The organism is Pseudarthrobacter quantipunctorum (assembly GCF_045291495.1).
Lineage (GTDB): Bacteria > Actinomycetota > Actinomycetes > Actinomycetales > Micrococcaceae > Arthrobacter > Arthrobacter quantipunctorum.
In genome coordinates this window covers 341453-399123 of the sequence record NZ_CP148033.1, presented here as the reverse complement: position 1 = coordinate 399123, position 57671 = coordinate 341453, and the positions used below count along the sequence as shown (strand labels likewise).

Genomic DNA, 57671 nt, shown 5'->3' with positions numbered 1-57671 from the left:
GCCCGGGCTGGCTGCGGACCAGGTCCTGGAGCGGGTCAAGGTAGAGGCTTTCGAGCGTGACGCCGGGCTGGACGTCCTCCCGGTCGTGCGCCACGAGCAGTTCGCCGTCCACCAGCCACACGTCGGCTTCGACGCTGGTGAAGCCGTGCTCCAGGGCATCGAACAGGGGGCGGCCATGTTCGTAGTCATTGTGGGCATGTGCCTGGGCCAGCGGTTGGCCGACGACGACGGGAGCCGGCTTGGTTGCTTCGGCTTGGGCGGGTGCAGCTGCTGCGGTTCCTGCCAGGGAGGCGAGGACAGCGACGGCGGCGAGGGTGCTTTTCACGAACACGGAGTACTCCTACGTACTGCTGGGATGTCCGCCCGGCTCTCTGGCGTGCCGGGCGAAAGGGGGCGTGAAAAGACTGCTGGTTGCGGGAGAACGCTTCGGGGCCGGCGGGTTGCTGGCAAGTGAACTGCGAGGGACATGGCAGGGCTCCCGGGTTTTGCCCGGTGGCACATCCGCACCTTGTTACTGCCGGGTCAGCTCCACGCTGAGGATGCGGTCGTCGTCGGGGCCGGGCGTTCCCCGGCCGTCGGTGTTGTTGGTGACTAACCAGAGCCTGCCGTCCGGAGCCTCCATGACGTCACGGATGCGGCCGAATTCGCCGTCGTAGTAGGTGCTCGACGTGGAGGGGTCGGCAACAGGCACGGCCCGGAGGACCTGTCCGCGCAGGTTGGCAATGAACAGCGTCCCGTCAATGTGCACCATGCCGCTGGGGCTGGCCTCGGTGGGCTCCCACTGCTGCACCGGGTCCGTGAAGTCCCCCGTCGTGGCTATTCCTTCAACCGTTGGCCAGCCGTAGTTGGCGCCCGCGGTGATGATGTTCAGCTCGTCCCAGGTGTTCTGCCCGAACTCGGTGGCGAACATGGTGCCGTCCTCCGCCCATGCCAGGCCCTGGGGGTTGCGGTGCCCGTAACTGTAGACGAGCGAATCCGGGAAGGGATTGTCGGCGGGGACGCCGCCGTCGGGGGTCATCCTCAGGATCTTCCCGTTCAGGGAATCGAGGTCCTGGGAGCTGTCGCGCCGGCCCGCATCGCCAATCGCGACGAAGAGCATGCCATCGGGCCCAAAGGCGATCCGGCCGCCGTCGTGATAGCTCGCGGAGCCAATCCCGTCGAGGATCGTTTCGGCCTGTCCCAGCGCCAGCGCCCCTGGTTCTCCGGTGACGTCGAAGCGCTGGAGCCTGTTTCCGTCCGTCCCGGTGGAGTAAACGTACAGGCGGCCCTGGCTGTCCACGGCCAGGCCCAGCAGGCCGCCCTCCCCCACAGCCGCCACACCGGGAATGTCGCCAATAGTGCGCGCGGAGCCGTCAGGGCTGAGCTCAAGGATCCGGCCGCTGTCCCGCTCGCTGACCAGCGGGGTGCCGTTGCGGAACACCACGGACCAGGGAGCTTCCAGCCCTGTGGCCACGGCCTGGGGTGTGCCCGCCGGAATGGCGTTCCCCGGTGTCGCCGACGCCGACGCCTCGGCTGACGAGGAGGACGGGGACGGGGACGTAACCGGCGTTGGTGTTGCTGCAGGCGTGGTGGTGCAGGACGAAAGCAGCAGGCCCGCTCCGAGGGTGACTGCCAAGAGGGCTGGCGTGCGGGTGGCTTTCATGGCTTTCTCCTGATGCGTTTGAGGATGTTTGTTGGCAGTGCTGCTGCGGCGGGCGCCGCTTTGATGGTTAGGTGGGGAATGCTGTGCGGCGTCCGGCAACAGCGATAACAAGCGCGACGGCGGCAAGGCCCACCAGGGCGGCCGGCAGGACCATCCCGTCGAAGCTGCTGATCACCACCGCACCCGCCACCCCAGCGGCGAAGATCGCCAGGTTGAAGGCGACGCCGAGCATTGAGTTGGCAACGTCGGCGTTTTCACCGCTGGCAGCGCTAATGGCCGTTTGCAGTTGTGCTGCCGCGCCGCCGAAGGCGATGCCCCACAGGACGATCGCGGCGAGGACAGCCAGTAGTGACGCGTGGCCAACGATGAAGATCGCACCGGCCACCATGAAACTCCCCAGGCTGAGCAGGACCAGGCGTCGGAGGCCCTTGTCGATCACGGCGCCGGTGATGGCGATCCCCGCAATGGCGGCCGCGCCGAACGTTATGAGCGCGATGTCCACCGGGAGGTCAAGACTTGCCCCGCGGAGGTAGGAGCCGATGTAGGTGTACATGATGTTGTGGCCAAGCATCCAGCTGACGATGACGCCGAGGACAACCGCCACGCCCGGGATGGCGAGGACACGTGCGAGGGGTACCCGCGTCCCGGCCCGTTGGCCGGGCGCGTCCGGGACCAGGAAGACCGCCAGCAACAAGGTGACCGCCGTGAGGATTGCGAGGACGCCGAAGGACCAGCGCCAGTCGAACGTCGTTCCCAGCCAGGAGCCGAAGGGCGTCCCCACTGCCAGGCCCACCGGGGTTCCAACGGACGCAACGGACAAGGCGCGGCCGGCCTGGCGCGGAGCAGTGATGCGCCGGGCATAGCCGGCAGTCATGCCCCAGAGCAGGCCGGAGAATGCACCGGCCAGGAGCCGTGCTCCCAGGGAAAGGGCGATGTCCGTGGAGAACGCCGTGATGAGGTTGGCGGCCAGGAAGCCGAGGATCCCGACGACGAAAACGGGCTTCCGGCGCACGCCCCGGGTCAGGGCAATGGCTGGCATCGCCGCAATGATTGTTCCCAGGGCGTAGGCACTGACGAACTGCCCCGCGGTCCCCTCGGTGACGGCGAGTCCTGACGCGATCTGCGGCAACAGGCCGGCGGGCATGGTCTCGGTGGCAATCAGGAGGAACCCCATCAGGGCCATGACCAGCAGGGCGGCCCAGGGAAAACGCCCCGCCGGGACGGAAAGACCGCCTGCCGGGGCGGAATCCTTTGGTTCTTCAGTGATGCTGGTGTTTCCGGAGGGCAGGGCGTCGATGGATGCCTCGCGGGCCCCGTCCTCAAGAATTGCTCGGGTCAAAACGGTTCCGTTCTTTTGTGGAGAAATTTCGGAGCAGCCGTGTCATCCCGCTCAGTTAGCGGGAGCCAGCCTGGCGGTAAAACCGCTTGTCCGGTCCCGGATCGCCTCGAGGTCATCGAAGGATCCGATCCGCACAATTCCGCGGGAATAACCCACATGCTCGTAGTAGAGCACAAGGGCCTGGTCGGGGGCGTAGTAGCCGATGGTCAGTGGTTCTGCGCTGTCACCGGCGGGAACGCCGTCGAGCGAAAGCGCCTCCGGCAGCTCAGCGATCTTTTCCTGGCCGCCGTAGTCCCTGAAGGAGAGCGTCAAGGGCAGCTGGGCGATCAGGGAGCGTGAAGTTGCGTTGCCGGAAAGGGTACCTGTGACCGTCTCGCCATCGATGTCGATGGTGACCGGAGTGTTGTCTGCAGCGCCCTCGGATGATGGGACCGGTGATGGCTGGGACGCCCCGCCGGCCGCCGTCGATGTTTCCAGCGGGGAGGATGGCGGCTCAGTGGTGGAGGCCGGGCCGTTCGAAGGGGTGCTGCACCCGGCCAGGGGCAACGCCAGCACGAAAATCGCAGCCAGGGCCAATGTCTTCAGGTGCATGGGAGCTGATCCGTTCCAGTCAGGAAAGTTCGGTCCATTCCAGCAAAGCAGTTGGAGAAGAAGTGTAGGAGCCCCTGTTGTGAGGGGTACTGGCAGGGACCCCTCGGTGCCCCCGGCGGTGATGCCCGGCGTCGGCCGTTCTTTCGTAGCTGGTGGCCGGCGTCCTCAGCCGTCCGTGCGGGTCTTTACGGATGGAGCCTGGACGGAATTTCCGTACTCGCTGGCCGCCCATGAGGCAAGCAGCTGCATGCGCTCAGCCGACGGCGACCCGGGCTCCGCAGTGTAGATCGTGAGAGTCAGCCCGGGCTCGGCGGCCATCTCCAGCCCCTCGAAAGCGAGAGTCATTTCGCCCACGACGGGGTGGTTGAACGTCTTGAAACCAGTGCCGTGGTGGCGGACGTTGTGCGCACCCCAGCGCCGGCGGAACTCCTCGCTGCGGGTCCCCAGCTCACCGATGAGGTCGTGGAGTTCCTTGTTATGGGGGTCCCGGCCAGCCTCCGTCCGCAGGATGGAAACGGTCACCTCCGCGAAGGCGTCCCAGTCCGGGTAGAACTGGTGGGCACGTTCGTCCAGGAACGTGAACCGGGCGATGTTCGGTGGCTGGCCGGGCATGTCGTAGCAGTCCTTGTAGAACGCGCGGGCCAAGGGATTGACAGCCAGCAGGTCCATCCGGCCGTTGCGAACGAACGCTGGGCCGGCCGTGATCGCATCGAGTACCCATTGCAGGCTCTGGTGCGGAACGTAGGACTTTGAGGTCCGCCGCCTCGGCGGCCGCGCAACCGGGCTGGCCGCCTGGGCGAGGTTGAACAGGTGCGCCCGCTCGGCGTCGTCCAGGCGCAAGGCCCTGGCGATGCTCTCCAGCACCTGGCCGGAGGCACCGCTGATCGCGCCGCGCTCCAGGCGTGTGTAATACTCCACGCTCAGACCGGCCAGGGTGGCCACTTCACTCCGGCGCAAACCCTTGACGCGCCTGTTGGTCCCGGCGGGCAACCCAACCTGCTCCGGGGCCACCTGGCCGCGCCGCGAGACAAGGAATTCGCGTACTTCAGCTCGGTTGTCCATGTGCTTCACGCTAGGGCAAGTCTTGCGGGGGAGGGAGTCCCTTCCAGTACCCCTCCCCCGCAGCCCCCTTCCTAGAGCTGTGTACGGAAGAAGTCCGTGAGCTTGTCGAAGGGGATGAGGCCGGTGCGGTCGTAGAGGTCCACGTGGCCGGCACCGGGAACCCAGAAGAGTTCCTTGGGTCCGGTGGCGAGCCGGTAGGCCTCCTCGCTGAACTCCCTCGAGTGTGCCTGGTCACCGGCGATGAACAGCAGCGGCCGCGGGGCGATCAGGTCCAGGTCGTTGAACGGGTGGAAGTTCATGAACTTGGTGTTGGTGGCCAAAGCTGGGTGCGTGGTGGTGTTGGGGTGGTAGCCGCGGGCGGTCCGGTAGAAGTCGTAGAACTCCCTGTCCACCGCAGTGGAGTCTGCCGTGAGTTCATCCGGTGTGCCGCCGGTGTACTGGATCGCGCCGCCGGCGAACTCGACGTCGCGCTGGGCGGCTGACGTGGCGATGAAGGCCTTGCGCTGTTCCAGCGTCACGGACTTGTTGAGCCCGTCGCGGTTGGCGGCGCCCATGTCGTACATGCTCACCGTGGCGATCGCCTTGATCCGCGGATCGATCTTTGCCGCGCTGATCACGAAGCTGCCGCTCCCGCAGATCCCGATGGCCCCCACGCGTTCCTTGGCAACGAACGCCTGCGCCCGCAGGTAGTCGACGGCGGCGCTGAAGTCCTCGGCGTAGATGTCCGGTGAAACGGAGTTGCCGGGCTTGCCGGCACTCTCGCCCCAGAAGGAGAGGTCGAAGGAAAGCGTGACGTAACCCTGCTCCGCCATCTTGGTGGCGTAGAGGTTGGCGCTCTGTTCCTTCACGGCGCCCATGGGGTGGCCTACAACCAGCGCCGGGTGGGTGGTCCCCCGGTCCAGGTTGTTGGGGACGAAGAGGTTGCCCACAACCTTCATCTCGTACTTGTTCTTGAACGAGATCTTCTTCACCGTGACCTGGTCGCTGGTGTAGAAGTTGTCTGCACCGTAGGAGGTGTCGCCCGGCTCGAGGTCCTTGCGGGAGGTGGGAGCGGCGAAAGCCGGCCCGGCTCCTGCCAGCCCAGCGGCGCTGGAGAGCCCGATGGCCGCCGCGCCTGCCCCTGTCAGCTTGATGATGTTGCGGCGCGACACGCCAGCCTGGATTCCCTGGGATGTGGTGTTATTTGCGTTGCAGTCCGTGCTCATCGTTTTATCCTCGTGATTCGTCGGTTACGTATGTGGTCGGACTTCGTCGTCCTTTCGAGCACACCACAGCCGAAACGGCCAGCGGGAGTCCCTGCTGAGGCTGGTTTTGCCAGAGCCCCCATGCAGTACTCATGAACTGGTCACTCAACGAGAGGGGCCCTGCAGCCAACCGGACTCGGTTGGTGCCGTCACGGGGCACGCCGCGGCAGCCGGTAGATTTGGGCTGATGATTTCCATTGACCGGGACGACCCCGCACGCGGCGACGTCCACCTGCTCCTCAGCGAACACCTGGCGGACATGTACGCCACCTCGCCGGCCGAAAGCGTCCATGCCCTGGACCACTCCGCGCTTTCCTCGCCGGCAATTACGTTCTGGACCGCCCGTGAGGACGGCAACTTGATGGGGTGCGGCGCGCTCAAGATCCTGGATTCCCCTTCCGGCCCGCCGGTGCATGGCGAGATCAAGTCCATGCGCACCACGGCAAGCGCACGGGGACGGGGCGTAGCCACCCTGATGCTCCGCCATATCGTCGACGACGCCCGCGCCCGGAACCTTCAGCGCCTCTACCTTGAGACCGGCACCGAGGACTACTTCGCTCCCGCGCGCCGCCTCTACGCCCGGAACGGCTTCACCGAGTGCCCGCCGTTTGCCAGCTACACCCTTGATCCCAACAGCGTTTTCATGGAGCTCCGCCTCTAAAGGGAGGGCACGGCCCACGAAGGGCGTGGCCCAAGAAGGGCACGGCGGGTTCCCGCGCCATGCGTTCCGCGGATCCACCCGAAAACTTCGAACTTCCCTCCGCCCGCGCCAACGTCCCCACCCAAGGGCTGATGACAATGCCCAACACAGTCGTAGGCTACTAACTAAGGAGGCCGGACGATGAGGGCGGCCCCCGGCCCGGAGGGAACGACGAGTGGACAACAGTGCCGGTTACTGGTTCTTAAGTGGTGCTGAGCGGGAACATGCAGCCACCAACGTGCACGCGGAAGGGGCCGGGTCGCCGGCCTGGTCTGAGGGCAACCTTGTGCGGCCGCTGATTCATGGGGCGGCCTACTTCGCCCGGCTGCATGAGGAACTGTCGGCGCTTGTTGCGGGAGACCGCGTCTGGTTTACGGACTGGCGTGGTGATGGCGACGAGCGGCTTACGCCGGACGGACCGGCGATCGGCGAGTTGCTCGCGCGGCTGGCCCGGGCTGGAGTGGAAGTGCGCGGCCTGATCTGGAGGTCCCACGGCGAGCGCCTGTCTGCCCCCATGAGCAACCGGTCCAATGAGCTCCTCAGCCGCCAGATCAATGACGCCGGCGGCGAGGTGCTGCTGGACCAGCGCGTGCGCCTCTTCGGCTGCCACCATCAAAAATTGTTCGTCATCCGCAACCGTAAAGACCCCTCGCGGGACGTCGCGTTCGTTGGCGGGATCGACCTTTCGCACAGCCGCCGCGACGACGCCGAGCACATGGGAGATCCTCAGGCAGTGGACATGGACCCCCGGTACGGGAAGCAACCGCCGTGGCACGATGCCGCCGTCGAACTTCGCGGCCCGGTGGTGGCAGATGTGCTGGAGCTGTTCGCGGAAAGGTGGAACGATCCCCATCCCCTGGACCGGCGCACGCCGTACCGGATGCTGCTGCAACGGCTGGCCGATATGCCGCGGCACCCCAAGCCCCTGCCGGAGACTGCGCCGCCACCGCCGCCGGCCGGCCCCCACGCCGTGCAGCTGCTGCGAACCTACGGCGTGAAGCATCCGCCGTTCCCGTTCGCCCCCGGCGGTGAGCGGAGCGTTGCCCAGGCCTACACCAAGGCCTTCTCCCTGGCCCGTTCGCTGATCTACATCGAGGACCAGTACCTGTGGTCGGCAGAGGTAGCCGCCGGAATAGCGGCGGCCCTCGAAAAGAACCCTAGGTTGAACGTGATCGCGGTGGTGCCACGGTATCCGGACTCCGACGGTCCGCTCGGAGGGCCACCCAAGCGGCTGGGGCAACTGCGTGCCATCGAAACAATAAGCCGTGTTGCCCCGGACAGATTCGGCGTGTTCAACCTGGAGAACAAAACCGGGACGCCGATCTATGTCCATGCCAAGATCTGCATCATCGACGACATCTGGTTCACGTGCGGCTCGGACAACTTCAACCGACGATCGTGGACCACGGACAGCGAGCTGACCTGCGCGGTCATCGACACCACTACCGGCGAGCAGGAAGCGGCCGGCACAGACACTGGCCCAGGCTCTTCCCGTCCGTTGGCCCACGAGGTCCGGCTCCAGCTCTGGGCCGAGCACCTGGGCCTGGACCAGAGTGACCCCCGGCTCCAGGCTCCGGCCGACGGCCTTGGCCTTTGGAATGCCTCCGCCGATGCCCTGGACGATTGGCACAAAACCGGCGGCCGCCAGCCCCGGCCCAAGGGACACGTGCGGCACCACACCACAGAACCGGTGTCGGCCCTTCAGCGTCTCTGGGCGGCTCCAGCAAACCGCTTCTTTGTGGACCCGGACGGCCGGCCCCGCACATCGCGCGGCACCACACGGTTCTAGGCCGCGGCACCGGGATTCGACGCCAGGATTCAGGCAAGGACAAGCTGCCGCGGGCGTCAGGCGGCTGCATGGCGACGGGACAAAAATGCCTTCCTGCCTTCGTGCCTTCCCCAAGAAAATGAGAGAACGACGACGGACCTGGGGACTGTTTCGCCCCTTTGCGCGAGCTTCTACAACCAGAGCCTTGAGCGGCACCGCCCAAACCCGTCCAGGCATACTTTGGACTCATCCTGCAGCGGATCAGCATCGGCGTCGGGAGCACCCGAAGGCCCATCCAGGGCGGCAGGCCGGCCCGCAACAACACCCGCAAGCTCGTCAACCAGCCCGGCCACGGACGCCAAGGCAGCGGCAACACCGGCGCTGACTCCCGCATCCAAAACCACACCGGCTTCCATAACCAAAGCCCGCAGGAGGGTCTGACATTTTCGGAGGTGCTCGTCCACCGCGGTCATCCTAAGCCCCTGCCAAGATCATCCGCCATGACCTCTGTAGGCCCCCAATGGATCGACGCCTGCCCTATCAGTCGCAGGGGCCTTGGAGCGCCGGTTCAGCGCGGCGGCAAGAAGTGGGTTCAACCCACCCGAAGAGGGTTTGGGCGTTAGTTGTCATCATCCGGTCAAGAAGCTCCTCACCCGCCAGCGTCCGGCCCCATTCAAGAATGCTGGCGTAGGTCTGGTCTTCGTGTCGCGTAAAGGGCCAGTCACTGCCGAACACCAGCCGGTCCGTTGAGCCTGCCTTCACCAGCCTGGCGAACATGTCAGCAGCATCCTGCGGTGAGGACCGGTAGGGCCCTGACACCTTGACCCACACGTGGGCCTGGCCGAAGAGCTGCAGTACAGAGTGGATAGCCCCGGGATTCTGGGCATGAGGCAGACCGAGATGGTCGATGACGATCTTCGAGGGCCAGTTACTGAGCGCTGCCGCCAGGGCGGACCATTGCGTCCCCGACGCCTGAACTTCCAAATGCCAGCCATGCCTGGCCATTGATTGGCCCGCGGCTTTCCACTCAGGGAGAAAGAGGTCCGGCAAGGGCTGACCGATGAGATTCAGGCGGACTCCCCGGACCCCGGCAGCGTCCAAGTCACGCACTCGGTCGGGGGAAAGATCGGCATCAACCCGGTCCGGCGAAACTACAACGACTCCCCGGAGTTCAGCCGGGGCTGAGGCCAGAGCTGCCAGGAGGTAGCTGTTGTCGGAACCGAGGAAGCTGGGTTGAACCAGAACGCCTCGAGCCACGCCGTTCGCGGCCAGAACGTCCAGGTACCGGTTCAAGGGAGCGGCATATTTCGGCACGTAGCGCGCACCTGCAACAGTAGGCAATCCGGGCTCAAAAATGTGGGCGTGGGTGTCGATCCACGGCGCGGGCAGCTCATTCATGCATCTACCCTACCGGAAACCATTAAACCTTTATAGGACTAGACCTATATATGAATTTGTTCTACGCTGTGAGGCATGACACAAGCTTCCAGCTCCCCGGCACTGGCCCAGTCCGACCAGCGGCTTCCCCTACACGTGCGGGTCAAAGACGACCTGATCCGTAGGGTCCGCGCCAATGAATGGGGAAGCACCACACCCCTGCCACCTGAGTCCGCGCTGGCGGAGGCCTACGGCATCTCCGTAGGCACCCTGCGCCGAGTCCTGGCGGAGCTTTCAGCCGAAGGCCTGCTGGAACGCCATCAGGGCCGCGGCACGTACGTGCGCCGCGCCACCTTCCAGCACTCACTCTTCCGTTTCTTCCGGATGCACGGAGGAACAAGCCAGACACCAGAAAGCCGGATCCTTGAAAGGAACGTGCGGGACGCGCCGCTGGAAGTGGCCGAAGCCCTGAAGATCCAGGCCGGGTCCCCCACCGTTCACCTCTACCGGTTGCGTCTTTGGCAGGACACTCCCTTCCTGGTCGAAGACATCTGGCTCCCCTTGCCGCAGTTCCAGCCGTTCGCCGACACCGACATCAAGGACCTCGGCAGCCTGCTGTACCCGGAGTATGAAACCCGGGTTGGAATCGTCATCGGCTCAGCCACCGAGGAACTCTCGGTTACCCAGGCAACCCGGGAGCAGTCAGCACTTCTGGACTGCCAAAACGGGGACCCCCTCGTCAAAATCAACCGCATCGCGCGCACCCACACCGGCGACGTCGCCGAGTACCGCGAGTCCTATGGGCTGGCATCATCATTCCGATACCAAGTGGAGATCAACTAAGCCATGCAAGAACTCGTGGCCGTATCCGGCCTTGTCCTCATCTTCGGCCTCTCAATGTGGCGAAAGATCAACATGGGCGCCGTCGCCCTCGTTGTCGCCTTCCTGCTGGGCGTACTGTACTTCGGCCAGACAGCATCCGGAATAGCCTCCGGCTTCCCAGGCAGCCTCCTCATCACACTCTTGGGCGTGACCTACCTCTTCGGTATGGCCCGGGCCAACGGCACCATCGACCAAATCGTCGGAGGCGCGGTTGGTGCCGTGCGGGGACGGGTTGCCCTGGTCCCATGGGTATTCTTCATCCTCGCCGCCATCATCACCGGCTCCGGAGCACTCTCCGCAGCCACCAACGCCATCCTCATTCCCGTGGGCCTTGCCTTCGCCCAGCGCTACAGGATCAACCCGCTGCTGGTAGGCCTGTGCATCATCAACGGCACCAACGCCGGCGGATTCTCCCCCATCGCCGTCTACTACAACATCGTCGACGGCGTCCTGGACAAAGTCGGCATCTCAGTCGACGCCGGCCAGCTCTTCCTCTGGACCTTCATCGCCAACGTAGTCATCAACGCCGTCGCGTTCATCCTCCTCGGCGGACCCGAGCTCATGAGACGCGGACGCGAAGAAGATACAGCTGACTCCACCACCTCCTACCTCGGCGGCGGCACCGCAACCATCACAAAAACCGCTACCTGGACCGGCCAAAAAATAGTCACCGTAGTGCTCATGGCCAGCATCCTTGTCGGCGCCCTGGGCTTCAAGCTCGACGTCGGATTCCTCGCCCTCGCCGCCGCAGTGACCCTGTCGGCCCTCTACCCGCAGCACTCCAAGGAAGCCCTCGGGCACATCGGCTGGAACGTCATCCTCCTTATCGGCGGAATCGTCACCTACATCAGCATGCTCGAAACCGCAGGCGTCATCAAAGAACTCGCCAACTCCGTCGCCGGGATCGGCACACCCCTGCTGGCAGCGCTCATGATGTTGGTCGTGGCAGGCGTGGTATCAGCCTTCGCCTCCACCAACGCGATGTTCGTCGTGCTCGTCCCGCTGGCAGCACCCCTGCTCACCACCGGCTCCATCGGCGTCCTGGGCTTCGTGATCGCCCTCTGCATCGCCGCCTCGGCCGTCGATTCCAGCCCCTTCTCCACCGGCGGCGCTCTCGTCGTCGCCAACACTGAGGAAGAAAAACGCGAGAAGACCTTCCGCGGCATGATGATCTGGGGGATGTCAATGATCGTTGCAGCACCGCTGCTGGCCTGGCTCCTGTTCGTGGTGATCTAGCACCCCGACACACTGCAGATACAGGAACGACGGCGGGACTCCCCGCCGTCGTTCCTGGCGACGGATGGCGTCACAAAACGCGACGACCTCCGGATCCTGCCGGGCAACGCCCTACCCTTAACAGGTGACTTTGACTAAGATGCGCACCGCCGCCGCGAGCTCCCTCGCCGCCGCCGGTCTCCTGTTTTCCCTCGCCGCCTGTTCCGCGCCGGCCACCCAGCCCTCAGCCTCTGAGCCGGCGTCCACGCCAGCAGCTTCCTCCAGCGCCGCGACATCCGCCGACGCTCCCTGCGACGGCGTAAAGGTCATCGTTGATTCGGGCGCCCTGAAGCAGGAAGCGGCCGACACCAACGTCTGCGTGCCCGTGGACGAGCCCACCGTCGCCGCTGAAATCCTCGAAGAGGCGGACGTTGAAACCGAGGGCACCACCGAATACCCCAACGAACTGGTGTGCCGCGTCAACGGCGTGCCCGCCGCGGACTTCGACATCACCCACAAGGGCGGCACCTACCGGGAAGAATGCGGCAAGATGCCCGCAGCCTTTGCCTACTGGGCCCTCTGGGTGAAGCCGGCCACCGGTGACTGGGCCTACGCCCAGGAAGGCCTCGCCACCCTCAAGGTGAGCCCGGGCGAGAGCCTGGAACTGCTCTTCACGGTCGACGGCGAACCGGCCGCCCCCGCGGCATGACCTTCCGACCCGCGCCGTTACGAGCCGCGGCGGCCCTCGCCGTCGTGTTCATCGCGGCGCGGGTCATTTACCGCATCCTCTTCAACGGGACGGGCATTGGCGAACCGGTCCTGCTGGACCTGCCGGCGATGCGGCTGCCTGCCCCGTACTCCCATGTGGTCCTCCTGGGCCCGGTCACGGGTCCCGGGCTGTGGGCGGCGGTCCTGTCCGCCCTGCCGATAGCCGGGATGTTCCTCGGCTTCGGCCTGCTTAACGCCTTCGTGGATGTGGCGCGCGGCTTTGTCCACCTGGCCCGCCGCGGCCCCATGCAGGGTGTGGGCCGGATGCTGGTGGTGGCCTGGGCGGCTCTCCCTGCGCTGTCCGACGCCGTGACCTCCGTACGCCTGGCGTTCCGGCTGCGGGGCGAAAAGTTTGGACCCCGCGCCCTGGTGCCCATCCTCGAGCACACGCTTGAGCATGCGGGCAGGGTTGCCGCGGCCCTGGAGCTGCGCGGCTTCGGGAGCCGGGCGGAGCACCGTTCCAAGAACGACGACGACGGCCCGCTTCTGGTGCTGGACGCACAGTTCCGCATAGGGGACGCGCAGGTGAACGTCCCCGGATTCACGCCGCCGAGCGGCTCCATCACGGTGATCACCGGGCCCACGGGCTCCGGCAAGTCCACCATCCTGCGGGGGATCGCGGGCCTCCTCTCACATGTTGACGGGGGCGAAGTTTCCGGCACGGTGAGCGTCGCCGGCATGGACCGGGCCGCCACGCCGCCGCGCGATACCGCCCGCGTCGTCGGCGTCGTACTGCAGAATCCCCGCGCCGCCTTCGCCACCACCAAGGTCCGGGACGAAATCTCCCTGGCCCTTGAACTGCGCGGCGTGCCGTCCACTGCCGCCAAGGCCCGGGTGCTGGAGGTCGCCGACCGTATCGGAGTGGCGGCGCTGCTGGACCGGAATGTCAGCACGCTCTCGGCAGGCGAGGCAACGCTTGTGGCCATCGCCGCCGCGGTGGTGGAAAATCCGGCGCTGCTCCTGGTGGACGAGCCCCTGGCCGACCTCGACACCAAGGCCCGCGGGCACGTCATCGCCGTGCTCCACGCCCTCGCCCGCGACGCCGGCGTCTCCGTCATCGTCGCCGAGCACCGTGCCGAAGCGCTCGTCCCGGTGGCCGACTCGTGGTGGACCATCGACGACGGCACATTGATCCCAGCTGCAGGGGCTCCGGGTGCCTCGCCGTCGCCTTCTGCCCCGATCCAGGCCCGGCAGATCCCGTCCCTGCCAGCTGACATCGCGCCTGTGTTGACGGCGACAAACCTCGCCGTGCACCGCAAAGGCACGCCGCTGGTGCGCGACGCATCCCTCACCCTGCACCGCGGCGAAGTAGTAGCCTTGGTGGGGCCGAACGGAGCCGGGAAGTCGTCCCTCCTGGTCGCGCTCGCCCTCGGTGAAGGCAGCGGCGGGAAAGGGAGAGGCGGCGAAAGCGGAGGTGTTGTAACAACGTTCGACGGCGGCCGCGTCGCCCTCGTGCCGGACGCCTCCGACGACCTCTTCACCAGGGATACGGTGGCGGGAGAGCTCCGAGCGGCCGAGCGGCGCCTTGCCCGTCGAAAGAACGGCCGACAGCTCACGCCTGGCTATGCGGCGTCGCACCTGGCCCGGCTGCGGGGTGACGTCACGATCCCCATTGGGCACGAGCATCCCCGGGATCTCTCTGCCGGCGAGCGCAGGATCCTTGCCATTGCGTTGCAGACCATGGACAGTCCCGAGGTCCTCCTGATCGACGAGCCCACCCGCGGACTCGATCCGGCAGCACGCACCGCGGTCGCCTCGGCCCTAAAAGCCGCCGCTGACTCCGGCGCGGCGGTCCTCATCGCCACGCACGACCACGACTTTGCCCACGGCCTCGGCGCCCGGATCCTCCCGATGCGGGACGGCGTCGCGCCGTCTGCTTTGGAGGACAAGTCGCCGGAAACCGCCTCGGCTGTGGCCGCCACGGCGCAGCCGGCCACAGCACCGCGAATCCCGGCACCAACGTATGTCGACGCGCCATCCGATATCACCAGCGCGAAGAAGCCGCACCGCATCCGGCTGCCGCGCGGCGTCGAGCTCTCAATACTCGCCGCGGCGAACCTCCTGGCCCTCGGCGCTTTCTGCTGGCCGCTGCTCGCCGCCGCCCTCCCGTCGGATGCCGCCGCAGCCCTCCCCTACGCTGCGCTGGCCATCGCACCCCTCGCCGCCGTCGCCGTCGTCGTATCCCTGGACGGTTCCGTCCGCTCGGCACACACGGTGGCGCTGCTCGGCGTACTGGCCGCGGTAGGTTCCGCGGTGCGGGTGGCGAGTACCGGCGTCGGGGGCGTGGAAGCGGTCTTTATCCTGCTGATCCTGGCCGGCCGGGCGTTCGGTGCCCGGTTCGGCATGCTCCTCGGGGCCGCCACCATCGCCCTCTCAAGTGCGTTGTGGGGCGGGATCGGGCCGTGGACGCCGTTCCAGATCTTCGCCTGTGCGTGGGTGGGCGCGGGCGCGGGCCTGCTCCCCCGACGGGTGCGCGGGCGGGCGGAACTGTTGATGCTGTGCGGCTACGGCGCCGTGGCGTCCTACCTGTTCGGCCTACTGACCAACCTGTGGTTCTGGCCGTTCGCGGTGGGCGCCGGCACCGGCATCTCCTACGAGCCCGGCGCGCCGCTGGCCACCAACCTCTCCAGCTTCCTGCTGTACTCGCTGGTGACGTCGACGGCGGGCTGGGACACCCTGCGTGCCGTCACCACGGTCATTGGAATCGTTCTGGTGGGGCGGGCCATCCTCGCCGCGTTCCGGCGGGTGAAGCCGGTCTCCAGTGCTGGCAGGCAAGCCGTGCAGGCCCACTCTGCCCAGGCCAAGGACCGGCTTCAACTCAAGGTCTGAGGACGCCCGAACCCGATGAATCCGAGGGCTTGCCACAGCGAAGGACGCGCTCAGCGAACGGGGCGCGTCCTTTTGCTTGCCCGCAACAGCAGCGAGCAGGAGTGGCCACCCGCCGTATTCGGCCTGTCCACCGGAAGGGCCCGCTTCCACCGTCCTACCCCCACCGCAGGTAAATGCCTTCGCCGGATTCGGGTATCTGGTACCCGGGTGCCCATCAGCCCGCGGCCGTACCGTGGACAGCGGAGCCGGCGGCGAAGGTGTACGGCTGAGACCACGTGCATCTCCCCCAGCCGCCGCCGGCTCCATTCTCGGTGAGTGGCCGTGCTGCGCCCCTACGCGTCGTGGCGCAGTGGCAAGACACTTGAAGGAGAGCGGACACTATGACCCCTGGCGAAACACCGGCCTACGAGCCGACGCAGTACGAAGCTGGGTGGCGGTTGAAGCCGCGCCCGTGGCCTGTTGGCCCACGTGAGAGCTACGGAAAAGTGGACTTTGATGACAGTGAGGGAAAATCGGTCCTCACGCTCTACATTCAGCGCGGGCCCGAAGAAGGCTACGTCCTGCACGTCGAGCACTTAGCCGCGCCACTGCGGGTGGATGGTACGCTCCTTCGCCTGAGCCCGGCTCCTCACTTGGACAGGAGGGCCGCGGACTTCCGCCGGATCTCCGCTGCCCGTACGGTTGCTGCGAAGGCTGAAGCCGAGCTGGACGCCGCCGTCAGCGTAGCCCGCGCGAACGGAGACTCGTGGGAGGTTATCGGTGCCGCCCTCGGCACGTCCGCTCGAACTGCCCGGGAGCGGTTCGGACACCATTGAGTTGAAGAATCTGCTGTCGACGAGGTGACGAACGTGCTTATACGACGGCGAAGCGGGCAGGCCGCGAATGCTCACTCCGGCCAGGCCAAAGACCGCCCCCGCCTGACACCCTGAAGTACTTGGCCTCCGGGTAGTGGAACACGAACGCGACGGTGGATCGTTCGGTGTGCTTTCGGCTCCTCGGCTGAACCCCGGCGCCTTGCAGTGACAGGACCAGCCCCTTGTTGATGATGTGCGTCAGGGACCTGCCTATTGAGTAGGGGCGTTGGCTTCGACTGCGGCGTTTAGTTCCTCAAGAGTCGGCGGGTCCGGGCGACCACGGAAGTGTTATGAGCCGCTGATCGTTCATGCACCAATTTTGCATGGTTATCCTCCAAATCTTGCGCTTTTGTTGCATCTCTAGTGACCCTAGTCTCATCACTACAAGCTCTTCGACCATCAGATTGATACTTGTCCGATTCAGCGCCGGGCAGGCAGCATCGGGGTGCTGTTTCCACCGGACACGGCATCCCACTGACGGCCTTCGCCCTCGCGAAGGAAGAGCTGTCCTGTGTCCGTGAAGGGTGCTTCGGTGGCCTGAAACCTGGGGAGGTATCCTCATCAAAGCATCCTTCACGGGCTACGGGGCAGCGCCTGCAACTTTGCCGGACCAGTGCCAGGCCATCCGAGTGGGAGGCCTGGCACCAAATACCCCTACTCAAAGGAGTGTCCATGTCAGGAAACAAAGCCGTCGCCTACAAGGAACCCGGTGTCGTCGAAATCATCAACACCGACTACCCGACGTTCGAACTCAAGGACGGGCCAGGAGTCAATCCAGCCAATGTGGGCCGGAAAGTACCCCACGGTGTCATCCTGCGCACGGTGACCACCAACATCTGCGGCTCCGACCAGCACATGGTACGGGGCCGGACCACCGCTCCCAAGGACCTCGTCCTCGGCCATGAAATCACCGGTGAAGTGGTGGAAGTCGGTCCGGACGTGGAGTTCATCAAGGTGGGAGACATCGTCTCCGTGCCCTTCAACATCTCCTGCGGCCGTTGCCGGAACTGCAAGGAGCGCAAGACCGGCATCTGCCTGAACGTCAACCCGGACCGCCCGGGCAGCGCCTACGGGTACGTGGATATGGGCGGATGGGTGGGCGGCCAGGCGGAATATGTGTTGGTCCCCTATGCTGACTGGAACCTGCTCAAGTTCCCGGACCGCGACCAGGCCCTGGAAAAGATCATGGACCTGACCATGCTTTCCGATATCTTCCCCACCGGCTTCCACGGCGCCGTCACTGCCGGAGTGGGCGTAGGATCCACCGTCTACATTGCCGGCGCCGGCCCGGTGGGCCTCGCAGCCGCCGTTGGCGCGCAGCTGCTCGGTGCCGCCGTCGTGATTGTCGGTGACATGAATGAAGACCGACTGGCTCAGGCCCGCTCCTTCGGCTGCGAAACGGTGAACGTCTCCAACGGCGATCCGAAGGACCAGATCGAGCAAATCCTGGGCGTCCCCGAAGTGGATTGCGGCGTGGACGCCGTAGGGTTCGAAGCGCGCGGTCACGGCAAGGACGCCTCACACGAGGCCCCGGCCACCGTGCTGAACTCCCTCATGGACATCACCGCTGCAGGCGGGGCCCTGGGCATTCCCGGCCTGTATGTCACCGGCGACCCGGGTGGAATCGACGAGGCCGCAAAGCACGGCTCCCTGTCCCTGTCCTTGGGCACCGGATGGGCAAAGTCCCTGTCCTTCACCACCGGCCAGTGCCCTGTCATGTCGTATAACCGCCAGCTGATGATGGCGATCCTGCACGACAAGGTCCAGATCGCCAAGGCAGTAAACGCCACAGCGATTCCGCTTGAGGATGCGCCGCGCGGCTACGCCGAATTCGACGCTGGTTCGGCAACGAAGTTCGTGCTGAACCCGAACGGATACGTCAAGGCGTAGAACGTCAGCTGGTAGGGCCGGGGACTGCGAAGCAAACACCATCTGGTGAGGGCCTCACCGTCCCCGGCACTACCTCACACCACCCGCCAACGAAGGGCCCAATCTCCTTCGTTCAGGAAAAGACGGTTCTGCCAGGCCTGGTCTTCAACGCTAGGGGATCGTTACGACGTCTTCCCTGGGCCGCGTCACTTCCTCCAGCAGCTCCAGCACGTGCCGGTACTCAGCCCCGGTTGCCCGGGTCATGCCCAGCTCGCAGGTGCGGTTGCAGGACGCATGGGCTGACGCGCCCAGCTCCGCGACTTCCTCCCCCTGCTTCCGCGTGGCCGACTCCGTGAGCTCCGGGTGGAGCATGCCTCGGTCCCCCGCGAAGGCGCAGCAGCCCCAGTTCACGGGGACATCCACCTTCTCCGCCACTGCACCGGCCACCGCATCCAGGGACGCGTTGATCCCCATGCGCGTGGACGAGCAGGTGGGGTGCAGTGCCAGCGAATCCAGCTTCTTGTGGTCCGGGAGCCTGGGCAGGATGTGTTCGGCTGCGAAATCCACCGCATCCACAATCCGCAGCGGACGCTGGCCCACCAGGGAAACATCCGATTCCACGGCCTGGCGCAGGCCCTCCGTGCAGGAGGAGGCGTCGCAGATGATGGCCAGTTCGCCGTCGCGGGTGGCTTCCCGGAGTGCGGCCAGGGTCTTCTCCTGCATGGTCGCCTGGCCGGCCACCATGCCCTTGGAGGACCAGGGAGTGCCGCAGCACAGGCCATCGATGCCCTGCGGCACCAGCAGGGTGATCCCGGCCCGTTCGCACAGCTGCTCGAAGCTGTACTGGACTCCCGGCCCGGGCGTGCCGGACTGGTCCGCACCAGCCGGCCCGAACATGGTCCCCACGCACGCGGGGAAGTAGACGGCGTCCGGTGCCCGGTCCGGCGTCGGACGTTTCCGCACGGAACCGCCGCCTGGCAGCTCGGCCGAGTACAACGGGACGGTGTCGGTGCCCAGGACCGCCCTGGCGGCCTTGTTGGGCGGGACCAGCGCGGCGGCCGGCAGCTTGTTGACCACCGTCAGCGCCAGCGAGGCACCGCGGGTCACCTTTTCCCAGTGCTTGGCAGCCGCGTTCCAGGCGCCGCTGGCCACGGAACCGGCGTCGGAACGCCTGATCCGCTTGACCAGGAGCCCGGTGTTGATCTCCACCGGACAGGCCGTCTGGCACATGCCATCGACCGCGCAGGTCTGCACCGATTCGTAGTCGTAGTCCTTCTCCAGCTGTTCCACGAGTGCCGTGTCCCCGGCCAGACGCGCGGCCTCGATGGCACGCAGGGTGACGATGCGCTGCCGCGGCGTCAGGGTGAGGTCCTTGCTGGGGCACACCGGCTCGCAGTAGCCGCAGGAGACACAGCGGTCCACCTCGTCGGCCACCGGCGGCGCCGTTTTGATGTGCCGGAGGTGCGCCTCGGGATCGTCGTCCAGGATGACGCCGGGGTTCAGGATCCCGCGTGGATCGAACAGCTCCTTGATCCGGCGCATCACGCCGTACAGCTCATCCCCGTACTGCCGCCGCACATAGGGCGCCATCACCCGTCCGGTGCCGTGCTCGGCTTTTAGTGAGCCGCCCTCCCCCAGCACCAGGTCCACCATGTCCTCGGTGAACGAGCTGTACCTGTCCAGCTCCTCGGCGGTGGTGAACCCGTCCGTGAGCATGAAGTGGACGTTGCCGTCCTTGGCGTGGCCGAAGATCACGCTGTTGCTGTAGCTGTACTTGTCGAACAGCCCGATGAGGTCCTGGCAGGTGCGGCCCAGCACGGGAACCGGGACCACGATGTCCTCCAGCAGGGCGGTGGTCCCCTGCGGCCGGGCGCCCGCCACCGACGCGTACAGGCCCTTGCGCAGGTGCCAGAGCCCCGCACGTGCTTTGGCGTCACCCGTGAAGTGGGCTTCGGCGGTGAGGCTCAGCTCCTTGAGGATGCTTTCACCGCCCTGCTGCAGTTCCGCGAGCCGGTCCTGCCCTTCGGCCGAGTATTCAACCAGCAGGGCAGCGTGGTCCCGCACCACCAGGTCACGTACGACGGCGGGAGTCCCCTTCAGCGTCTGGCCCACCTTGAGGGACAGCGCGTCCATGAGTTCCACCGTGGCCGCGCCGGTTTCCACCAGCGCGGGCAGGGCGGCGTTGGCCGCCTGCAGGTCCGGGAAGACGAGCAGTCCGGTGGCGGCGTGCTGCAGCCGCGGAACGGTGCGGAAGACGGCCTCCGCCACAAAGCCCAGGGTTCCCTCGCTGCCGACGATCAGGTGGGCCATGATGTCCACCGGGCTGCTGAAGTCCAGCAGCGTATTCAGGCCGTAGCCCATGGTGTTCTTCATGGCGAACTGCTGCCGGATCCTGCGCACGGACTCACTGTTCCCGCGCACCCTGGCCGCGAGTTCCGCCAGCCCCTGGTAAAGCTCCGGCTCCAGCGCGCGCAGCTTGGTGTCCGCGTCCGGGGCTCCGGTGTCAATGACTGTCCCGGACGGGAGCACGACGGTGAGGGACTCAAGCGTACGGTAGGCGTTGTCCACGGTGCCGCAGTTCATGCCGGACGAGTTGTTGGCCACCACCCCGCCAATGGTGCACGCGGCCTCGCTGGCCGGATCGGGCCCGAACTTCCGGCCGTAGGGTGCCAGCCGGGCATTCAGCGCCCGCACCGTGACGCCGGGCTGCACCCGGACGCGCGCACCGCCGTCGAGCACTTCAACGTCCCGGAAATTGCGCCGGACGTCCACCAGCACGCCGTCGGTGACGGCCTGGCCGCTGAGGCTGGTTCCGCCGGAGCGGAACGTGAGCGGGACGCCCTGGGCGGCGCTCGCGCGGAGCAGCCCGCCCACGTCGGCTGCGCTTCCGGCGGTGACCACGGCCTGCGGGATCAGCAGGAAGTGGGAGGCGTCGTGGGCGTTTGCGTGCAGGTCGATGGCCCGGGTTTTGACCTGGGCGGGATCGGTGACGGCGGAGCGGAGGGCAGCGAGGTCCAGCGGTGCCATATCAGGGAACCATCCAGCCGAGGACGGGGGTGGACTGCAGGAAGATCAGGAGCGTGATGAGGGCCAGGAGGCCCACGCTCCAGCCGATGAGCTTGCGGAACAGGGTTCCCTCGGCACCGTCAAGACCCACCGCAGCCGAGGCCACGGCCAGGTTCTGCAGGGACAGCATCTTGCCCATCACGCCGGCGGACGAATTGGACGCAGCCATCAGCACGGGTGAAAGTCCGGTCTGCTCCGCTGCGGTGGCCTGCATCTGCCCGAACAGCGAGTTGGAGGAGGTGTCCGAGCCGGTGAGTGCCACGCCGATCCAGCCGATCAGCGGCGAGAGCAGGGCGAAGAAGCCGCCGGCGGAGGCCAGGGCGAAGCCCAGGGTGGTGGTCTGGCCGGACAGGTTCATCACGAAGGAGAGGCCCAGCACGGCGGTGACGGTGACGATGGTCCAGCGCAGCTGCACCACGGTGTCGCGGTAGATGCGCAGGCCCTGGGATGCCTTGATTTTGTACAGCAGCATGGTGAGCACGCCGGAGAACAGCAGCAGGGTGCCGGTGGCTTTGAGGTGGTCCAGCTTGAACTTGGTGGCCGCCACGGGCTTGCCCGCCGAATCGGTGATGTCCAGGCCGGGCCAGGCGAACGTCACGCTGCCCACCTGGGTCAGCCAGGCCTTGACGGCAGGGATCTGGGCCACCGAGAACACGGCGATGATGATCAGGTAGGGGGCGATGGCCATCCAGATCTGGCGCGGCTCGGGCCGGGAGTTGTCTGTGGGGATGGCGGGGTCTGCAGGCAGGGCGCTGCCGCCACTGCCGCGTGCCGCCGTCGTACCTTCCTGTGCCGTGGAGCCGCCCGTTCCGCCGGCGCTGACGACGGCGGGGATCGCAGCAGCCTCCACGGCACCGCCCATGCCCACGGTTTCCTTTGGCTGCCAGACCTTCAGCATGAGCAGGACTGCGGCCACGGTGACGACGGCGGCGACGACGTCCGTGAGTTCCACCGCGAAGTAGTTGGAGGTGACGAACTGGGCCAGGCCGAAGGCGGCGCCTGCCACCAGTGCCACGGGCCAGGTCTGCTTGACGCCGCGGCGGCCGTCCACGATGAACACCAGCAGCAGCGGGACGATCAGGGCGATGAACGGCGTCTGGCGTCCGGCCATGGCGGACAGCTCATTCAGCGGCAGGCCGGTGACGCCGTTGAGAGCAATGATGGGTGCGGCCATGGCGCCGAACGCCACGGGAGCGGTGTTGGCCAGCAGCGAGACAATCGCGGACTTCAGGGGTTTCATGCCGGCGGCCATCAGCATGGCTGCGGAAATTGCCACGGGTGCGCCGAAGCCGGCCAGCGACTCAAGCAGCGCACCGAAGCAGAAGGCGATGAGGATGGCCAGGATCCGCAGGTCGTTGGAGATGGAACGGATGGTGCGTCCCAGAACCTCGAACCACGGCGTGGCCACGGTGAGCCGGTAGATCCAGAGGGCGTTCACCAGGATCCACAGGATGGGGAACAGCCCGTAGAAGATGCCGGCCGCCGTGGCGCTCAGGGCCTGGTTGACCGGCATCTGCCAGCCGACGACGGCCAGCACCAGTGACAGCGCCAGGCCGGCCAGGGCGGCGAAAGGTGCTTTGACCTTGAAGACGCCAAGGAGGACGAAAAGCAGGACGAGGGGAAGAGCTGCGCAAAGGGCTGAAATCACGAGGGACCCGGCGATGGGGTCGAGGATCTGCTGAAACATGTGTCTCCAGATTGTGTTAGGCGTCACAACACCGTGGCGCCCTTCGATTGTCTAACAAGTACACATGTTGGTCAAGTATGGATGTTGTTCTGTCTGGCAAGATGAAGTAACTCGGAAAGAACCTTGGAAGGAACGCACGTGCCCGGTCGCATTGCAGCAGTCTCCATCGTGGAGGCGATAGCCGCGGATCTGCGGAGCCGAGTCTTCTCCGGTGAGCTCGGTTCCGGGGAGGCGCTCACCGAGACGGACGTCGCTTCCACCTACGAGGTGGCCCGCCCCACCGCCAAAGCCTCCATTGAAAAGCTCGTGGCCGAAGGGCTGCTGGACAGGGGAACGCACAAGACGGCACGCGTGGTGGATCTGGGACCGGAGTCGGTCCGAGACATCTACCTGGCCAGGGCCTACCTGGAAAGCGAAGTGCTGCGCCGGCTTGCCTCCGGCCGGACCGTTCCGGCCGGTGCCGTGCAGGCGAACAAGGACATTGCCGCCGTGAAGAGCGGTGCGCCGCTGGACGTGGTGGAACCGGACATGAGGTTCCACACCAGCCTGATCGATGCTGTGGGCAATACGCGCATCAGCAAGATGTACCGGTCGCTCGTTGGGGAAGTCCGCCTGTGCATGTCCCGTGTACAGTCGCTGCACCTCCTCGACACCGCCCTGATCCAGGCGGAGCACCAGAGGCTGCTGGAACTGATTGAGGAAGGCCGGGGTGACGAAGCCGCCGGGCTGCTCGACGTCCATTTGGGGCGCGCTCGTGAACGGCTGGTCGCTGCAATGGGTGGCGAGGCCGGACCTGAAGCCCACTCGCCATCCGACTTGGTAGCCGAGTAAAGAGCCTGGCTGTTCCGCCGCCCAAGACCGGCCTCAGCTCACACCTTGAAGTACTTCGCCTCGGGGTGGTGGAACACGAACGCGTCGGTGGACTGCTCGGGGTGCAGCATCAGCTCATCGCTCAAAACAACGCCCATCCGCTCGGGCTTCAGCAGCTCCGTCACCTTGCGGCGGTCCTCCATGTCCGGGCAGGCGGGGTAGCCGAGCGAGAACCGCGCACCGCGGTACTCCAGCTTGAAATACCCTGCTGTGTCCTTCGGCTCCTCGGCGGCGAAACCAAGTTCCTTGCGGATCCGCGCATGCCAGAACTCCGCCAGCGCCTCGGTGAGCTGCATGACCAGGCCGTTGAGCTCGTAGTAGTCGCGGTACTGGTTGGCAGCGAACATCTTGGACGTGAACTCCTCGATCTTCGAGCCGGCGGTGACCAGCTGGACCGGCAGCACGTCGATCTGCCCCGATTCGCGCGACTTCACGAAGTCGGCCAGGCACAGGTGCCGGTCGCGGCGCTGGCGCGGGAAATCGAAGCGCAGCCGGTCGGTACCGGTCGGACCGCCTGAACCACCGTCCGGGGCGAGCAAACCCGCGGCGCCCAGGACGCCGTCGCGATCCTCCCCGTGGTGCAGCACCACCACCTGCTCCCCCTCGGAAACCACCGGGAAGTAGCCGTAGGCGACGGACGCGTCGAGCATGCCCTCGGCGAGGATGCGGTCCAGCCAGTAGCGCAGGCGCGGTCGGCCCTCGCGTTCAACGAGCTCCTCGTAGGAGGCGCCGTCCTCGCCGCGGCCGGGCTTGAGCCCCCACTGCCCCATGAACGTGGCACGCTCATCAAGGAACGCCGCGTAGTCGTGCAGCGCGACGCCCCGCACAATGCGCGTGCCCCAGAACGGCGGCGCGGGCACGGGATTGTCGGAAGCGACGTCGGACCGGCCGGGCATTGCCTCAGGCTCGGTCACCGTGAACTTCGCCCCGCCCTTGTGGATGCGCTTCTTCAAAGGCGGCAGGCCGACGTCGTCCGGGGACGCGCCGCGGGCCACCTTCACCAGCGGCTCCATGAGGGCGAGGCCCTCGAACGCGTCCTTGGCGTACCGGACCACGCCGTCAAACTGTTCCGCCAGGTCCTGCTCCACGTAGGCGCGGGTCAGGGCTGCGCCGCCGAGGATGATGGGCCACTTCTTCGCCAGACCGCGGGACTGCAGCTCCGCAAGGTTCTCCTTCATCACCACGGTGGACTTCACCAGCAGCCCGGACATGCCGATCACGTCCGCGTTGTGCTCCTCCGCCGCGGCCATGATCTCGGCGATGCCCTGCTTGATGCCGATGTTGATGACTTTGTAGCCGTTGTTGGTGAGGATGATGTCCACCAGGTTCTTGCCGATGTCGTGCACGTCGCCGCGGACGGTGGCGATCACCATGGTGCCCTTGCCGGAGGAATCCGACTTCTCCATGTGCGGCTCGAGCAGCGCGACGGCGTTCTTCATCACCTCGGCGGACTGCAGCACGAACGGCAGCTGCATCTCGCCGGCACCGAAGCGTTCGCCCACCACCTTCATGCCCTCGAGCAGGTGGTCATTGATGATGCCGAGCGGGGTCATGCCCTCGCTGCGTGCCAGGTCGAGGTCCTCTTCGAGGCCTTTGCCTTCGCCGTCGATGATGCGCCGTTCCAGGCGCTGGCCGGTGGGCAGCGCCGCGAGTTCGGCGGCGCGCTGGTCCTTGAGCGCTGCGGTGTCGACGCCGGCGAACATGTCCAGCATGACGGCAAGGGGGTCGTAGGTGGTGTTGCCGTCGGCGTCGTATTCGCGGCGGTCCCAGACCAGGTCCAGCGCCACCTTGCGCTGCTCTTCCGGCAGGGAGGCGAGCGGCACGATCTTGGCGGCATCGATGATGCCGCTGGTCAGGCCCGCCTGCGCGGCCTCGTGCAGGAACACCGAGTTCAGGACGACGCGCGCCGCGGGGTTCAGGCCGAAGGACACGTTGGAGACGCCGAGCGTGGTGTTGATGCCGGGGTACTTGGCGGTGATCTGGCGGATGGCCTCGATGGTTTCGATGCCGTCCCGGCGGGTTTCTTCCTGGCCGGTGGCGATGGGGAAGGTCAGGGCGTCCACGATGATGTCCTCGACGCGCATCCCCCATTCGCCCACCAGTGCGTCGACGAGGCGGGAGGCGATGGCCACCTTGCCCTCGGTGGTGCGGGCCTGGCCCTGTTCGTCAATGGTCAGGGCGATCACGGCGGTGCCGTGTTCCTTCACGAGCGGCATGATGCGCGCGAAGCGGCTGTTCGGGCCGTCGCCGTCCTCGTAGTTGACGGAGTTGACCACCGGGCGGCCACCGATGAGCTCAAGCCCGGCCTGCAGCACGGGCGGTTCGGTGGAGTCGATGACCAGCGGGAGGGTGGAGGCCGACGCGAACCGCGAGACGATCTCCTTGATGTCCGCGACGCCGTCGCGCCCCACGTAGTCGATGCAGACGTCCAGCAGGTGCGCGCCGACGCGGACCTGCTCGCGGGCGATGTCCACGCAGTCGTCCCAGCGCTCTTCGAGCATCGCCTGGCGGAACGCCTTCGAACCGTTCGCGTTGGTGCGCTCACCGATGGCGAGGTAGGCGGAATCCTGGTCAAACGGCACGTGGTGGTAGAGGGAGGCGATGCCGGCTTCACGCTCGGTAGGGGTGCGGGCGGGGCCGTTGCTGGCTTTCGTCTCCGTGGTGACGGGGGCTGCGGTGCGGAAGGGCGCAAGGCGTTCGACGACGGCAGCCATGTGCTCCGGCGTCGTACCGCAGCAGCCGCCCACCAGGCCCAGACCGAACTCGCGGACGAACTGTTCGTGCGCGGTGGCGAGTTCGGTGGGTGACAGCGGGTAGTGAGCGCCGTTGGGGCCGAGGACCGGGAGGCCGGCGTTAGGCATGCAGGCGATGGCCACGGATGACTGCTTGGAGAGGTGGCGGAGGTGCTCGCTCATCTCGTCCGGGCCGGTGGCGCAGTTCAGGCCGATAGCGTCGACGCCGAGCGGCTCGAGCGCGGTGAGCGCCGCGCCGATCTCGGAGCCCATCAGCATGGTTCCGGTGGTCTCGACGGTCACCTCGACGAAGATGGGGAGCCGGACGCCGCGGGTGACGATGGCCTGCTTGCAGCCGTTGACCGCGGCCTTGGTCTGCAGGAGGTCCTGGCTGGTTTCGATGAGGAAGGCATCCGCGCCGCCGTCGATGAGACCCTCGGCCTGCAGGGCGAAGGTCTGCTTGAGGTAGTCGTAGCTGGTGTGGCCGAGGCTGGGGAGCTTGGTGCCCGGCCCCATGGAACCGAGGACCCACCGCATGCGTCCGTCTGCTTTTTCTGCCGCTTCGGCGCGTTTTCGCGCGATCTCGGCGCCTTTGCGAGCGAGCTCCTCGATGCGGTCGTCGATGCCGTAGTCGGAGAGGTTGGACCAGTTGGCGCCGAAGGTGTTGGTTTCCACGGCGTCGATGCCCGTGGCGAAGTAGGCGTCATGGATGTCCGCGAGGACGTCCGGCCGGGTGTCATTGAGGATCTCGTTGCAGCCTTCGAGGCCCTGGAAGTCTTCCTCAAGGGAGAGGTCCCGGCCCTGCAGCATGGTGCCCATGGCGCCGTCGGCAATGACGACCCTGTGGTTCACAGCGTCCAGAAGCTCCTGCGAACGGGCAGGGCGGGGCACGGACTCAATATCAAGCGCAAAACGAGGCATCTAAACAGGTTACGTGCGGGGACCGGAAGGTTGCGCTGTGTGTCCGTGTACTACGACGGCAGGAGGCGCCTAGTCGTTGTTCGCATGCGCTTGAGTCAGCAGCTGGCCGAGGACAGGCGTCAGCAGTCTAGGAGTCTCGCTTCGGCAGTTGCAGCGGTTGCACAAGCCAGGGCGGTTGTTCTCCCCTCTTTTCGACATGAAGTCATAGCTGCAAGCAGATGAGTGTCATTCAGGACAATCACATGTAGTTTGTTGCTTCATCAGCTTGGATCTTTGCTGCACTTCGTTGTGCAGCATTGACGGTCTTGTAGGGGGACAAATGGAGTTCGCAGAGAAGCTTTCAGCGTTGGCAGCAAAGGTGCGCCAGCAGCGGGGCGTCATCCAGACAGAAGAGGCGACGAAGAACGCGTTTGTGATGCCGTTCATTTCCACGATTCTTGGCTACGACGTATTCAATCCCATGGAAGTCGTTCCGGAATTCATCGCAGACGTGGGACTAAAAAAAGGTGAAAAAATTGACTACGCGATCGTTAAGGACGGCGAAGTCCAGATCCTGATTGAGTGTAAGAAGTCGAGTGAACCCGTCAAGATCGAGCACGCGTCGCAACTTTTCCGGTACTTCGCCGTGACAAACGCTCGGATTGCGATCCTTACCAACGGGGAGGTCTACCAATTCTTTACGGACCTTGATGCTCCGAACCGGATGGACGCAAAGCCATTTCTCGTGCTCGATTTGAATGACATCGATCAAATGCTTATTCCCGAATTGCAGAAGCTTTCCAAGGATGTTTTTGATCTTGATTCGATCATCAGCGCGGCCGGTGAGCTGAAGTACATTGGCGAGCTGAAGCGGACCCTGGCCGCGCAGTTCAAGGAGCCTGAAGACGAATGGGTCAAGTTCCTCACTGGACGCGTGTATTCCGGCCCGTACACCCAGAAAGTGCGGGAACAGTTCACCGCACTGGTGACCAAGGCATCGAAGCAGTTCTTAAATGACCAGGTGAACGAGCGCCTAAAAAAGGCCCTTGGCAACCCGGGCTTCCCCCAGAGCGAGGAAGCTGCAGCGGCGGCTAGCGTCACCAGCGCTCCAGTAGCAGAAGCGGATCTGGCAGAAGCTGATGGGCTTGAGACCACACTCGAGGAAATTGAGGGTTACCAAATTGTTCGAGCTATCGTCTGCAGCGAGGTGAAGCCAGCCCGAGTAGTTCAAAGGGATGCCAAGTCTTACTTCGCAGTGCTGCTGGACGACAACAACCGCAAGCCCATCGCGCGCCTGCACTTCAACCGGACACAAAAGTACATCGGGCTCTTCGACGTCAACAAAGAAGAAACCCGAGTGCCGATCAGCTCACTGGAGGAAATATACGAGCACACTGAAGCGCTGCGTGCCAGCGTCAAGAGCTACCTGTGAGCACCTGAGCTTTCCGGGGACGGAAGCGAATTAGCAATACGCAGTCGGTACGAACGGTAGGAAAACTCATATGTGGATTACGAGTGACGTGGATCTGCCCGAAGCCGTTCTCGATGCACAAGTTGAAGAACGCTTAGTACTTTTCGTTGGAGCGGGGGCTTCTGTCGACGCTCCCTCCGGGCTTCCGCTCTTCGACAAGCTGGCACGTCAGCTGGCAGCCATGGCACGCGTACCCTTCGAGGACAAGGTTGCGCTGGATTTCTTCCTAGGATCCATGCCGAAAAGCTTCGACACTCATCGGCACACTCGAAACATCATTGCAAGCGAGGGGTCAGCACCAAACAGTACGCATACCGCGCTCGTCAGGGTCGCTTCTTCAGTTGGCCGGCTGCGAATTGTCACGACGAACTTCGATAACCATCTTTCGTCAGCAGCCGTTGCTGGGGGAATACACGTTCCTGACATGTGGATCGGGCCAGCCCTACCCCTGGGGGAAGACTTCACTGGCATCGTCCATCTTCATGGCTCCGTGCTCCGCGAGCCCCAGGACCTGGTTCTCACAGACGGCGATTTCGGACGGGCGTACCTCACCAATGCGTGGGCTACCCGATTCCTGCTACCCATGTTTCAGACGTTCACCGTGCTGTTTATTGGTTACAGCCATGACGATCCGATTATGCGTTATCTCGCCCTTGGCCTGCCGTCGGGTACGCCGCGATTTGCCTTTACGAGCGACGATGACGTCGATGATCCTAAGTGGTCCAGGCTCGGGGTACAAACGATCGGATACGCAGTTGATGGCCACAACCACAGTGCCTTGGTTGCTGCATTGGAAGCCTGGGACCTCCGCGCCAGAATGGGGCAGACCGAACACCGGGCTCAGATTATTGAGGTCGTCAACGGCGGAGCGACGCTAACGCCAGTCGACTACGACTACCTCGTCGGACAGCTAAAGACCGTTTATGGCGCGAGCGAGTTCGTCCAAGCGGTTTCTTCCGTTAATCAAGCTCTCCAAGTCGAGTGGCTCCACTGGGCAGAGGGCATGGAATCCTTTAAAAGTATTTTCGCTGGTGGGAAAGGAGATTCCGCAGCGGCAATCCTAGGGAGTTGGTTCTGTGACAGCTTCATAGGGCTACCAGAACTTCATGGGGCTGCACTGCAGACTGTGCAGCGGTTGGGCCAAGCTTTCAGCGATGGCCTATTCCGCCGTGCCGGGTGGGCAGCATCCAAGCTGAGCACAGCTGACCCGAACCTAGGACGGCGGTGGAAGGCATTCCTGGCGACCTCCGTACAAGGGCACTCCGCACCAGTAGCCACCGAAACGCTCCTGCCGTACCTCACAGGAAATCACCCAGAGGATGTAACCGTACTCCGTGCCGCACTCAGGCCTTTCCTTGTACTGAAGCGTAGATGGCTTTTCAATGACGCCGATGATCTGACCGCTGTCCCTGATGCCGAAGTGCAGTGGAACACCAATGCAGACACCCTTACTGGCCACGTAATGAAGGCCGTCGAGTTGGCGACTCCCGGCGACCTCAAACTGGGAAGCGTCCTGGAGGACTCACTAGACGCTGCTTACGACCTACTCGATGCCTACCATGGTGAACGCACCTGGGACCCTCTGAGTTTCAGTCGTGCGGCAATCGAACCCCACGAGCAGGATCAATTCCGGGAGCCCGTCGACGCCCTTATCGATGGTCTGCGCGCGTATGGTGAGAAGTCCCTGACTTCGCTTCCTGATCTGCCTGAGCGGTGGTGGTCGCTCGACCGAATCCTCTTCCGCCGCCTCGCGCTACATCTACTCTCACTTGAAGGCAGCCGGACGGGCGACGAAAAGATCTTGTGGCTGCTCGAACGTCATGTTCTCTACGAGACAGACCTCAAACACGAGACTTACCGCGTGCTTAAAACGGCAACTATCAATGCATCGGCAGAAACGCGCCAGCTCCTGCTTACGGCCGCGCAAGACGGCCCTAACCTCCCTGAAGATATTCCCAATATCGAACGACACACTGCGTACGCAACATACAACCTGCTTGTGTGGCTGTCAGACGTCGCCCCCGATTGGTCAGAGGCTGGAGCAGCACTGGCAGCCACACAGGCCGCAAACCCCGACTTTGCACCGAGAGAACATCCCGACTTCGACAATTGGATGACGAGCGGCACCTGGGGTGGGCAACTGCCGATGGAACCAGATAATTTCATTGCGACCTTCGAGCAGGATCCCGCAACGGCCATCAGCGACATTGTCAGCAGGGACTACTCGAAACGCAACTTCAACGAACCCGACTGGCATGACGCACTTTCCCTCCTGACCCGAATGGCCGAGTCCCGTCCTGACCTCGGCGAAAAGCTATGGTCACTCGTGAACGAATGGAAGGAGTCCGATACAAGGTCAAGTGACGTCCGTGGAGCAATTATCGAAGGCTGGGCAAAAGCGAACATATCCGGGATTGCAGATGCTGTCGTCGCACAAGTTGCCACTCAGATCGCAAAGTTTGATTCAGCCCATATCATCAGTCGTTTCCTTCTGGAGCAGGTGCGAAGGCAGATTGAAAGTGATGAGACACCGGCTCTCGCAACCATGCGAAGCATGGCAGTAGAACTTTGGCGGGAGCACAACCACTCGTTCGTTCACTCCGAGGGAGTAGACCTGAACGGGGGCGCACCGCTTTACCTTAATTCCTGGCCAGGCGACCTCGCTCTTTACTGGTTGGAAGAAATTGATCGACGGTGGCGGAAGCATCGTGAGGATTGGTCGGGACTCAGTGAGGAGGAGCGGACATCTCTTACTCAACTTCTCAGCGGCCCGCGGCATGCCCTCGATGCCACTCAGCCGGCAGTGGCGAGTCACTTGTTCTTCCTATTCGTCGCCGACGCGGAGTTCAGCAGCCAGCATGTGCTTCCGCTCTTCCGTGACCCCACGAGTGTTGGCTTAGTTTGGAATGCTTATTTGCATCACCCGCGTTACAACGACAAGCTGCTCGCCGCTGGCCTATTAGAAGGCATGATCACAGCATGGGCCCAGCTCGATGCATTGAAAGGACCCTCTTTTCTCCGGCAACAATTCTTCGCTCTTGTGATCGCAGTTATTTCTTTCGCCGGTATTAGCCCAAGCTCGCGCCAAGCCCTGCTCGATAAGAGCGTGCTGGCCGATGATGGGAAGTATGCAGCGGAGTTTGCTCATGCTGTTGTGCGCTTCCTCAGTCACGACGGAGTCGACGGCACGGAAGTATGGAAGAGATGGCTGCGCGACCACCTAACGGCAAGACTGAATGGAGTGCCTAGAACGTCCGAGATGGAGGAATTGACGTGCTGGGCAGACACTGTCCCCTACCTTGAGGATAGTATCCCAGACGCAGCTAAGTTGCTGAGTAGCAGAGGAATCGGTCTGGGGGATAATTTCCTTCCTCCTGACATCCCGGAAGGAGCGCTCTCCGCTCACGGCCTGAAATTGATGACTTACTTCTCGGAACGCATCCGCAACTCATCTACCAGCAACTACTTCACGGCGCATCGTGTGAAAGAGCTGATCAACAGGTTGCGAAGTGCCCTGGGAGACGAGGGCGTACAACCATTGGTGGAGGAGGCAACGAACAGGGGCTTCCTCAGCGACGACAATATGATCGAGTGAGACCGTCTTAGGGAACCTTGAGCTCTCCTACGCGTCAAGGCTCTTATGTTCTCTGTTCAAAGCTGCAAAAACTCTTATGTTTCCCGACGGAATCACTAGACGCCATAGATTTGTGGCTTTCACAACCAGTCAAACCTCCGCCGCAGGAGCCGCGAACTGGGCCTCGTACAGCCGCGCATAAGCCCCGCCGGCGGCCAGCAGTGAAGCGTGTGTCCCCTGCTCCACGATCTGGCCGGCCTCCATCACCAGGATGAGGTCGGCGTCGCGGATCGTGGACAGGCGGTGCGCGATGACAAACGAAGTACGGTCCGATCGCAGGGCACTCATGGCCTTCTGCACCAGCACCTCCGTCCGCGTATCCACTGAAGACGTCGCCTCATCCAGAATCAAAACCGACGGCCGCGCCAGGAAAGCCCGCGCAATCGTCAGCAGCTGCTTCTCCCCCGCGGACACGTTGGAGCCCTCGTCCTCCAGGAGAGTGTCATACCCGTCGGGCAGCGAACGCACGAACCGGTCCACATAAGTCGCCCGCGCAGCCTCCAGAATCTCGGCCTCAGTTGCCCCGGGCCGCCCATACGCAATGTTGTCCCGGATAGTCCCCGCGAACAGCCACGTATCCTGCAGCACCATCCCCATCCGCGAGCGCAGCTCGCGCCGCGGCACCGAGGTGACGTCCACGCCGTCGAGCGTTATGCGTCCCGCGTCAATCTCGTAGAACCGCATCATCAGGTTCACCAGCGTGGTCTTCCCCGCCCCGGTGGGCCCGACAATCGCCACCGTCTGCCCCGGCTCCGCCACCAGGGACAGCGAAGAGATCAGCGGCTGGTCCGGCGAATACGAGAACGACACGTCCGAGAACACCAGCCGCCCCCGCCCGAACACCGGCCCCGTAGACGGCGCAGGCTCAACAGATTCCTCCTCCTCGTCCAGCAACGAGAACACCCGCTCGGCCGACGCCACCCCGGACTGCAGCACGTTCGCCATGGACCCCAGCTGCGCCAGCGGCATGGTGAACTGCCGCGAGTACTGGATGAACGCCTGCACATCGCCCAGCTGCATCGCCCCGGACGCCACCTGCAGCCCGCCCACCACGGCGATCCCCACGTACACCAAATTCCCGATGAACGTCATGGCTGGCATGATCAGCCCGGAAATGAACTGGGCACCAAAGCTCGCCGCGTACAGCTCCGCGTTCTTCTGCCGGAACCGCTCCCCCACCTCCTGCTGCCGGCCGAACACCTTCACCAGCGCATGCCCGGTGTACGTCTCCTCGATCTGCCCGTTCAGCTCCCCCGTGTGCTTCCACTGCGCCACAAACAGCTTCTGCGAGCGCTTGGCGATCAGCGCCGTGATCCCCAGCGTCAGCGGAATGGTCACCAGCGCGATCAGCGCCAACGTGGGCGAGAGAATCACCATCATCACCAGCACACCCACCACGGTCAGCACCGACGTGACCGCCTGGCTGATGGTCTGCTGCAGGCTCTGCGAAATGTTGTCCACGTCGTTGGTCACCCGGCTGAGCAGTTCGCCGCGCTGGATGGAGTCGAAATACCGTAGCGGCAGCCGGTTGATCTTCGCCTCGATCCGCTCCCGCAGCCCGAACACCGTCCGCTGCACCACCCCGTTCAGCACATACGCCTGCACCCACATAAACGCCGAGGACAGCACATACAGCACCAGCGCCCACGTCAGCACACTGCCCAGCGCCGCAAAGTCGATCCCCAGCCCCGGCACCAGGTCCATGGCATTGAGCATGTCCGCGCGCTGCCCCTCCCCGGACGCCCGCAGCTGCGCAATCACCTGCTCCTTGCTCACCCCCGCCTGCAGCTCCCGCGACACCACGCCGGCGAAGATCAGGTTGGTGCCCTCCCCCAGCAGCCGCGGCCCGATCACGGACAGCGCCACCCCGGCCACCGCCGTCACGAACACCAGCAGCAGCCACGCCCGTTCTGGCCGCAGCGTCCCCATCAGCCGCCTGGCCGACGGCCAGAAGTTCATCGCCTTCTCCGCCGGGACGTTCATCCCCGCGAACGGTCCGCCGCGCCCCGGCCCGCCTGCCGGACGGGGGATGCGTACGACGTCGGCACTTGCCGTTTTGGCCCTGGGTGCGGTTCCGGCGCTGGTTCCTGGAGCGCCGCTTCCGGAAGAGGCGGACGACGGCGGGCGGTGCTGCGCGCTCATACCGTTTCCTCCGCTGCCAGCTGGGAGGACACGATCTCGCGGTACGTCCCCGAGGTCTCCAGCAGCTCGCGGTGCGTTCCGCGCCCCACGATCCTGCCGTCGTCGAGCACTAAAATCTGGTCCGCGTCCACGATGCTGGAGACGCGCTGGGCGATGATCACCAGCGTGGCGCCGGCGGTGCTGCGCTTGAGGGCCTGCCGGAGCCGGGCGTCGGTGCCGGTGTCCAGGGAGGAGAACGAATCGTCGAAGATGTACAGCTCGGGCCGCTTCACCAGGGCCCGGGCGATGGCCAGCCGCTGCCGCTGCCCGCCGGAGACGTTGGTGCCGCCCTGGCTGATCGGTGCATCCAGCCCGCCGTCCATCCGCTCCACGAAGTCGCGGGCCTGGGCGATCTCCAGCGCGGTCCAGAGCTCGTCCTCGGTGGCGTCCGGCTTGCCGTACTGCAGGTTGCTGCGGACGGTTCCACTGAACAGGTAGGGCCGCTGCGGGATCAGGCCGATATGCCCCCAGAGCAGGTCCGGGTGCAGCTCGCGGACGTCCACGCCGTTCATCCGGACCGAGCCTTCCGTGGCGTCGAAAAGCCGGGGCATGAGGTTCACCAGGGTGGTCTTGCCGGCGCCGGTGCTGCCGATGATCGCCGTCGTCTGCCCTGCTTTGGCGGTGAAGCTGATCCCGGTGAGGACGGGCTGGTCGGCACCCGGGTAGGCGAATCCGACGTCGCGCATTTCCAGCTCGCCGCGGCGGCCGTCCTGTCCCGCCGTCGTACTGACGGGATGAAGCGGCGGCCTGATGGGGTGAAGCGGCGGCCGGACGCTCGACTCCGTCCGCAGCACCTCCCCGATCCGGTCCCCGGACACCGCGGCGCGCGGGATCATCACGGCCATGAACGTGGCCATCATGACGGACATCAGGATCTGCAGCAGGTAGCTCAGGAACGCGATGAGCGTGCCCACCTGCATGGAGCCGTCCTGGATGCGGAACGAGCCGAACCAGATCACGGCCACGGACGAGACGTTCAGGACCAGCATCACCACAGGAAACGCGAGCGCCATGAGCCGGCCGGCGCGCAGGGCGGTGTCCGTGACGTCCGCGTTGGCGCGGGCGAAGCGTTCGGTCTCGATGTCCTCGCGGACGAAGGCGCGCACCACGCGGATGCCGGTGAGCTGTTCGCGGAGGACGCGGTTCACGGTGTCGATCCGCGTCTGCATCTTGCGGAACAGCGGCACCATCCGGGCGGTGAGCAGGCCGACGGCGACCAGCAGCACCGGGACGGCGACAGCGATCAGCCAGGACAGCTGCGCGTCCTGCCGCACGGCCATGATCACCCCGCCGATGCTGAGCATGGGCGCGGTGACCAGCATGGTGGCGGACATGAGCACCAGCTGCTGGACCTGCTGGACGTCGTTGGTGGACCTGGTGATGAGGCTGGGGGCGCCGAACTTGGTGACTTCCTGCTCGGAGAACTCCCCTACCCTTGTGAAGATGGCGTCCCGCAGGTCCCGGCCCACGCCCATGGCCGCCTTCGCCGCGAAGTACACCGCGATGACCGCGCACACGATCTGCAGCAGGGTGATCCCCAGCATCACGCCGCCCAGGCTGAGGATGTAGCCGATGTTCCCCTTGGCCACGCCCTCATCGATGATGTCCGCGTTCAGGGTGGGCAGGTACAGGGACGCGATGGACTGCGCGAGCTGGAAAACCACGACGGCGAGCAGCAGCGTGCGGTGCGGTCGCAGGTATTCAACAAGCAGCTTCCAGAGCATGGGCGGCTCCTGACACAGTGTCCACAAGGTGTGGCGCGAAGGTCAGTTTACGTCCGGCGGGTGGGAACGGGCTGCGCCTGTCGAGGAGAAGTTGGGCCGGTTCACGGAGGGCGTAGCCGGCCGCAAAACTGAAGGTGCTGAGCCAGTGCGGGACCCTTGCGGGCTTGCGCACAGCGCACGTACCGTATAGAGAACCAGCAGTTCTCTATGGCAGGGACAGCCTGCCCCTCCGGCCCCAGGAGCCCTCGATGGCTGAGAAATTTACGGGTACGCTCGCCGACTTCGGCGCCGCTGACCTGGCGTCGGCTGGCGGAAAGGGCGCCAATCTCGGCGAACTCCTGCGCCTCGGCCTCCCAGTTCCAGCAGGCTTTGTGGTCACAACCGCCGCCTACGCCGCCCTGATGGCGGAAACCGGGCTCGGTGCCGAACTGGAAAGGCTGCTGAAGGCCGGAGAGGCCGGACAGGCCGGAGACGCCGGGGCACAAATCCGGGCACTGTTCACACGGGCTCAGATTCCGGCGCGCGTCACCGCTGAGATCGCGGCAGCCTATGCCGCCTTGGGCGGCGGTCCGGTGGCGGTGCGTTCCAGCGCCACCGCCGAAGACCTGCCAGGCGCCACGTTTGCCGGGCAACAGGACACCTTCCTGAACGTTGCCGGCGAGCAGGCGGTGATTCGCGCTGTGGTGAACTGCTGGGCTTCGTTGTGGACGGAGCGCGCCATCGCCTATCGGCGGCGTCAAGGGATCGACCCCCGGGAGGTGTCGATTGCCGTCGTCGTCCAGGACATGGTGCCGGCAGATATCGCGGGGGTCCTGTTCAGCGCGAACCCGGTGACCGGCGAACGGGGTGAAATCGTGGTGGATGCCAGCCCCGGCCTGGGTGAGGCTGTGGTGTCCGGACGGGTCACGCCGGAGCACTATGTGCTGGACAATACAGGCCGGACACGGTCGTTCAGCCCGGGCGCCCACGAGGTTGTTATCCGGGCCCTTGCCGGAGGGGGCACGCTGGAGAGCGCCGGGACAGGCACCCCGCGGCCTGGCCTCGGCACAGAGAAGCTGGCGGAACTGGCGCGGCTGGCAGTACGTGCCCAGGAGCATTTCGGCCGGCCGCAGGACATGGAATGGGCAATCGCCGGCGGGCGCCTCCATGTGCTCCAGGCCCGGCCAATGACGGCACTGCCCCCGCAGCCGTTGCGCCTCAACCCGTTCCAGCGGTTGATGGGTCCGTTCTTTGCAGAGATGTTCCATGTCCGTCCCTATCCCCTGGACGTGTCGGGCTGGATGCAGCGCGGCATCCTGGCCATGCTCCACCGCATGGCGGGAAGCGTCGGCGTGGTCTTCCCCGCGGTGAAGGAGTTGCTGCCGGAAGAGGACGGCGTGGTGATCCGGCTGGTTCCGCCGGTGCCACACCCTACGGTCCGTACGCTCGGCGCACCCGTTTCCGTGGCACGCCGTGTCCGCCGGTTCAATCCAACCCGATGGACCGAGGACAGCAGGTTCACCACGTACCTGGCGGACATCCGGCGGCTGAACGCGCAGGACCCCCGGGCCTTGACCTGGAAGGGGGTTGTTGGGCTCGCGGAGGACGCCTTCGCCACGATGGGCGGGATCACCGAGCTGCGGATCTCGTACCTGCCGGGGGCCTTTGTCCCCCAGCTAAAGCTGCGCCTGCTGCTCCGGCTGCTGGGCAAGGCGCACCTTGGCGCGTCACTCATTGCTGGTGCCGAAACCCGCACCAGCCAGGCCAACCGTGCACTGGAAGCGCTGGCAGACCAGGTCCGGTCCCAGGGCAAGCTGGTCCGGGCCTTCAACGAACTGGCACCGCGCGACCTGCTCTCCCGGATGGAACACGAGCCGGATTTCCAGGAGTTCCGCACACGCTTCCAGGCCTTTCTGGGCGAATACGGGCACCGCGAAACCGTCAGCGTGGTGTTGAGCAGTTCACCAACCTGGTCCGATGCCCCCGAGGTGGTTCTCGGGCTGATCAGGTCAATGATGGGTGAGCGGCGGCCGGCTGCCGACCAGACAGGCCAGGCGCTCGAGGAGCTGAAACGTCATCCCGCCCTGCGGATCGCGGCCCTGCGGCGGCAGCTGCTGTCCGCCGTCGACGCCGCAAAGGCCGGGACCGCCTTCCGCGAGGACAGCCACTTCTACGCCACTATGGTGCTGCCGCCGCTTCGGCGCGCGCTGTCGGAGCTGGGCCGGCGGCTGTCCGACGGCGGGGTGCTGGCTGATGCGGCCGAGGTCCACCACCTGCGCTTTGAGGAACTGGTAGGAATGGACGACGGCGGCGCGCTGCCTGCCGCCGAGAGGGAACGCTACCGCCGCATGGTGCTGGCCAGGGCCGCTAAGCGCCGGGAACTGGAGGGGATTCCGCTGCTGGATCCTGCGCTGTTCGCGCATAAACGCCCGACGCCCGGGACACTGGTGTCCGGCATGTCCGCTAGCCGCGGCCAGGCAACCGGGACCGTAAGGATCATTCGGGGGCCGGACGAATTCGGACTACTCCGCAGCGGCGAGGTCCTGGTCTGCCCCTACACCAACCCATCCTGGACTCCGCTGTTCCAGCGTGCGGCCGCCGTCGTGGTTGACGCCGGCGGGATCGCATCGCATGCAGCCATCGTCGCCCGGGAATACGGGATCCCCGCCGTCATGGCCACCGGGTCGGGGACCAGTGACCTGCAGGACGGCCAGCTGGTACTTGTGGACGGCACCCGCGGACAGGTGACGGCGGCTGCCGCGGAGCCATCGCCGTGACCGCCGGGGCACGCCCGGACCACCGAAAACTGCCGCGCCGCCGCGGGGCGGTCCTGAACAGCGCCATCTTCGATGCCGTCCTGTCCGAGATCGCCGAATCCGGATACACTGCGCTGACCATGGACCGGGTGGCCGAACGTGCGCGCGCAAGCAAAGCCTCGCTCTACCGCCGCTGGCCTGGCCGGACCGCCCTGGTACTGGACGCCGCCTACGCGTCGATGCACGGCCCGGACGCCGTCCCGGATACCGGCAGCCTTCGCCTGGATACCTTGACCGTCATGCGGCAGGCTGCCCGGCTGCTGGAAGGGACAGTTGGACAGGCCGTTCGCGGGGTGTTGGGTGAGGCCTTGCAGAACCCCGACGTTGCCGCCGAAGTCCGTGAGTTCACGCATGGAAACGCCAGCAGGATGATGCAGGAAATCCTTGCCAACGCCGTCGAACGGGGCGAATGTGACCCGGCCCTTGTGACTGACTTGAAGATCGAGGCCGGCCCCGCCCTGCTGCGGCATCGGTTTATCTTCGGCTCCGGACCCATCGAAGATGACTTCCTGGTGGAGATTGTGGACCAGGTGGTGCTGCCGTTGTTCGGTGTTGACCCGGGGAACACTTACGCGGGCACCTGAGACTGTTGGGCGGGAACACATGTCCCGAATGCAGCTTCCCATTTGTACTGAGCCAAGGGCGGAGACACCGCCCAGTTATTACCACTGAAAGCAGAAGGGCGGGGTGGTGAATACTAGCCCGCCCTCCTGCTTTTTCAACTCTACTGCGCTGCAACCGCCGGCTGCTCCTGGAAGGCTGGAACAACGTGCTCGATGAAGAGTTCGAGTGACCGCTTCTTCTCCTCATGGGTGAGGCTGTTGTCGGACCAAAGGCTGAACTCGGTCACCCCGAGCGACTCGTAGTGGCGGATCCGCTCGATCACCTCTTCCGGCGTTCCGATCATGGCGGTGCGGTGGAGGGACTCGGGAGTGAACTCCGGGTGATCGGCGAACTTCTCTTCCGGGCTGGGCTCCAGGAAGCCGTTGACCGGGGCGCTCTTGTTGCCGAACCAGGCGTCGAAGGTGCGGTAGAACTTGTTGATGCCCTCGGCGGGCCGGCGCCAGCCTTCGGGGTCATCCGCCGCGTGGACGTGGGTGTGCCGCAGGACCATCAGGTCAGGGCGGGCAACGCCGGGGTTGTTTTCGACGGCGGTATCGAACTTGCGTGCCAGGTCCTCAACCTCCTCGTCGCCCTTCATGAGCGGGGTGACCATGACGTTGCAGCCGTTGGCGACGGCGAACTCGTGTGAGGAGATGTCGCGGGCGGCGATCCACATGGGTGGCGTCGGCTTCTGGATCGGCTTGGGGACGCTGGTGGACGTCGGGAACTTCCACACCTCGCCGTCGTGCGCGTAGTCGCCTTCCCAGAGCGCCCGCACGGCGGGGACCAGCTCGCGGAGGTGCTTGCCGCCGTCGACCGCCGGCATGCCGTCCATCAGGCGGTCGAACTCGAACTGGTACGCGCCGCGTGCCAGCCCCACTTCCATCCGGCCATTGCTGATGACGTCCAGCAGCGCACACTCCCCCGCTACCCGGAGCGGGTTCCAGAAGGGCGCGATGATGGTGCCGGCACCAAGGCGGATCTTGGACGTGCGGGCGGCCAGGTAGGCGAGCTGGGGCATGGGGCTGGGGGAAATGGTGTACTCCATGGAATGGTGTTCACCGATCCAAACGGTGCTGAATCCGCCGGCTTCGGCGATGAGCGTGAGTTCCGTCAGGTTTTCGAAGCATTCGCGGTGAGAGACGGTTTCGTCCCAGCGTTCCATGTGGACGAAGAGGGAAAAGCGCATTAGTAACTCCTTTGTTCTGCGGCGGCGTTCTGCGGTGCCTCGTTGAGTGCAGCTTCCTGGGTGGAGGCATTGCGTTCTGCGATGGTCTGGTTGCCGCGGGACCAGTGTTCGTGCTCGATCTCGCGGATGATGACGGTGGTGTTGTCCGGCACCGCACCCACGGCGGTCTCTGCCGCGCGGTGAAGCCCGGCGATGAGTGCGCGGAGCTGGTCAGGGGTCCTGCCCCGGGCTATGGAGACTTCGATGAGTGGCATGGGTGGCTCCTTTAGCTGCGCAGGACGAAGGGGTCTGACACGGGTCCTTCGTCGGTATTGATCCAGATGCTCTTGAGCCGGGTGTATTCGTTCATGGATTCGAGCCCGTGTTCGATGCCCACGCCCGAGTTCTTGAAGCCCTGCCGTGGTGACATCGGGGACATGGCGCGGTAGGTGTTGACCCACACTGTGCCTGCCTCCAGCCTGCGGGCCATGCGGTGGGCGCGGGCGAGGTTCTGGGTCCAGACGCCGGCGGCCAGGCCGTACTCGGTGTCGTTGGCCAGGCCTACCACCTCGTCCTCTGAGTCGAAGGGCATGATCGCGGCGACGGGGCCGAAAATTTCCTCCCTCACCACGCGCATGGAGTTGTCGACGTCGGTCAGGACAGTGGGCGCGAAGAAGTATCCGGGAAGATCGAGCTCGGGCCGGCGGCCTCCTGTCCGGACCGTTGCGCCCTCGCTGATGCCAAGGTCCACGTAGGAGCTCACCTTGTCCAGCTGGGCGCCGAAGGCGAGGGGACCAAGTTCGGTGGTGGCCAGGAGCGGGTCACCGATGATGATGGATGCCGCCCGTTCCGCGACCCGCTCAACGAGTTCGTCGTAGACGCTGCGGTGGGCAAAGACGCGGCTTCCCGCAATGCAGGTCTGGCCTGCCGCGGCGAAGATTCCGGCGATGACGCCCATCGCGGCGTTCGAGACGTCTGCGTCGCCGAACACGATGTTGGGGCTTTTGCCGCCGAGTTCAAGGGTGGAGCCGATGAAGCGCGAGGCGGTCTCCGCGGCGATGCGGGCTCCGGTCTGCGTTGACCCCGTGAAGGAGATCTTCGCCAGGTCCGGATGGCTTACCAGGGCAGCCCCGGCCTCCTGGCCGAAGCCGGTAACGACGTTCACCACGCCGTCGGGGAAGCCGGCCTGGGAGGCAAGCTCCGCGACGCGGAGGATGGTCCGTGACGTGTACTCGCTGGGCTTGATGACCACCGTGTTGCCCGCAGCCAGGGCAGGGGCGAGCTTGGAGGTGGTCAGCGTCAGCGGGGAGTTCCACGGCGTGATGGCCCCGACCACGCCAAGGGGTTCCCGCTGGGTGTAGTTGAGCATCGCGAGCGAATTGGTGGGGATCTGGCTGCCCTGGACCTTGTCCGCGAGCCCGGCGTAGTAATACAGGTACTCCGGCAGGCCGGCGAGCTGGCCGCGCATCTCGCGCAGCAGCTTTCCGTTGTCGAGGGTCTCAAGCTCGGCGAGCTCCTCGGCATGCTCGCCAACGAGGTCACCGAGCCGGCGCAGGAGGTGGCCGCGCTTCGTTGCCGTGAGGTCACGCCAGAGCGGCGACTGGAACGCGCTCTTAGCCGCTGCCACGGCCCGGCGCACGTCTTCCCCGGTTCCCCGGGCAGCTTCGTAGAGAACCTCGAGTGTTGCGGGGTTGGTGCTGGCAAAGTATTCCCCGCCGGCGGGAGCAGACCACGTACCCCCGATGAAATGGTCGAGTCGAACAGTCATGCGCGTTCTCCTTCGGAATCTTTAATGAACTCATTGATGGCCCGGGCCAGGACGTCAGCGTCCTGGACGGGGAGCATGTGCCGCGCACCCGGCACGACGGCGGCCTTCGCACCGGGGATTGCTGCGGCCAGGCGCCTGGTCATTTCCGGCGTCGAACCAGGGTCATGCTCGCCGGTGATGGCCAGTGCCGGCACCCCGATGCGGCTGAGCTCGTTGCCGATCGCTCTGTCCCCCAGGGCAAAGACGCGGTAGGCGTGCACAAAGGACTGCACGTCATTTGCCGCGAGCGTCCGGCGGGTGGCGTCCACGACGCTCTGGGGCACAGCCGTCCCTGAGTACCAGCGGTCGATCGATGCCTCGACCGTTGCAGGGAAGTCCGCTTCGGCCGACGCCAGCCGGGCGCTGACCGCACTGCGCTCGGCGTCGGTGCGCCGGCACACTGAGCTCACGCAGGTGAGGGTCTTGACCCGGCCGGGATGGAACCTCGCAATGTGCTGGGCAATCAGCGCTCCCAGTGAGAAGCCCACGAGGTGGGATCGTTCGGGGAGCCGCGCCAGCACGTCGTCGGCCATTTCCTGAAGCGTGACCGGTTCCGTCAGCGGGGGCTGCTGCCCGTGCCCGGGGAGGTCGATGGCTATGGACTCACGCCCGAGGGCATCCTGGACGGGCGCCCACATGGTGGCATCGAGGCCCACCCCGTGCAGGAGGGCAACAGGCGTTTCCTGGGTTCCGGTCATTGCTCTGTGGAAAGGGGCGCCAGGCGCTGCTGGGGCCGGCCCTGGGCGGAGGCCGCGAGGGCAATGAGGATTTCACCGGGGTGGGGAGCGTCGGCGATCCTTACCTCGACGCTCTGGTGGTGGGAGCGGATGGTCGCGTCCGTGATGTGCTTCATCGGAATGTCGAACACCGTGCCGGCGGGCGCGCGTTTCTCGACGGCGGGCAGCAGGGTGGTTGCGGAAGCGGCCTTGCGGTAGTGGTCGCCGAATTTCAGCGTGTGGATCAGTGCCGAGCCGTGTTCCACCTCCCCTTCGATGCCCACAATGGCTGCCTTGCCGTAGGCCTCGACCGGGGCGCCGAGCGCCTCGATGACCTTTGGAGTGAGGAGGGCGCCGAGGTCTGAGGCTGTTGCATCGATGCCCTGGCTAAGGTCCTCGACGAAGCCCTGGCCTGCCCAGGGGTTCTCCACGACGGCGACGGCAACGGCGACGCGGGCTCCGGGCGTGACGGAACGCCCGCCCTCGGTCAGGATTTCTTCGGACAAAGTAATGATCTTGCGGATATTCACGGCAGGATTCCCTCCAGTATTTCAGCGGTTACGGGGCGGTCAGTTGTTCGGTCGCCGATTCGGGGATGCGGACGCGAGCCTGTGGAGGCGGCGGCGATCACGACGATTTCATCCGGGTGGGGCGCGTCGCTCAGGCTCAGCGTCAGGGTTTGGTAGTGGCTGCGGGTGGAGGCGGCCTCCTTGTGCCACATGGGCACGGCAATGGAGGTTCCTGGCTCGGCGCGGTCGTCCGAGAAGGACAGGATGGACGTGCCTTCGAGGAACTCGCGGACAAGATTGCCGAAGAACGGTGTGTGGATCAGTGCTGCGGCATGCTCAACCTCACCCTTCAGCCCAACAACGGCCGACTTTCCGAACGCCTCAATTTCGCCGGCACCGCCCAGTGCTGCGGTGAGGCGGTCGGTGAGGACCTTCGCGAGCACCGGAGCAATCCGTTCTGTCTCGGGTGCGAGATCGTTCGAGACCGGGGAGCCGGCCCAAGGGTTGCGCACAATGGCTGCTGCGGCGGCCCGGATCACGCTGCTGGGCAGGGAACCCTGGCCGTCGCGAAGCAGTTCTTCCGTGAGAACGGTAATCTTCCGGACACCGACCTGCCGGGCGAGCTCTTCCATGAGGTGCGCCTGGTCAAGATCGGTTGCGCCAGCGGAGAGGGAAGTCAGGGCTGTATCAGGCACGGTTCAGGCCCTTCCGTAGGAAGCCAATTGCAGTCAGGGAGCACACAGTGCACATCCTTTCGGTTTTTCCGCCGCTAGGGGCGGTTCGCTGGTATGGCGGCAATGCCATGCTGGCCACCCGTTCCCGGAGGGATGGAGCCAGCCAAAATTTCAGTTTCCGGCCAGTTCGGGAGCTTCGATACGTGCCGCGGCAAGGCTTGAGGCATTAACGTGGCCGCGCATCGCAAGCTCGGCGCCGGTCGGATCCTTTTCCAGGATCGCTTCGAGCACCGACTGGTGCTCACGGATGGAGGCCCGCATCCTGGCAGGACGCTCGACGGTCTCCAGGACGATCCGGTGGTAGGCAAGCTGGTTCATCAGGCGCCCGTAGTGCTCACGAAGCTTTGAGTTATCGGATCCGTTCACGATGGTCCAGTGGAACTCGTGGACCAGTTCGGCATACTTTGCGCTGTCACCTCTGCGCTCGGCGCCTTCTGACGCCTCAATGTTGCGTTTTAGCCGTTCCAGCTCCGGCACCGCACCGCGCCGGGCCAGCAGGCTCGCTGCCAGGCCCTCAAGGCTTTCCTTCAGCTGAAACAGTTCGACAATTTCGCGCCGGGTGGGTATCCGGACAAACGTGCCAACCTTCGGCCGTATCTCAACCAGGCCCTCATTTTCCAACTGCTTGAGCGCCTCCCTGACAGGCGTCCTGCTCACGTCGAACTCTTCAGCCAGGAACAGCTCGGGAAGAGGAGCGCCGGGAGGGTATTCGCCGCTGAGCACGAGCTTGCGCAGCTTATCCAGGAGACTTCCCTGGTTCCCGTTCGCCTGCTCTGGTGTTTTTGCCTGAAGGATCTCTTGCATGCATCAAACCTACGTTGCATACAAGGTGAGCGTCAAGAGCTTCCACACATTCCGCAGGATCCAGCTATTTTTCCTTGGAGGTGTTGACGTAGATCACACTTAGATTTACGGTTGTGGCATGCAACAGACAATCAACCACACCTTGACCGCAGCTTGGACCGCAGCCTGGGACGAGGGTGACGTCGGTGCTTTCGACGCGATCGTCACCGCCGACTACCAGCGTGAGAGCGCCGGCACGAAAAAGATCACAGGCCTGAAGGAGCTCCAGCAGGAAATCCTCGAAGTCCGGGCGGCATTCCCGGACCTCACCACACGCATCGACAAGGTCATCGCAGACGGCGACGATGTAGCAATCTTTTGGACAACCACCGGCACCTTCACGCATCCGCTTGGTGGAGTTCCGCCCACAGGACGCGTGGTGGAGACCCGCGGGTCGAACGCCCTCACGCTCCGCGATGGCCGCATCGCTTACGAGCGGGTCACGTGGGACGCCGCCGAACTCCTGGCCGACCTGGGTGTTCCGTCCCTCCACTCGGCATTCGAGGACGAAACAGCGAATGTGGTGGTGGATGAATTGACCGGTAACCTTCCGCTGGACGTCATGAAGGGCTTCAACCGGCAGTTCATTACAGGCGTCACCGTTGTGACCACCGTCGACGAAGACGGCAAGCCCCGCGGCCTTGCGGCCAACTCCTATGCTTCGATTTCGCTGGACCCGCCGCTCGTTCTCGTCTGTGTCCAGAAGACATCGTCCACCTACCCGGCCCTGTTCCAGTCGGAACACTTCGGGATCAATATCCTCAGCAACAAGCAGCACGACACTGTACGGACGTTTGCGTCAAAGACTCCGGACAAATTCGCCAACCTGGAATGGCACGCAGGCCCCCACGGCGTGCCGCTGATCGACGGCTCGGCCGCATCCCTCGAGGCCGAGATCAAGGAACGCTTCCAGGCGAAGACCCACACAATCTTCGTGGGCCGGGTACGGCACGCCGAGGTCGCCGACGTGGACCCCATGATCTACAAGGCAGGGCACTTCTTTGACGGCGCACGCCTCGAGGAACTCTGAACGCAGCACCGAGCGGCTGCCCGGATCTGCCGGCCCCCACGGACTGGTCCGGGCGCCTACTTCCTCCACTTGGAGGCCTCCCCAACCCAAACCTATGCAGCCCACTGCAACCTGGAGCACTCATGACCCACATCAAAACTGCCGAGGACCTGATGGATGAAACATCCCCCGGCATGGGCGAGAACAGCAAGGCACCGCACTCCCCCGCTGCCCCTGAGCAGGCAACCGAAACCGCGATGGCCAAAGCCGACCGCCTCCGGCACAGGCCCGGGGCAGTCTTCTGGACATCCGTTGGCCTGATCGGTGCCTTCACTGCCTGGGCATCACTGGCCCCGGAAAACCTGAGCGTCGTCATGACCGCGGCCATGAACTGGGTCGCCGAGAGCGTCGGTTGGAGCTACCTGCTTGTGACCCTCGGCTGTATCGGCCTCCTCATCTACATTGGCATCAGCAGGTTCGGAACCATCCGCCTCGGCGCCGACGACGCAAAACCCGACTTCAGCACCTGGTCGTGGCTCGCGATGATCCTCTCGGCGGTCATGGGCATCGGCCTGATCAGCTATGGCGTCGCGGAGCCCATCTCGCACTTTGCCTCACCTCCGCACGGCCTGGCCGAGGCCGGCACCATGGAAGCCGCGGTACGGGCCATGCAGTTCTCCTACTTCGACTGGGGCCCACACGCCTGGGCCGTGTTTGGCGTCTTCGGCCTCGCCATCGCCTACTCCACCCACCGCCGGAACAACGCCGGCCTGGTCTCGCCGATGCTGCGGCCGGTCTTCGGCAAACTGGTGGACGGCTGGTTCGGCAAGATGATCGACATCTTCGCCATCATCGCCACCCTCTTCGGAACGACCACGTCCCTGGGGCTCGGCGCCTCGCAGATCGGCGAGGGCGTGGACCGGGTGTTCGGCATCCCCTCCAGCCTTGTGGGCCAGATCCTGATCATCGCCGTCATCACGGTAATCTTCACGCTCTCCGCGCTCTCCGGCGTGCACCGCGGTATCAAGTACCTGAGCCAGGGCACCATGGTCCTCTCTGCCGGGCTGGCCCTCTTCGTGTTGTTCACCGGCCCTACCAACTTCATCTCCAACCTGTTCTTCCGCTCCCTCGGCCAATACCTCAGCGGCTTCTTCGCCGTGAGCCTGCTGACGCCGAGCACACCTGAAGACGTCCAGTGGATGCAGTGGTGGACCTACTTCATGATGGCCTGGTGGCTGAGCTGGGGCGCCTTCGTTGGGGTGTTCCTCGCCAAGATCTCCCGGGGACGTACGGTGCGCCAGTTCATCGCAGGCGTCATGATCGTTCCGAGCGTCGTGTTCTTCGCCTGGTTCACCATCTTCGGCGGCTCGGCAATCAAGTTCGACATGGATAACGGGGGCCAGATCGGTGCCGCGGCGCTGGAGGACGTCAACTCGGCGTTCTTCGCCACCCTTGCCGAACTCCCGCTGTCCGGCATCACGTCGGTGGTGGCCATCTTCCTGGTGGTGATGTACTTCGTCTCCGGCGCTGACGCAAACACCTTCGTCCTCAGCATGATGTCCTCCCGCGGAACCCTGAAGCCCACCAAGCCCGTACTGACAACCTGGGGCCTCCTCACCGGCCTGTGCGCCGTCGTCCTCCTGATCGTCGGAGGCCTGGGCGCGCTCCAGCAGGCGGCCATGCTGTCCGCACTGCCGTTCACCGTGATCGTGGCGCTCCTCGGTTATGGCCTGGTGGTGGAGCTGAGGAAAGACCCCCAGTTTGAGGGCACCCGCGCGCTGACGCAGCGCGATCTCAGCCGCATCCTCAAGCGTGAGGCCTAAGCACTCCTGACAGACAAGTGACGGCGGCGGCGGTAGTACCCCGCCGCCGTCACTGCGTTAACTTCCTGCCCTTGAAATTGTTTCTTCAAAGGAGACCCTCGAATGACCATTTCCCCCGTAGCATCACCCACCATTTTCTCCGAGCGTGAGGCCTCCCTGCTCGCTTCCGTCCCCACCGGCCTGTTGATCGATGGGCAATGGCGGGAAGCGTCCGACGGCGGCACGTTTGATGTGCACGATCCCGCCACCGGGGAGGTGCTCGCCACCCTCGCCTCGGCCACCAGCGACGACGCGGTGGCCGCGCTGGACGCGGCGGACGCCGCCCAGGCGTCCTGGGCACGGACCGCACCCCGGGTACGGGCCGAGATCCTCCGCCGCGCCTTTGACCTGGTCACCGAGCGGGCCGAAGATTTCGCACTGCTGATGACCCTGGAAATGGGCAAACCGCTGGCCGAAGCCCGCGGCGAAGTCACCTACGGCGCCGAGTTCCTGCGCTGGTTCTCCGAAGAAACCGTCCGGGACTACGGCCGCTACCTCACCACCCCCGAAGGCAAAAACAAGATCCTCGTCCAGCACAAACCTGTCGGACCCTGCCTGCTCATCACCCCCTGGAACTTCCCCCTGGCGATGGCCACCCGCAAAGTAGCTCCCGCCGTCGCCGCCGGCTGCACCATGGTCCTCAAACCCGCCAAACTCACCCCGCTCACGGCCCAGTACTTCGCGCAGACCATGCTCGACGCCGGCCTGCCCGCCGGCGTCCTCAACGTCGTCTCCTCCTCATCCGCCTCCGGTATTTCCGGGCCGTTGCTGAAGGACTCACGCCTGCGGAAGGTCTCCTTCACCGGCTCCACTCCGGTGGGTAAGCGCCTGATGGCAGACGCCGCGCAGAACGTGCTCCGCACCTCTATGGAACTCGGTGGGAACGCACCGTTCATTGTGTTTGAAGACGCGGACCTCGATGCCGCCGTTGAAGGGGCCATGGCAGCAAAGATGCGGAATATGGGCGAGGCCTGCACCGCCGCCAACCGCTTCCTGGTCCACGAGTCAGTGGCGCAGGAGTTTACTGCCAAGTTCGCCGCCGCCATGGGTGCCCTGTCCACCGGGCGCGGCACCGACCCCGCCACCCAGGTGGGCCCCCTCATCGACGCCGGAGCACGGGACGACGTCCATGCCCTGGTGGCTGCCGCCGTCGATGCCGGAGCAGTTGCCGTCACCGGCGGCGCACCTGTGGACGGGCCCGGCTACTTCTACCAGCCCACCGTCCTCGCCGGCGTACCGAATGATGCGGCGATCCTGGGCCAGGAAATCTTCGGCCCCGTCGCCCCCATCACCACCTTCACCACCGAAGCGGACGCCATCCGGCTGGCCAACGCCTCCGAGTACGGCCTCGCGTCCTACCTCTACAGCCGCGACTTCAACAAGCTCCTCCGCGTGGCAGAACAGATCGAGTTCGGCATGGTCGGCTTCAACGCCGGGGTCATCTCCAACGCAGCCGCGCCCTTTGGCGGCGTCAAACAGTCCGGCCTGGGCCGCGAAGGCGGGTCCGAGGGCATCGCCGAATACACCACCACCCAATACATCGGCATCGCTGATCCGTACGCCGGCTAAACCAGCGCAAGACCAGCCCGCCCAGCTAGTTCAGCTCGAGCACGTGCAGGCCCAGCCAGAGCACCAGCGTGTCCTCAGGCTGGTCCAGATCCACGCCGAAGAGGTCACGCAGGCGCTTGAGGCGGTACCGGAGCGTGTTCTGGTGCAGGGACAACGCCGCCGCCGTCCTTGCGGAATCGCGGGAGCAGTCCAGGTAGGTCCGCAGCGTCAGCGCATAACCGGTGCCGTAGTCGGCGTCGTACTCTTTGATCCTCCGCGCGGCAGCGGACAGAAGGTGCGGCGCCTTCCGGAACGTTGCGGCCAGCTCCAGGAGGGTGAGGCGGCTGCGGACCTCCCCTGCGCTGGCGTAGGTGCCCGGGGAGCCATCCGAGGCGAGCATCAGCAGGACAAGATCAGCGTCATGCCGTGAACGGCTGATCTCCGGGACGGTGCCGACGGCGGGACCCGCCGCCGCCCGCATCTCAACTCCCAGCGAGGCCCGGGCACGGTCGTTGAGCCGCCGGGCAAGGGCTTCGATCGAGCCCAGGGAAGGCCCGGCCGCCGCCGGAAATATTGCGTAAATGGTGGGGCCCACCTGCACGCACTGGGCGCCCTGGCCGTGGGCTTCGCACTGCGTGGTCACCAGGTCCGCAATCCGGACCAGGGTGGTCTCGGCTGCCTGCCCAACCTCCGGCTGGAAAGCGACGACGGCGAAAGGGCCGGAATGCCTCAGCCCCAGCTGTTCTGAAACCAGGACGGCGTCGTCCCCTCCTTCGAGGAGCCTGCGCAGCAGCTCCGCCCGCTGCTGGCGCGCAAGATCATGGCTGCTGCGGGCGCGGAGCATATGGAGCGCCGCGATGTCCGCGGCACGTTCCAGGGCCTGTTCGGCGTCACTGTCCAGGTCTCCATCGACATCGACAACCCAGATTGACCCCAGGGGCTCCTTCCCGGCCCGGACCGCTATCGCCAGCCTGTCCATGGCCGGGCGGACGCCCTCGATCCGGACTGCCCCGGAGGACCGGAATACCGCGGCATACTGGCCGGCGTTCTCCGGCAGGTAGGGAACCTGCCGGCCAAGGATTCCCCTGCGCCGGTCCTCATCGATCGGCTGGTCCTCAAGCGTGGAGTACGCCAGCACCTGTTCCTGCAGGTTCTCGATGGTGGTGGCCCCGCCGACCATCGCCGCGATGGCGTTCGCCAGCGCAAAAAGATCCCCCACTCCCAGTGGCGAGACCGTGCTGCCGGCATCCGCCGAGGCGTTGAGCGCGGAGTCCAAGAGCGCGTTCAGATGCCGCCACCGCACGTCGTCGTCCACCACCAGGAGGGCTATGCCGGCATCATCCGCCACCTTGGCGAGGTGCTCGATGTCCTGCTGAAGCTTCTTGACCACCACGGCAGCAAAGCCGGCTTCCGCCGCAGCCCGGATCACCCCGGCGGTATCCGGTTCCGCGGGGTGCAGCCCAATCCCGAGCAAAATGCCGCCGGGCAGCCCTTCAAGCGGCCCGAAGGGGTCATAGAGGGAAGGGCTCATCAGGGACACCCTGGGCGGCGCCGCCCTTGAGCCAAGGACCAGCCCGGTGTCCTGGAGCATCTCCAGCAGGTGGGGCAGGTGGGTGCTGCTGTTGAGCTGCGTGGCCTCCGTCATAACGCCAAAGCTTTCCACCCGTAGTGCTGGAACACAACAAAGTCTGGCAACCTTCATTGGCTGCACTGAAGCCCCCGCCTGCCGGCGCAACAGATAGTTGACGCATGTCACTTACTCTTGACGCTGGCCCTACCGCACTTCAGGCCGCAGAATCAGCAACCGCAGCAGCCTCCAGGGCCGGCGTCCTGGTGGTGGACGAACACGACCGCGACCGGCTGCGGGACGTGGAAGCACTGCTCATTGCCATCTGGGGCATGTCGCCACACGGGGCACCCATCCCCTTCGACCTCCTGCGCAGCATCTCCCATGCCGGGTGCAACGTGTCCGCCGCCTACAGCCAGGCAGGCCACCTGTGCGGGGCAGCGGTGGGCATCGTCTCCCCCGGGGGACGGTCCACCTACTCGCTGATTGCCGGCGTGCTTCCCGGCACCGGGGACAAGGGCGTCGGCTTCGCCCTCAAGCAACACCAGCGGGCCTGGTCGCTGGCCCGGGGCATCGACACCATGACCTGGACCTTCGACCCGCTGGTCAGCCGGAATGCCCGCTTCAACCTCACCAAGCTGGGCGCGCACGCATCGGAGTACGCCCGCAACTTCTACGGCGAGATGCAGGACGAGATCAACGCCAACGACGAAAGCGACCGGCTGGTGGCGGTCTGGCCGCTGTCCTCCCAGCGGAGCACGGACGCCGGACTGGGGATCCAGGCTGAGCTCGAACTTCCGCCTGCCCACCTGGCTCACGTTCTCGAATACGGCCCTGACTCGCTGCCTGTCCTCCTGGAATCGGAGGGAACCCTCTGGTGCCGCGCTCCGAAGGACATCGTGGCGCTCCGCAGCTCCAACCCGGACGCCGCTGCCCAGTGGCGCGTGCTGCTGAGGGAGATCTTCGAATCCGCTTTCGCCTCGGGACGCCGGGCATCCGGCGTCACCCGCGGCGGCTGGTACCGGCTCGCCGCAGCCGGCCAGGCCTAACCCCACCCCAAGAGGAGTACCAATGCCCATCACATCCCGTTCAGTAACGGCCCGCACCGCCGTCATGGCCGCCGGCCTCGCCCTGGCGACAGGCCTGGCAGCCTGCTCGGCAGAGGCAACACCTGCCAGCAACTCCAACCCCTTCTCGGAAGGCGCAGTGGATCCCGCGGCCGCCGCCGCACTGCCCGAGCGCTATAAGAGCGCCGGCGTCATCAACGTCGCCTCCGACATTCCCTATCCGCCCATGGAGATGTTCGACGAGAACCAGCAGCTCACGGGCCTGGACTACGATCTTGCCCAGGCCCTCGGAGCCAAGCTCGGTGTGCGGCTGGAGCTCCAGACCCAGGCGTTCGACAGCATCATTCCCTCGCTGCAGTCAGGCAAGAACGACATCATCATGTCCGGGATGAACGATACGCCCGAGCGCCAGGAAACCCTGGACTTCGTGGACTACTTCCATGCGGGATTCTCTATCCTGGTTCCCGAAGGAAACCCCGGGAACATCACCACCGTCCTGGACCTGTGCGACAAAGACGTCGCCGTGCAGAAGGCCACCGTCCAGGCAGAAATCCTCCGCACGTACGAGCAGCAGTGCCTGGACAAGGGATCCAGGCCCATCAGGGTTTCCGAACTCCCGCTGGAGACGGATGTCCAGACAGCCGTCCGGTCCGGGAAGGCCGCAGCCGACGTCGTCGATTCCGCCGTGGCAGCCTATGCCGCCACCACCGCCGGCGACGGGAAGATCTTTGACCTCGTCAAGGACCCCGCCAACCCGGCCGGATACAACCCCGTCTACACCGGCATCGGCGTGCTCAAGAAGGACGCGGAGCTTTCGAAAGCGTTGCTCGCCGCCCTCCAGTCGCTTATCGCCGACGGCACCTACGACCGGATCCTGGCGAAATACAACCTCTCCGACTACACGGTCAAGGAAACAGGGCTGAACCTGGGCGGTACCAAGCCATGACCCCCGCCGTCGCAACACCCCGCCAGCCTGCTGCCCCCGGAACCGCGCCTGCCGACGGCGGCGGCCAGGACGACGTCGTTGCCGTTCCCCTCCGGCACCCCTGGCGCTGGGTGGGAGCAGCGCTGCTGGCCCTAAGCGCCGCCGCGCTGGCGTCATCGCTGTGGACCAACCCGAACATCGACCACGGCACCATCGGCACCTACCTGTTCCATCCCCGGATCCTCGGGGGCGTGGGCCTGACCATTGTCCTCACCGTTGTCTCCATGGTGGTGTCCACGGTCCTGGGCGTATTCCTCGCGGTGATGCGGCTGTCCAGGAATCCCGTCATGAACGCCTTCGCCTGGTTCTACGTCTGGGTTTTCCGGGGCACTCCGCTGCTGATCCAGGTGGTGTTCTGGGGCTACCTCGGGCTGCTTTATTCACAGATCTCGCTGGGTATCCCTTTTACGGATTTCACGGTCTTCTCGGTGGACACCAACACCCTGGTTCCGGCCTTAACTGCCGGGCTGCTGGCCATGACCCTGAACCAGGCCGCCTATTCCGCGGAAATCATCCGCGGCGGAATGCTGTCTGTCGACTCCGGCCAGCAGGAAGCCGCCTCCTCCCTGGGAATGTCCCCGGCGTTCACCTTGTTCCGGGTGGTCCTGCCCCAGGCCATGCGGGTCATCATCCCGCCGATGGGCAATGAGACCATCTCGATGCTCAAGAACACGTCCCTGCTCTCCGTCATCGCAGTGCTGGAGCTCTACACCGTCGCCACCCAGATCTCTTCCCAGAACCTGCGCCAGGTGGAACTCCTCATCGTGGTCAGCTGCTGGTACCTCTTCCTCACCTCCGCATTGTCCGTTCCGCAGTACTACCTGGAACGCCACTACGGACGGGGCAACGCCCGGCAGCAGGCCCCCACTCCCCTGGCCAGGATCAGGGCCGTGCTCGGCAAACAGCCGGCCCCCGGTACGGCAACGCTCCCCGGTTCGGCCCCGAAAGCATCGAAAGGACACCAGTCATGACTGAGGCACTGGTCTCTCCCAAACCTGGCCACCGCCCGGCAGCGCAGCCGCTCCTCGTGGCCAGCAACGTCCGGAAGCACTACGGCGGCGTCGAGGTCCTCAAAGGCATCTCCCTGACCGTCAACAGCGGGGAGGTCATGTGCCTCCTGGGCCCCTCCGGTTCAGGCAAGTCCACCTTCCTGCGGTGCATCAACCACCTGGAAAGGATCGACGGTGGCCGGATCTCCGTTGCGGGGGACCTGATCGGCTACGCGCAGCGCCAGGACAAAATCTTCGAGATGAGCCCCCGCGAGGTTGCCAGGCAGCGCCGCGGCATCGGAATGGTGTTCCAGCGCTTCAACCTCTTCCCCCACATGACGGCCCTGGAAAACATCTGGGCCGCCCCGGTGGGCGTCAAAAGGGTCCCCAAGGCAGAGGCGATCGAGCGGGGGAAGGAACTGCTGGACCGGGTGGGGCTGGCCCATCTGGCCAAGGCCTATCCGGCGCAGCTTTCGGGCGGTCAGCAGCAGCGCGTCGCGATCGCCCGCGCCCTTGCCATGGACCCCCAGCTGCTCCTGTTCGACGAGCCAACCAGCGCCCTTGACCCCGAACTGGTGGGAGATGTCCTGGACGTGATGCGCACCCTGGCAGCGGACGGAATGACCATGATCGTTGTCACCCACGAGATCGGCTTCGCACGCGGGGCCGGCGACAGCGTGGTGTTCATGGACGGCGGCGTGGTGGTGGAGTCCGGCGCCCCCGAAGACGTGCTGGACAACCCGCAAAACCCCCGGACCATCTCCTTCCTCGAAAGCGTGATGTAGTCCCGCTTTGCCCGCCCCCTCCGAACCGTCCTCCCCTTGTGAACTGTGAGCCTTGCCGTGAAGATATCCCGCGCCACCATCACCCTTATCGACCTTCCACTGCTGGAACCGTTCGTGGTTTCCTACGACAGCTACGCCTCCATGCCCAGCATCATCCTCACTTTGGAGACCGACGACGGCCTGACCGGGTACGGCGAAAGCGTTCCGGACGGGCACATCACCGGAGAGACGCCCACCGGGACGGTGGAAGCACTGCGGACGGAGCTGATTCCAGCGGTGCTGGGGCTTGACCCCCGCGACATCACGGCCGTCCACCAGCACCTCAATAAGGCGCTTAAAGGCTGCGGAGCCGCGAAGGCCGCCGTCGACATTGCCTGCTGGGACCTGGCCGGGAAGGCGGCCAACCGCCCCATCTACAGCCTGCTGGGCGGGCGCCGTCCGGAACACCCCACCATCGCCCGGGTGATGAGCATCCTCGCCCCGGAGGCCCTGGCCGAACAGGCAGTGCAGGCGCGGAGCCAAGGGTTCCGCCACCTCAAGATGAAGCTCGGCGGCGGTGATGGCCTGGATGTTGAACGAGTGCGGGCTGTCCGGGCAGCAATCGGCACGGACCTGGCCATCCGGGTGGACGCCAACCAGGGGTGGTCCGATCCCGCAACCGCAAGGGAAATGATCCGGGCTTTGGAGCCGTACGGGATCGACTGGGTGGAGCAGCCGCTCCACGCCGACGACATCGACGGTTTCAGGCTGCTGCGCCAGGCCACCGGCGCCCGGCTTATGGCCGATGAATCGGTGGTGGACGCCGCCGACCTGGTCCGGTTTGTCCGGGACCGGTCAGTGGACATGGTGAACCTCAAACTGATGAAGAGCGGCGGAATCACGCCCTGCCACCGCATGGCCACGCAGGCAGAACTCGGCGGCCTGAAAGTCCAAATCGGTTCCATGCTGGAAACCAGCATCGCCTCGTCCGCCGGGTTCCACCTTGCCCTGTCCCACCCCAACATTGTGTCCACTGAACTCTCAGGCCCGGTGAAGTTCGCCCGGGAACCCGGAAACCTTGCCTATGTCCTGCCCGAAGTCCACGTGGGGGAAGGTCCGGGGCTGGGCGTTGACGTGGACCGTGATGTCCTGGCCGACCTGACGGTGAGTGAGTGTGAGGTAATGGCCTGATCTATAAGGGAGGGCAGCGCTATCCTCCCGGCGGCACGTTCCGGCCGCCGGGATCAGCGCTGGATCAGGCGTTCTGCTTGATGAGGTCTTCGGCTTCCTTGAACCATGCGTCGGCGGCGCCGTCGACGGTGAGCTTGCCGTAGTTGAGGTCCGAGGCAACGCGCTTGAAGGATGCCTCGAGCGTGCCGAAGCCGACGATGGGCGGCTCCGGGGCATCCTTGAGGTACTGCTCGATGGACTTCTCGTAATCCACTACCAGCTTGTCCGTACCTTCAAAGGTGGTCCCGTCGCGCTGGGTCTTGGACGCCGGAACACCGCGGGAGGTCTTGAAGATCTGGCCCACCTCGGGATCATTGACCATGAAGTCGATGAAACGGCCAGCAGCGTCCTTGTACTTGGTCTTGGCGCTGGCCACCATCAGCATGGAGGGCTTCAGGAACAGGCCCAGGTTGTCCGGATCGTCCGAGGGCGGGGGCACCAGCTTGAGCTCCTTGGCACCGGTGTCCGAGAGGTAGCCGGCCATGAAGTTGTCCCAAGTACACTCGGTCGCTGCCGAGTTGGAGCTGAACGGGGACTTGGGGGCGAGCTGGGTGACTCGCTCCTCGGAAATCATGGCCGGGGTGCCGCGCAGGGCCGCGGTCTGGTTCCACCACTTCTTCAGGTCATCCTTGGTGAAGCCGAGCCTGCCGTCCTCGGTGAAGGCCTCGATGTTGTTCTGCCGCAGCCAGATGTTGAACATCCACCAGACGGACGTGTAGTCCCCGCCGCCATAAATCGCGCCGTTGCTCTTAGTGCCTACCTCCGTCATGAAGTCGTTGAACTCTTTGTACGTCCACGTGCCGGTGGGCTCGGCGATGCCCAGGGGCGCGAGCTTGGCGGGGTCGTAGTAGACGGCGAACGCGTTGGTGCTGGTGGGGATGCCGTACGTCTTGCCACGGATCTGGCCCGAGGGCAGGAGGGACTTCTCAAAAGCGTCCGTGTTGATGTTCACGGTGCCCAGGTCCAGGAGCTGGTTCCGCTGGCCGTAGTCACGCAGGTAGGACAGGTCCCACTGCATCACGTCCGGCAGGCCACCGCCGGCAGCCTCAGTGGCACGCTTCTGCCAGTAC

At 65.2% G+C, this 57671-nt stretch carries 43 protein-coding genes (2 of these 43 running past the window's edge); 21 read left to right on the top strand and 22 right to left on the bottom strand.

Features of this window, described 5'->3' with window-relative positions; all coding sequences use genetic code 11:
- From WHH00_RS01755 to WHH00_RS01730, 6 genes are all read right to left on the bottom strand, one after another.
- Nucleotides 1-331, bottom strand: partial view of a phosphatidylinositol-specific phospholipase C/glycerophosphodiester phosphodiesterase family protein gene (locus tag WHH00_RS01755; RefSeq protein ID WP_406636006.1) — the start only. The gene continues 533 nt to the left of window position 1, outside the view; only the first 331 of its 864 coding nucleotides appear in the window; its start codon is at nucleotides 329-331; its stop codon lies beyond the left edge, outside the window.
- A 180-nt stretch (nucleotides 332-511) separates the two neighbouring features.
- Nucleotides 512-1642, bottom strand: coding sequence for a PQQ-dependent sugar dehydrogenase (locus tag WHH00_RS01750; RefSeq protein WP_406636004.1), 1131 nt, complete (start codon nucleotides 1640-1642; stop codon nucleotides 512-514).
- A gap of 67 nt (nucleotides 1643-1709) precedes the next feature.
- Nucleotides 1710-2981, bottom strand: a complete 1272-nt coding sequence (locus WHH00_RS01745; RefSeq protein ID WP_406636002.1) for an MFS transporter — start codon at nucleotides 2979-2981, stop codon at nucleotides 1710-1712.
- 51 nt (nucleotides 2982-3032) lie between these two features.
- Entirely contained in the window at nucleotides 3033-3572 is a 540-nt protein-coding gene (locus WHH00_RS01740; protein WP_406636000.1) for a cyclophilin-like fold protein, read from the bottom strand.
- Between the two features lie 165 nt (nucleotides 3573-3737).
- Nucleotides 3738-4634, bottom strand: coding sequence for a helix-turn-helix transcriptional regulator (locus WHH00_RS01735; RefSeq protein ID WP_406635998.1), 897 nt, complete (start codon nucleotides 4632-4634; stop codon nucleotides 3738-3740).
- A gap of 71 nt (nucleotides 4635-4705) precedes the next feature.
- A complete protein-coding gene (locus WHH00_RS01730; RefSeq protein WP_406635996.1) occupies nucleotides 4706-5839 on the bottom strand; it encodes an alpha/beta hydrolase in 1134 nt (377 codons plus the stop codon).
- Between the two features lie 226 nt (nucleotides 5840-6065).
- On the opposite strand from WHH00_RS01730, the gene WHH00_RS01725 reads away from it, so the two are divergent.
- Nucleotides 6066-6539, top strand: a complete 474-nt coding sequence (locus WHH00_RS01725; protein ID WP_406635994.1) for a GNAT family N-acetyltransferase — start codon at nucleotides 6066-6068, stop codon at nucleotides 6537-6539.
- Between the two features lie 214 nt (nucleotides 6540-6753).
- Nucleotides 6754-8367 carry a phospholipase D family protein gene (locus WHH00_RS01720; RefSeq protein WP_406635992.1) on the top strand — a complete coding sequence of 538 codons (1614 nt, stop codon included), beginning with the start codon at nucleotides 6754-6756 and terminating at the stop codon, nucleotides 8365-8367.
- A gap of 170 nt (nucleotides 8368-8537) precedes the next feature.
- Here the strand turns inward: WHH00_RS01720 and WHH00_RS01715 are convergent, their stop codons facing one another.
- Both WHH00_RS01715 and WHH00_RS01710 read right to left on the bottom strand, forming a co-directional pair.
- Entirely contained in the window at nucleotides 8538-8750 is a 213-nt protein-coding gene (locus WHH00_RS01715) for a hypothetical protein (RefSeq protein ID WP_406635990.1), read from the bottom strand.
- A 136-nt stretch (nucleotides 8751-8886) separates the two neighbouring features.
- Nucleotides 8887-9744 (bottom strand): amidohydrolase family protein, encoded by an 858-nt coding sequence (locus WHH00_RS01710; RefSeq protein ID WP_406635988.1) that lies wholly within the window; start codon nucleotides 9742-9744, stop codon nucleotides 8887-8889.
- 75 nt (nucleotides 9745-9819) lie between these two features.
- Here WHH00_RS01710 and WHH00_RS01705 point away from each other — a divergent pair, with 75 nt between their 5' ends.
- From WHH00_RS01705 to fdhA, 6 genes are all read left to right on the top strand, one after another.
- Nucleotides 9820-10566 carry a GntR family transcriptional regulator gene (locus tag WHH00_RS01705; protein WP_406635986.1) on the top strand — a complete coding sequence of 249 codons (747 nt, stop codon included), beginning with the start codon at nucleotides 9820-9822 and terminating at the stop codon, nucleotides 10564-10566.
- A 3-nt stretch (nucleotides 10567-10569) separates the two neighbouring features.
- Nucleotides 10570-11841, top strand: a complete 1272-nt coding sequence (locus tag WHH00_RS01700; RefSeq protein WP_406635984.1) for an SLC13 family permease — start codon at nucleotides 10570-10572, stop codon at nucleotides 11839-11841.
- A 124-nt stretch (nucleotides 11842-11965) separates the two neighbouring features.
- On the top strand, nucleotides 11966-12529 hold the full coding sequence (locus WHH00_RS01695) for a hypothetical protein (RefSeq protein ID WP_406635982.1): 564 nt from the start codon (nucleotides 11966-11968) through the stop codon (nucleotides 12527-12529).
- Entirely contained in the window at nucleotides 12526-15417 is a 2892-nt protein-coding gene (locus WHH00_RS01690) for an ATP-binding cassette domain-containing protein (protein ID WP_406635980.1), read from the top strand. Before WHH00_RS01695 ends, WHH00_RS01690 begins: the two co-directional genes overlap by 4 nt.
- A 380-nt stretch (nucleotides 15418-15797) precedes the next feature.
- Complete coding sequence (locus WHH00_RS01685; RefSeq protein ID WP_406635978.1) at nucleotides 15798-16232, top strand: hypothetical protein; 435 nt, start codon at nucleotides 15798-15800, stop codon at nucleotides 16230-16232.
- A 711-nt stretch (nucleotides 16233-16943) separates the two neighbouring features.
- Nucleotides 16944-18161, top strand: coding sequence for a formaldehyde dehydrogenase, glutathione-independent (gene fdhA, locus WHH00_RS01680; RefSeq protein WP_406635977.1), 1218 nt, complete (start codon nucleotides 16944-16946; stop codon nucleotides 18159-18161).
- A 150-nt stretch (nucleotides 18162-18311) separates the two neighbouring features.
- On the opposite strand, the gene WHH00_RS01675 is transcribed toward fdhA, so the two are convergent.
- Both WHH00_RS01675 and WHH00_RS01670 read right to left on the bottom strand, forming a co-directional pair.
- On the bottom strand, nucleotides 18312-21167 hold the full coding sequence (locus WHH00_RS01675; protein WP_406635975.1) for an FAD-binding and (Fe-S)-binding domain-containing protein: 2856 nt from the start codon (nucleotides 21165-21167) through the stop codon (nucleotides 18312-18314).
- Nucleotide 21168: 1 nt separating this feature from the next.
- A complete protein-coding gene (locus WHH00_RS01670; RefSeq protein ID WP_406635973.1) occupies nucleotides 21169-22893 on the bottom strand; it encodes an L-lactate permease in 1725 nt (574 codons plus the stop codon).
- A 138-nt stretch (nucleotides 22894-23031) separates the two neighbouring features.
- Here WHH00_RS01670 and WHH00_RS01665 point away from each other — a divergent pair, with 138 nt between their 5' ends.
- A complete protein-coding gene (locus tag WHH00_RS01665) occupies nucleotides 23032-23724 on the top strand; it encodes a GntR family transcriptional regulator (protein ID WP_406635971.1) in 693 nt (230 codons plus the stop codon).
- A gap of 38 nt (nucleotides 23725-23762) precedes the next feature.
- Here WHH00_RS01665 and metH read toward each other — a convergent pair whose 3' ends face one another.
- On the bottom strand, nucleotides 23763-27416 hold the full coding sequence (gene metH, locus WHH00_RS01660) for a methionine synthase (RefSeq protein WP_406635969.1): 3654 nt from the start codon (nucleotides 27414-27416) through the stop codon (nucleotides 23763-23765).
- Nucleotides 27417-27735: 319 nt separating this feature from the next.
- Between metH and WHH00_RS01655 the strand changes: the two genes are divergently transcribed.
- On the top strand, nucleotides 27736-28827 hold the full coding sequence (locus tag WHH00_RS01655) for a type I restriction endonuclease (RefSeq protein ID WP_406635967.1): 1092 nt from the start codon (nucleotides 27736-27738) through the stop codon (nucleotides 28825-28827).
- 88 nt (nucleotides 28828-28915) lie between these two features.
- Complete coding sequence (locus WHH00_RS01650) at nucleotides 28916-32461, top strand: SIR2 family protein (protein ID WP_406635965.1); 3546 nt, start codon at nucleotides 28916-28918, stop codon at nucleotides 32459-32461.
- A gap of 129 nt (nucleotides 32462-32590) precedes the next feature.
- Here the strand turns inward: WHH00_RS01650 and WHH00_RS01645 are convergent, their stop codons facing one another.
- Both WHH00_RS01645 and WHH00_RS01640 read right to left on the bottom strand, forming a co-directional pair.
- On the bottom strand, nucleotides 32591-34642 hold the full coding sequence (locus tag WHH00_RS01645) for an ABC transporter ATP-binding protein (protein WP_406635963.1): 2052 nt from the start codon (nucleotides 34640-34642) through the stop codon (nucleotides 32591-32593).
- Entirely contained in the window at nucleotides 34639-36405 is a 1767-nt protein-coding gene (locus WHH00_RS01640) for an ABC transporter ATP-binding protein (protein ID WP_406635961.1), read from the bottom strand. Before WHH00_RS01640 ends, WHH00_RS01645 begins: the two co-directional genes overlap by 4 nt.
- A 248-nt stretch (nucleotides 36406-36653) precedes the next feature.
- Between WHH00_RS01640 and WHH00_RS01635 the strand changes: the two genes are divergently transcribed.
- Nucleotides 36654-39161 (top strand): PEP/pyruvate-binding domain-containing protein, encoded by a 2508-nt coding sequence (locus WHH00_RS01635; RefSeq protein WP_406635959.1) that lies wholly within the window; start codon nucleotides 36654-36656, stop codon nucleotides 39159-39161.
- Nucleotides 39158-39784 carry a TetR/AcrR family transcriptional regulator gene (locus WHH00_RS01630; protein WP_406635957.1) on the top strand — a complete coding sequence of 209 codons (627 nt, stop codon included), beginning with the start codon at nucleotides 39158-39160 and terminating at the stop codon, nucleotides 39782-39784. The genes WHH00_RS01635 and WHH00_RS01630 overlap by 4 nt, the downstream gene beginning before the upstream one ends.
- Before the next feature lie 140 nt (nucleotides 39785-39924).
- Here WHH00_RS01630 and WHH00_RS01625 read toward each other — a convergent pair whose 3' ends face one another.
- The 7 genes from WHH00_RS01625 to WHH00_RS01595 all read right to left on the bottom strand — a co-directional run bounded on the left by WHH00_RS01625 (nucleotide 39925) and on the right by WHH00_RS01595 (nucleotide 45541).
- Nucleotides 39925-40992 (bottom strand): LLM class flavin-dependent oxidoreductase, encoded by a 1068-nt coding sequence (locus WHH00_RS01625; protein WP_406635955.1) that lies wholly within the window; start codon nucleotides 40990-40992, stop codon nucleotides 39925-39927.
- A complete protein-coding gene (locus WHH00_RS01620; RefSeq protein ID WP_406635953.1) occupies nucleotides 40992-41246 on the bottom strand; it encodes a 4-oxalocrotonate tautomerase family protein in 255 nt (84 codons plus the stop codon). The genes WHH00_RS01625 and WHH00_RS01620 overlap by 1 nt, the downstream gene beginning before the upstream one ends.
- 11 nt (nucleotides 41247-41257) lie before the next feature.
- Nucleotides 41258-42739 carry an aldehyde dehydrogenase gene (locus WHH00_RS01615; RefSeq protein ID WP_406635951.1) on the bottom strand — a complete coding sequence of 494 codons (1482 nt, stop codon included), beginning with the start codon at nucleotides 42737-42739 and terminating at the stop codon, nucleotides 41258-41260.
- Nucleotides 42736-43476 (bottom strand): alpha/beta fold hydrolase, encoded by a 741-nt coding sequence (locus WHH00_RS01610; RefSeq protein ID WP_406635949.1) that lies wholly within the window; start codon nucleotides 43474-43476, stop codon nucleotides 42736-42738. Before WHH00_RS01610 ends, WHH00_RS01615 begins: the two co-directional genes overlap by 4 nt.
- Complete coding sequence (locus WHH00_RS01605; RefSeq protein WP_406635947.1) at nucleotides 43473-44024, bottom strand: amino acid synthesis family protein; 552 nt, start codon at nucleotides 44022-44024, stop codon at nucleotides 43473-43475. The genes WHH00_RS01610 and WHH00_RS01605 overlap by 4 nt, the downstream gene beginning before the upstream one ends.
- Complete coding sequence (locus tag WHH00_RS01600) at nucleotides 44021-44698, bottom strand: amino acid synthesis family protein (protein ID WP_406635945.1); 678 nt, start codon at nucleotides 44696-44698, stop codon at nucleotides 44021-44023. Before WHH00_RS01600 ends, WHH00_RS01605 begins: the two co-directional genes overlap by 4 nt.
- A gap of 150 nt (nucleotides 44699-44848) precedes the next feature.
- The gene (locus tag WHH00_RS01595; RefSeq protein ID WP_406635943.1) at nucleotides 44849-45541 is read right to left on the bottom strand and encodes a GntR family transcriptional regulator; all 693 of its coding nucleotides are present in this window, start codon (nucleotides 45539-45541) and stop codon (nucleotides 44849-44851) included.
- Nucleotides 45542-45659: 118 nt separating this feature from the next.
- Here WHH00_RS01595 and WHH00_RS01590 point away from each other — a divergent pair, with 118 nt between their 5' ends.
- The 3 genes from WHH00_RS01590 to WHH00_RS01580 all read left to right on the top strand — a co-directional run bounded on the left by WHH00_RS01590 (nucleotide 45660) and on the right by WHH00_RS01580 (nucleotide 50020).
- The gene (locus WHH00_RS01590) at nucleotides 45660-46610 is read left to right on the top strand and encodes a flavin reductase (RefSeq protein WP_406635941.1); all 951 of its coding nucleotides are present in this window, start codon (nucleotides 45660-45662) and stop codon (nucleotides 46608-46610) included.
- A 122-nt stretch (nucleotides 46611-46732) separates the two neighbouring features.
- Nucleotides 46733-48412, top strand: coding sequence for a BCCT family transporter (locus WHH00_RS01585; RefSeq protein ID WP_406635939.1), 1680 nt, complete (start codon nucleotides 46733-46735; stop codon nucleotides 48410-48412).
- Between the two features lie 102 nt (nucleotides 48413-48514).
- Nucleotides 48515-50020: an NAD-dependent succinate-semialdehyde dehydrogenase gene (locus WHH00_RS01580; RefSeq protein ID WP_406635937.1), complete on the top strand. Its 1506-nt coding sequence runs from the start codon at nucleotides 48515-48517 to the stop codon at nucleotides 50018-50020.
- Nucleotides 50021-50045: 25 nt separating this feature from the next.
- On the opposite strand, the gene WHH00_RS01575 is transcribed toward WHH00_RS01580, so the two are convergent.
- Complete coding sequence (locus tag WHH00_RS01575; protein ID WP_406635935.1) at nucleotides 50046-51644, bottom strand: PucR family transcriptional regulator; 1599 nt, start codon at nucleotides 51642-51644, stop codon at nucleotides 50046-50048.
- A 104-nt stretch (nucleotides 51645-51748) separates the two neighbouring features.
- On the opposite strand from WHH00_RS01575, the gene WHH00_RS01570 reads away from it, so the two are divergent.
- The 5 genes from WHH00_RS01570 to WHH00_RS01550 are packed head-to-tail and all read left to right on the top strand — an operon-like array spanning nucleotide 51749 to nucleotide 56562.
- On the top strand, nucleotides 51749-52615 hold the full coding sequence (locus tag WHH00_RS01570) for a hypothetical protein (RefSeq protein ID WP_406635933.1): 867 nt from the start codon (nucleotides 51749-51751) through the stop codon (nucleotides 52613-52615).
- A 22-nt stretch (nucleotides 52616-52637) separates the two neighbouring features.
- Nucleotides 52638-53579 carry an ABC transporter substrate-binding protein gene (locus tag WHH00_RS01565; RefSeq protein WP_406635931.1) on the top strand — a complete coding sequence of 314 codons (942 nt, stop codon included), beginning with the start codon at nucleotides 52638-52640 and terminating at the stop codon, nucleotides 53577-53579.
- Nucleotides 53576-54589 (top strand): amino acid ABC transporter permease, encoded by a 1014-nt coding sequence (locus WHH00_RS01560; RefSeq protein WP_406635929.1) that lies wholly within the window; start codon nucleotides 53576-53578, stop codon nucleotides 54587-54589. The genes WHH00_RS01565 and WHH00_RS01560 overlap by 4 nt, the downstream gene beginning before the upstream one ends.
- Nucleotides 54586-55392 (top strand): amino acid ABC transporter ATP-binding protein, encoded by an 807-nt coding sequence (locus WHH00_RS01555; RefSeq protein ID WP_406635927.1) that lies wholly within the window; start codon nucleotides 54586-54588, stop codon nucleotides 55390-55392. The genes WHH00_RS01560 and WHH00_RS01555 overlap by 4 nt, the downstream gene beginning before the upstream one ends.
- A 57-nt stretch (nucleotides 55393-55449) precedes the next feature.
- On the top strand, nucleotides 55450-56562 hold the full coding sequence (locus WHH00_RS01550; protein WP_406635925.1) for a mandelate racemase/muconate lactonizing enzyme family protein: 1113 nt from the start codon (nucleotides 55450-55452) through the stop codon (nucleotides 56560-56562).
- A 64-nt stretch (nucleotides 56563-56626) separates the two neighbouring features.
- On the opposite strand, the gene WHH00_RS01545 is transcribed toward WHH00_RS01550, so the two are convergent.
- Nucleotides 56627-57671: the 3' portion of an ABC transporter substrate-binding protein gene (locus WHH00_RS01545; protein WP_406635923.1), read on the bottom strand. The gene runs 248 nt beyond the window's last position; the window shows 1045 of its 1293 coding nt (coding positions 249-1293); the start codon falls outside the window, past its right edge; its stop codon occupies nucleotides 56627-56629.

What these genes read in the sequence shown, in the direction of transcription:
- WHH00_RS01750 (WP_406636004.1), bottom strand. Translation starts at nt 1,642, where the DNA reads ATGAAAGCCACCCGCACGCCAGCCCTCTTGGCAGTCACCCTCGGAGCG.
- WHH00_RS01740 (WP_406636000.1), bottom strand. Translation starts at nt 3,572, where the DNA reads ATGCACCTGAAGACATTGGCCCTGGCTGCGATTTTCGTGCTGGCGTTG.
- WHH00_RS01735 (WP_406635998.1), bottom strand. Translation starts at nt 4,634, where the DNA reads ATGGACAACCGAGCTGAAGTACGCGAATTCCTTGTCTCGCGGCGCGGC.
- WHH00_RS01730 (WP_406635996.1), bottom strand. Translation starts at nt 5,839, where the DNA reads ATGAGCACGGACTGCAACGCAAATAACACCACATCCCAGGGAATCCAG.
- WHH00_RS01725 (WP_406635994.1), top strand. Translation starts at nt 6,066, where the DNA reads ATGATTTCCATTGACCGGGACGACCCCGCACGCGGCGACGTCCACCTG.
- WHH00_RS01710 (WP_406635988.1), bottom strand. Translation starts at nt 9,744, where the DNA reads ATGAATGAGCTGCCCGCGCCGTGGATCGACACCCACGCCCACATTTTT.
- WHH00_RS01705 (WP_406635986.1), top strand. Translation starts at nt 9,820, where the DNA reads ATGACACAAGCTTCCAGCTCCCCGGCACTGGCCCAGTCCGACCAGCGG.
- WHH00_RS01700 (WP_406635984.1), top strand. Translation starts at nt 10,570, where the DNA reads ATGCAAGAACTCGTGGCCGTATCCGGCCTTGTCCTCATCTTCGGCCTC.
- WHH00_RS01690 (WP_406635980.1), top strand. Translation starts at nt 12,526, where the DNA reads ATGACCTTCCGACCCGCGCCGTTACGAGCCGCGGCGGCCCTCGCCGTC.
- WHH00_RS01685 (WP_406635978.1), top strand. Translation starts at nt 15,798, where the DNA reads ATGACCCCTGGCGAAACACCGGCCTACGAGCCGACGCAGTACGAAGCT.
- fdhA (WP_406635977.1), top strand. Translation starts at nt 16,944, where the DNA reads ATGTCAGGAAACAAAGCCGTCGCCTACAAGGAACCCGGTGTCGTCGAA.
- WHH00_RS01675 (WP_406635975.1), bottom strand. Translation starts at nt 21,167, where the DNA reads ATGGCACCGCTGGACCTCGCTGCCCTCCGCTCCGCCGTCACCGATCCC.
- WHH00_RS01670 (WP_406635973.1), bottom strand. Translation starts at nt 22,893, where the DNA reads ATGTTTCAGCAGATCCTCGACCCCATCGCCGGGTCCCTCGTGATTTCA.
- metH (WP_406635969.1), bottom strand. Translation starts at nt 27,416, where the DNA reads ATGCCTCGTTTTGCGCTTGATATTGAGTCCGTGCCCCGCCCTGCCCGT.
- WHH00_RS01655 (WP_406635967.1), top strand. Translation starts at nt 27,736, where the DNA reads ATGGAGTTCGCAGAGAAGCTTTCAGCGTTGGCAGCAAAGGTGCGCCAG.
- WHH00_RS01645 (WP_406635963.1), bottom strand. Translation starts at nt 34,642, where the DNA reads ATGAGCGCGCAGCACCGCCCGCCGTCGTCCGCCTCTTCCGGAAGCGGC.
- WHH00_RS01640 (WP_406635961.1), bottom strand. Translation starts at nt 36,405, where the DNA reads ATGCTCTGGAAGCTGCTTGTTGAATACCTGCGACCGCACCGCACGCTG.
- WHH00_RS01635 (WP_406635959.1), top strand. Translation starts at nt 36,654, where the DNA reads ATGGCTGAGAAATTTACGGGTACGCTCGCCGACTTCGGCGCCGCTGAC.
- WHH00_RS01625 (WP_406635955.1), bottom strand. Translation starts at nt 40,992, where the DNA reads ATGCGCTTTTCCCTCTTCGTCCACATGGAACGCTGGGACGAAACCGTC.
- WHH00_RS01620 (WP_406635953.1), bottom strand. Translation starts at nt 41,246, where the DNA reads ATGCCACTCATCGAAGTCTCCATAGCCCGGGGCAGGACCCCTGACCAG.
- WHH00_RS01615 (WP_406635951.1), bottom strand. Translation starts at nt 42,739, where the DNA reads ATGACTGTTCGACTCGACCATTTCATCGGGGGTACGTGGTCTGCTCCC.
- WHH00_RS01610 (WP_406635949.1), bottom strand. Translation starts at nt 43,476, where the DNA reads ATGACCGGAACCCAGGAAACGCCTGTTGCCCTCCTGCACGGGGTGGGC.
- WHH00_RS01595 (WP_406635943.1), bottom strand. Translation starts at nt 45,541, where the DNA reads ATGCAAGAGATCCTTCAGGCAAAAACACCAGAGCAGGCGAACGGGAAC.
- WHH00_RS01590 (WP_406635941.1), top strand. Translation starts at nt 45,660, where the DNA reads ATGCAACAGACAATCAACCACACCTTGACCGCAGCTTGGACCGCAGCC.
- WHH00_RS01585 (WP_406635939.1), top strand. Translation starts at nt 46,733, where the DNA reads ATGACCCACATCAAAACTGCCGAGGACCTGATGGATGAAACATCCCCC.
- WHH00_RS01580 (WP_406635937.1), top strand. Translation starts at nt 48,515, where the DNA reads ATGACCATTTCCCCCGTAGCATCACCCACCATTTTCTCCGAGCGTGAG.
- WHH00_RS01575 (WP_406635935.1), bottom strand. Translation starts at nt 51,644, where the DNA reads ATGACGGAGGCCACGCAGCTCAACAGCAGCACCCACCTGCCCCACCTG.
- WHH00_RS01570 (WP_406635933.1), top strand. Translation starts at nt 51,749, where the DNA reads ATGTCACTTACTCTTGACGCTGGCCCTACCGCACTTCAGGCCGCAGAA.
- WHH00_RS01565 (WP_406635931.1), top strand. Translation starts at nt 52,638, where the DNA reads ATGCCCATCACATCCCGTTCAGTAACGGCCCGCACCGCCGTCATGGCC.
- WHH00_RS01560 (WP_406635929.1), top strand. Translation starts at nt 53,576, where the DNA reads ATGACCCCCGCCGTCGCAACACCCCGCCAGCCTGCTGCCCCCGGAACC.
- WHH00_RS01555 (WP_406635927.1), top strand. Translation starts at nt 54,586, where the DNA reads ATGACTGAGGCACTGGTCTCTCCCAAACCTGGCCACCGCCCGGCAGCG.